Origin of the sequence: Pseudoalteromonas sp. Cn5-37, from assembly GCF_021532495.1 — a bacterium.
Classification (GTDB): domain Bacteria; phylum Pseudomonadota; class Gammaproteobacteria; order Enterobacterales; family Alteromonadaceae; genus Pseudoalteromonas; species Pseudoalteromonas simplex.
Genome location: NZ_JAKGBA010000013.1, coordinates 1 through 57,671 on the forward strand (window position 1 = coordinate 1; position 57,671 = coordinate 57,671).

52 protein-coding genes (1 of these 52 running past the window's edge) are annotated in these 57,671 nt (G+C 41.7%); 20 read left to right on the forward strand and 32 right to left on the reverse strand.

Going from position 1 to position 57,671, the window contains the following annotated elements; all coding sequences use genetic code 11:
* Window positions 1-121: 121 nt before the first annotated feature.
* On the reverse strand, window positions 122-466 hold the full coding sequence (locus tag L1266_RS14460) for a four helix bundle protein (protein ID WP_235377771.1): 345 nt from the start codon (window positions 464-466) through the stop codon (window positions 122-124).
* Window positions 467-759: 293 nt separating this feature from the next.
* On the opposite strand from L1266_RS14460, the gene suhB reads away from it, so the two are divergent.
* Window positions 760-1,563 (forward strand): inositol-1-monophosphatase, encoded by an 804-nt coding sequence (gene suhB / locus L1266_RS14465; protein WP_235377772.1) that lies wholly within the window; start codon window positions 760-762, stop codon window positions 1,561-1,563.
* Window positions 1,564-1,588: 25 nt separating this feature from the next.
* On the opposite strand, the gene L1266_RS14470 is transcribed toward suhB, so the two are convergent.
* The 5 genes from L1266_RS14470 to L1266_RS14490 all read right to left on the reverse strand — a co-directional run bounded on the left by L1266_RS14470 (window position 1,589) and on the right by L1266_RS14490 (window position 7,591).
* On the reverse strand, window positions 1,589-2,419 hold the full coding sequence (locus L1266_RS14470; RefSeq protein WP_235377773.1) for a substrate-binding periplasmic protein: 831 nt from the start codon (window positions 2,417-2,419) through the stop codon (window positions 1,589-1,591).
* An 83-nt stretch (window positions 2,420-2,502) separates the two neighbouring features.
* The gene (locus L1266_RS14475; RefSeq protein WP_054552494.1) at window positions 2,503-4,293 is read right to left on the reverse strand and encodes a GGDEF domain-containing protein; all 1,791 of its coding nucleotides are present in this window, start codon (window positions 4,291-4,293) and stop codon (window positions 2,503-2,505) included.
* 87 nt (window positions 4,294-4,380) lie between these two features.
* On the reverse strand, window positions 4,381-4,929 hold the full coding sequence (locus tag L1266_RS14480) for a hypothetical protein (protein WP_235377774.1): 549 nt from the start codon (window positions 4,927-4,929) through the stop codon (window positions 4,381-4,383).
* Between the two features lie 99 nt (window positions 4,930-5,028).
* On the reverse strand, window positions 5,029-5,985 hold the full coding sequence (locus tag L1266_RS14485) for a sugar-binding transcriptional regulator (RefSeq protein ID WP_138616872.1): 957 nt from the start codon (window positions 5,983-5,985) through the stop codon (window positions 5,029-5,031).
* 256 nt (window positions 5,986-6,241) lie between these two features.
* Window positions 6,242-7,591, reverse strand: a complete 1,350-nt coding sequence (locus tag L1266_RS14490; protein ID WP_235377775.1) for a carbohydrate porin — start codon at window positions 7,589-7,591, stop codon at window positions 6,242-6,244.
* Window positions 7,592-8,187: 596 nt separating this feature from the next.
* On the opposite strand from L1266_RS14490, the gene L1266_RS14495 reads away from it, so the two are divergent.
* Both L1266_RS14495 and L1266_RS14500 read left to right on the forward strand, forming a co-directional pair.
* Window positions 8,188-9,900: a purine-cytosine permease family protein gene (locus L1266_RS14495; RefSeq protein WP_138600197.1), complete on the forward strand. Its 1,713-nt coding sequence runs from the start codon at window positions 8,188-8,190 to the stop codon at window positions 9,898-9,900.
* Window positions 9,901-9,917: 17 nt separating this feature from the next.
* Complete coding sequence (locus tag L1266_RS14500; protein ID WP_235377776.1) at window positions 9,918-11,414, forward strand: mannitol dehydrogenase family protein; 1,497 nt, start codon at window positions 9,918-9,920, stop codon at window positions 11,412-11,414.
* A 65-nt stretch (window positions 11,415-11,479) separates the two neighbouring features.
* On the opposite strand, the gene secF is transcribed toward L1266_RS14500, so the two are convergent.
* The 5 genes from secF to queA all read right to left on the reverse strand — a co-directional run bounded on the left by secF (window position 11,480) and on the right by queA (window position 16,983).
* A complete protein-coding gene (secF, locus tag L1266_RS14505; protein ID WP_054552488.1) occupies window positions 11,480-12,427 on the reverse strand; it encodes a protein translocase subunit SecF in 948 nt (315 codons plus the stop codon).
* Window positions 12,428-12,435: 8 nt separating this feature from the next.
* Window positions 12,436-14,295 (reverse strand): protein translocase subunit SecD, encoded by a 1,860-nt coding sequence (secD, locus tag L1266_RS14510; protein WP_166339885.1) that lies wholly within the window; start codon window positions 14,293-14,295, stop codon window positions 12,436-12,438.
* Between the two features lie 22 nt (window positions 14,296-14,317).
* Window positions 14,318-14,656: a preprotein translocase subunit YajC gene (gene yajC / locus L1266_RS14515; protein WP_036973302.1), complete on the reverse strand. Its 339-nt coding sequence runs from the start codon at window positions 14,654-14,656 to the stop codon at window positions 14,318-14,320.
* 29 nt (window positions 14,657-14,685) lie between these two features.
* The gene (gene tgt, locus L1266_RS14520; RefSeq protein ID WP_058583935.1) at window positions 14,686-15,813 is read right to left on the reverse strand and encodes a tRNA guanosine(34) transglycosylase Tgt; all 1,128 of its coding nucleotides are present in this window, start codon (window positions 15,811-15,813) and stop codon (window positions 14,686-14,688) included.
* Window positions 15,814-15,951: 138 nt separating this feature from the next.
* Window positions 15,952-16,983 (reverse strand): tRNA preQ1(34) S-adenosylmethionine ribosyltransferase-isomerase QueA, encoded by a 1,032-nt coding sequence (gene queA / locus L1266_RS14525; protein WP_054552485.1) that lies wholly within the window; start codon window positions 16,981-16,983, stop codon window positions 15,952-15,954.
* Window positions 16,984-17,197: 214 nt separating this feature from the next.
* Here queA and L1266_RS14530 point away from each other — a divergent pair, with 214 nt between their 5' ends.
* Window positions 17,198-19,708 (forward strand): two-component system response regulator, encoded by a 2,511-nt coding sequence (locus tag L1266_RS14530; RefSeq protein WP_054552484.1) that lies wholly within the window; start codon window positions 17,198-17,200, stop codon window positions 19,706-19,708.
* 233 nt (window positions 19,709-19,941) lie between these two features.
* Entirely contained in the window at window positions 19,942-20,145 is a 204-nt protein-coding gene (locus L1266_RS14535; RefSeq protein WP_054552483.1) for a hypothetical protein, read from the forward strand.
* 23 nt (window positions 20,146-20,168) lie between these two features.
* On the opposite strand, the gene L1266_RS14540 is transcribed toward L1266_RS14535, so the two are convergent.
* From L1266_RS14540 to L1266_RS14585, 10 genes are all read right to left on the reverse strand, one after another.
* On the reverse strand, window positions 20,169-21,077 hold the full coding sequence (locus L1266_RS14540) for a hypothetical protein (protein ID WP_235377777.1): 909 nt from the start codon (window positions 21,075-21,077) through the stop codon (window positions 20,169-20,171).
* 1 nt (window position 21,078) lies between these two features.
* Entirely contained in the window at window positions 21,079-21,678 is a 600-nt protein-coding gene (locus L1266_RS14545) for a hypothetical protein (RefSeq protein ID WP_138600189.1), read from the reverse strand.
* Window positions 21,671-22,213 (reverse strand): RNA polymerase sigma factor, encoded by a 543-nt coding sequence (locus L1266_RS14550; protein ID WP_063528174.1) that lies wholly within the window; start codon window positions 22,211-22,213, stop codon window positions 21,671-21,673. The genes L1266_RS14545 and L1266_RS14550 overlap by 8 nt, the downstream gene beginning before the upstream one ends.
* Window positions 22,214-22,333: 120 nt before the next feature.
* Window positions 22,334-23,251, reverse strand: a complete 918-nt coding sequence (locus L1266_RS14555; RefSeq protein WP_054552479.1) for a hydrogen peroxide-inducible genes activator — start codon at window positions 23,249-23,251, stop codon at window positions 22,334-22,336.
* A 76-nt stretch (window positions 23,252-23,327) separates the two neighbouring features.
* Window positions 23,328-24,596 (reverse strand): inorganic phosphate transporter, encoded by a 1,269-nt coding sequence (locus L1266_RS14560; protein ID WP_054552478.1) that lies wholly within the window; start codon window positions 24,594-24,596, stop codon window positions 23,328-23,330.
* 43 nt (window positions 24,597-24,639) lie between these two features.
* Entirely contained in the window at window positions 24,640-25,317 is a 678-nt protein-coding gene (locus tag L1266_RS14565) for a TIGR00153 family protein (RefSeq protein WP_054552477.1), read from the reverse strand.
* A 150-nt stretch (window positions 25,318-25,467) separates the two neighbouring features.
* Window positions 25,468-26,169, reverse strand: coding sequence for a phosphate signaling complex protein PhoU (gene phoU, locus L1266_RS14570; RefSeq protein WP_138616855.1), 702 nt, complete (start codon window positions 26,167-26,169; stop codon window positions 25,468-25,470).
* A 47-nt stretch (window positions 26,170-26,216) separates the two neighbouring features.
* Window positions 26,217-27,044 carry a phosphate ABC transporter ATP-binding protein PstB gene (pstB, locus tag L1266_RS14575; RefSeq protein WP_054552475.1) on the reverse strand — a complete coding sequence of 276 codons (828 nt, stop codon included), beginning with the start codon at window positions 27,042-27,044 and terminating at the stop codon, window positions 26,217-26,219.
* A 26-nt stretch (window positions 27,045-27,070) separates the two neighbouring features.
* Complete coding sequence (gene pstA / locus L1266_RS14580) at window positions 27,071-28,720, reverse strand: phosphate ABC transporter permease PstA (protein ID WP_054552474.1); 1,650 nt, start codon at window positions 28,718-28,720, stop codon at window positions 27,071-27,073.
* Between the two features lie 15 nt (window positions 28,721-28,735).
* On the reverse strand, window positions 28,736-30,970 hold the full coding sequence (locus tag L1266_RS14585; protein ID WP_194442158.1) for an ABC transporter permease subunit: 2,235 nt from the start codon (window positions 30,968-30,970) through the stop codon (window positions 28,736-28,738).
* Window positions 30,971-31,318: 348 nt separating this feature from the next.
* Here L1266_RS14585 and L1266_RS14590 point away from each other — a divergent pair, with 348 nt between their 5' ends.
* The 3 genes from L1266_RS14590 (at window position 31,319) to ppx (ending at window position 35,547) form a co-directional block, all read left to right on the forward strand.
* Window positions 31,319-31,825, forward strand: coding sequence for a glycine cleavage system protein R (locus tag L1266_RS14590; RefSeq protein ID WP_187489490.1), 507 nt, complete (start codon window positions 31,319-31,321; stop codon window positions 31,823-31,825).
* Between the two features lie 160 nt (window positions 31,826-31,985).
* Entirely contained in the window at window positions 31,986-34,067 is a 2,082-nt protein-coding gene (gene ppk1 / locus L1266_RS14595; RefSeq protein WP_235377778.1) for a polyphosphate kinase 1, read from the forward strand.
* Window positions 34,060-35,547 (forward strand): exopolyphosphatase, encoded by a 1,488-nt coding sequence (gene ppx, locus L1266_RS14600; RefSeq protein WP_235377779.1) that lies wholly within the window; start codon window positions 34,060-34,062, stop codon window positions 35,545-35,547. The genes ppk1 and ppx overlap by 8 nt, the downstream gene beginning before the upstream one ends.
* 21 nt (window positions 35,548-35,568) lie before the next feature.
* On the opposite strand, the gene L1266_RS14605 is transcribed toward ppx, so the two are convergent.
* From L1266_RS14605 to L1266_RS14635, 7 genes are all read right to left on the reverse strand, one after another.
* Entirely contained in the window at window positions 35,569-36,024 is a 456-nt protein-coding gene (locus L1266_RS14605) for a hypothetical protein (RefSeq protein WP_054563522.1), read from the reverse strand.
* 142 nt (window positions 36,025-36,166) lie between these two features.
* Window positions 36,167-39,271, reverse strand: coding sequence for an efflux RND transporter permease subunit (locus L1266_RS14610; RefSeq protein WP_235377780.1), 3,105 nt, complete (start codon window positions 39,269-39,271; stop codon window positions 36,167-36,169).
* Window positions 39,268-40,725: an efflux RND transporter periplasmic adaptor subunit gene (locus tag L1266_RS14615; protein ID WP_235377781.1), complete on the reverse strand. Its 1,458-nt coding sequence runs from the start codon at window positions 40,723-40,725 to the stop codon at window positions 39,268-39,270. Before L1266_RS14615 ends, L1266_RS14610 begins: the two co-directional genes overlap by 4 nt.
* Window positions 40,718-42,040: a TolC family protein gene (locus tag L1266_RS14620; protein WP_235377782.1), complete on the reverse strand. Its 1,323-nt coding sequence runs from the start codon at window positions 42,038-42,040 to the stop codon at window positions 40,718-40,720. The genes L1266_RS14615 and L1266_RS14620 overlap by 8 nt, the downstream gene beginning before the upstream one ends.
* Before the next feature lie 104 nt (window positions 42,041-42,144).
* Window positions 42,145-42,498, reverse strand: coding sequence for a hypothetical protein (locus tag L1266_RS14625; protein WP_138600180.1), 354 nt, complete (start codon window positions 42,496-42,498; stop codon window positions 42,145-42,147).
* A gap of 43 nt (window positions 42,499-42,541) precedes the next feature.
* On the reverse strand, window positions 42,542-43,156 hold the full coding sequence (locus L1266_RS14630) for a paraquat-inducible protein A (protein WP_235377783.1): 615 nt from the start codon (window positions 43,154-43,156) through the stop codon (window positions 42,542-42,544).
* Window positions 43,157-43,210: 54 nt separating this feature from the next.
* Complete coding sequence (locus L1266_RS14635; protein WP_228482600.1) at window positions 43,211-44,488, reverse strand: EAL and HDOD domain-containing protein; 1,278 nt, start codon at window positions 44,486-44,488, stop codon at window positions 43,211-43,213.
* 104 nt (window positions 44,489-44,592) lie between these two features.
* Between L1266_RS14635 and L1266_RS14640 the strand changes: the two genes are divergently transcribed.
* The 3 genes from L1266_RS14640 (at window position 44,593) to L1266_RS14650 (ending at window position 46,970) form a co-directional block, all read left to right on the forward strand.
* Window positions 44,593-45,354, forward strand: coding sequence for a substrate-binding periplasmic protein (locus L1266_RS14640; RefSeq protein ID WP_235377784.1), 762 nt, complete (start codon window positions 44,593-44,595; stop codon window positions 45,352-45,354).
* An 83-nt stretch (window positions 45,355-45,437) separates the two neighbouring features.
* The gene (locus L1266_RS14645) at window positions 45,438-46,004 is read left to right on the forward strand and encodes a PhnA domain-containing protein (protein ID WP_235377785.1); all 567 of its coding nucleotides are present in this window, start codon (window positions 45,438-45,440) and stop codon (window positions 46,002-46,004) included.
* 156 nt (window positions 46,005-46,160) lie between these two features.
* Complete coding sequence (locus tag L1266_RS14650) at window positions 46,161-46,970, forward strand: META domain-containing protein (protein ID WP_138600177.1); 810 nt, start codon at window positions 46,161-46,163, stop codon at window positions 46,968-46,970.
* Between the two features lie 55 nt (window positions 46,971-47,025).
* On the opposite strand, the gene L1266_RS14655 is transcribed toward L1266_RS14650, so the two are convergent.
* Window positions 47,026-47,865: a 23S rRNA (adenine(2030)-N(6))-methyltransferase RlmJ gene (locus L1266_RS14655; protein WP_235377798.1), complete on the reverse strand. Its 840-nt coding sequence runs from the start codon at window positions 47,863-47,865 to the stop codon at window positions 47,026-47,028.
* A gap of 240 nt (window positions 47,866-48,105) precedes the next feature.
* Here L1266_RS14655 and L1266_RS14660 point away from each other — a divergent pair, with 240 nt between their 5' ends.
* The 9 genes from L1266_RS14660 (at window position 48,106) to L1266_RS14700 (ending at window position 55,307) form a co-directional block, all read left to right on the forward strand.
* Window positions 48,106-48,336, forward strand: coding sequence for a hypothetical protein (locus L1266_RS14660; RefSeq protein ID WP_054552458.1), 231 nt, complete (start codon window positions 48,106-48,108; stop codon window positions 48,334-48,336).
* Complete coding sequence (locus L1266_RS14665; protein ID WP_054552457.1) at window positions 48,336-48,623, forward strand: cell division protein ZapA; 288 nt, start codon at window positions 48,336-48,338, stop codon at window positions 48,621-48,623. The genes L1266_RS14660 and L1266_RS14665 overlap by 1 nt, the downstream gene beginning before the upstream one ends.
* Before the next feature lie 68 nt (window positions 48,624-48,691).
* Window positions 48,692-49,678: an MBL fold metallo-hydrolase gene (locus tag L1266_RS14670; RefSeq protein ID WP_235377786.1), complete on the forward strand. Its 987-nt coding sequence runs from the start codon at window positions 48,692-48,694 to the stop codon at window positions 49,676-49,678.
* A 28-nt stretch (window positions 49,679-49,706) separates the two neighbouring features.
* Window positions 49,707-51,203, forward strand: coding sequence for a LysM peptidoglycan-binding domain-containing protein (locus L1266_RS14675; RefSeq protein WP_235377787.1), 1,497 nt, complete (start codon window positions 49,707-49,709; stop codon window positions 51,201-51,203).
* A gap of 63 nt (window positions 51,204-51,266) precedes the next feature.
* On the forward strand, window positions 51,267-51,755 hold the full coding sequence (locus L1266_RS14680) for an FKBP-type peptidyl-prolyl cis-trans isomerase (RefSeq protein ID WP_054552455.1): 489 nt from the start codon (window positions 51,267-51,269) through the stop codon (window positions 51,753-51,755).
* Window positions 51,756-51,764: 9 nt separating this feature from the next.
* Window positions 51,765-52,490: an SDR family NAD(P)-dependent oxidoreductase gene (locus L1266_RS14685; RefSeq protein WP_194442187.1), complete on the forward strand. Its 726-nt coding sequence runs from the start codon at window positions 51,765-51,767 to the stop codon at window positions 52,488-52,490.
* Window positions 52,487-53,329: an amidohydrolase family protein gene (locus L1266_RS14690; protein ID WP_194442188.1), complete on the forward strand. Its 843-nt coding sequence runs from the start codon at window positions 52,487-52,489 to the stop codon at window positions 53,327-53,329. Before L1266_RS14685 ends, L1266_RS14690 begins: the two co-directional genes overlap by 4 nt.
* Before the next feature lie 46 nt (window positions 53,330-53,375).
* Window positions 53,376-54,923, forward strand: coding sequence for a S41 family peptidase (locus L1266_RS14695; protein WP_235377788.1), 1,548 nt, complete (start codon window positions 53,376-53,378; stop codon window positions 54,921-54,923).
* 9 nt (window positions 54,924-54,932) lie between these two features.
* Window positions 54,933-55,307, forward strand: a complete 375-nt coding sequence (locus tag L1266_RS14700; RefSeq protein WP_235377789.1) for a hypothetical protein — start codon at window positions 54,933-54,935, stop codon at window positions 55,305-55,307.
* Between the two features lie 66 nt (window positions 55,308-55,373).
* On the opposite strand, the gene L1266_RS14705 is transcribed toward L1266_RS14700, so the two are convergent.
* From L1266_RS14705 to L1266_RS14715, 3 genes are all read right to left on the reverse strand, one after another.
* On the reverse strand, window positions 55,374-56,549 hold the full coding sequence (locus L1266_RS14705; RefSeq protein WP_054552450.1) for a mandelate racemase/muconate lactonizing enzyme family protein: 1,176 nt from the start codon (window positions 56,547-56,549) through the stop codon (window positions 55,374-55,376).
* 9 nt (window positions 56,550-56,558) lie between these two features.
* Window positions 56,559-57,326 (reverse strand): class II aldolase/adducin family protein, encoded by a 768-nt coding sequence (locus L1266_RS14710; RefSeq protein ID WP_054552449.1) that lies wholly within the window; start codon window positions 57,324-57,326, stop codon window positions 56,559-56,561.
* A gap of 129 nt (window positions 57,327-57,455) precedes the next feature.
* Window positions 57,456-57,671, reverse strand: partial view of a c-type cytochrome gene (locus L1266_RS14715; RefSeq protein WP_054552448.1) — the 3' portion only. The gene runs 108 nt beyond the window's last position; 216 of the gene's 324 nt are visible here — the last part of the coding sequence; the start codon falls outside the window, past its right edge — the gene reads right to left on this strand; the stop codon is at window positions 57,456-57,458.

A 57,671-nucleotide genomic window follows, 5' to 3' on the forward strand; every position in this document is an offset into this window, starting at 1 on the left:
TATCTGTGGTGTCTAACGACTCTTGAACGACTTTTATTTTAAATTCGAGGGAATATCTACGCTGTGACTTTACTTTCATGATTACTGACTCCAAAAAGGTGTCTACTTTTATGGAGTCAGATCAATCAGCTTCGATCTTATGCATAAGAGATGTCAACATTTTTGATAGCTCTTCCGTTTCACTCACCCAAGCTCTACCTATGGCGGCATCGATATATTTAATCTCAATTCCGATATAAATTTGCGTTCGTGTTTCTGCTATTGACGATCTTGATATATCTAAAAAACGTACCCGCTCTTTTTTGCTGACTCTCACCATACCTTCTGCGATGTTACTCGGTATTGATAAACCAGAACGTGTGAGCTGATTGCGAAAGCCAAAATCATTCAGATCAGTCGTTTCTTTGTAGATGTCAGCACTTAATCTTGCTGAACGCTTCCATACCTCTAATTTTTCAAAATTCATACTTGCATCCTTTTAAGTATAAAAACTTTATATAGGCACGAATTTTTCAGAATGCAAATTTCAAACTGACGGCTGACGGCTGACGGCTGACGGCTGACGGCTGACGGCTGACGGCTCAACGATATCTAACTTCTGACGACTAACCACTTCTTCTGAAATTAAATCAATAACAAAATCAGAATCGTACAAAAAACAACCTAATTTATTCGAGTTTATTGTTTACTTTACGCTAGAAATCGCTAGAATACGCCGGCTTAAATATATTCGTTCTTTTACAACCCAAAGGTAATGCTATGCATCCAATGTTAAACATTGCGGTTCGCGCTGCGCGTAACGCAGGCAAAATTTTACTTCGCGCAAGTGAAGACTTATCAAAAGTTGATGTACAACAAAAAGGCACTAACGACTTAGTGACTAACATCGACAAAGAAGCTGAAGCCGCAATTCGTGACACTATTTTAAAATCTTACCCAGAACACACTATCGTAGGTGAAGAGCTTGGTGAGCATAAAGGTAAAGATGCAGATTACCAATGGATTGTAGACCCTCTTGATGGCACAACTAACTTCATCAAGGGTATCCCTCATTTCGCAGTATCTATTGCACTTAAAGTTAAAGGTCGTTTAGACCAAGCTGTTATCTATGATCCAATTCGCGGTGAATTATTCACAGCATCACGTGGTCAAGGCGCACAGCTTAACAGCAAGCGTTTACGCGTAACTAAAACTAACGAGTTAGCAGGTTCTGTACTTGCAACTGGTTTCCCATTCAAACAAAAGCACCACTTAGACGCATACTCTGAAGCGTTTAAAGCCCTTTTCGTACACACTGCTGATATCCGCCGTGCAGGTTCTGCGGCATTAGATATGGCATATGTTGCTGCGGGTCGTGTTGATGGTTTCTTTGAAATTGGCCTTAAGCCATGGGACACAGCAGCAGGTGAGCTTTTAGTTAAAGAAGCGGGCGGTATGGTTGTTGATTTCGCAGGTGGTATTAACTACAACCAAAGCGGCAACATTATCTGTGGTGCACCTAAGTTAACTCAAGCGATCATTCGTGAAATTCGCCCAGTGTTAACTGAGTCACTACTTCGCTAATAGCGGTTGTAATACAAAAAAGGAGCTACGGCTCCTTTTTTTGTGGCTGAAAATAATCGTTGTCGAGTTTTATCTCTATGACTTCACCTTCTTTAAATGGCAACTTAGCCAAGTCTTCAGCAAAGTAACTGGCAAATAATTGCTCAAACTCGCCCGTGCTTTTCATCACCTTGAGTCCTTTTAACAGGGCTTCGGCCAATTCAGGCTTGTGGTTACTGACAAAAAAGTAAAATGCCGTTGGATAACTAATATAAAGATTAGGCACAATGACAAGTTCGTCACTTTTCACTTGTTCCATTTCAGAAATGACTTCAATGAACGAACGCGGAAAATAATCAACTCGCCCTCTGATCACTAGGTTAAACATCGCCTGATAATTTGCCAGTGGCCTGACTGTTAAGCCGTTTTGCGCAAGGATTTTTGTATCAGGCCAATCATGGCCTTGAATGGCACTAAACTGCGCTAAATCTTGTTTCGTATTTACATCTTTAAAACGCGGTAGAAACGCTCGTTTAGTGAGTAATGCGCGTTTACCAATGTAGCCTTTAAACAGAGGTACTTTGACTGCTATTGCAAGGTGTTCTCGCTCGGGGCTTGTCATACTCCAAAACACATCGGCCTGCTTTTCATCGAGCATCAGCAAAGTGCGCTGTTGATGAGGGTGAACCAGAACTTCGTTGATTTCTGCTTGATAATTACTGGCGCGTAAAGCCGCTGCCAGCAATTCATGAAGGTAATAATCGCGTTTATAAAGTGGGCGTTGTTCAATCGCTAAATTGACCACATTTTTAGCTTCTGTGGTAAGGCTGTATCCTAGGCTTAGCAATACTAGGATTGCACTACATAGTCGCTTCATTGTTATTTTGTTTATTGTGTTTTTTTTAAGCTACACCCAGTTAAACAGGGACACAAGTAAAATTAAGCAAACTTAAAATTTCTTCATGAGCGGGCAGATATCGCTTCATCTTTATGGCTGCTTAAACGTACCACTGCGGGGGCTGGCCGGCTACGTTTACATACAAACAAGTGGCTACTCTGATAACGTTTGGCCTCTTTTTTCGCATCAGTTGCCAGCGCTGCGACTTGGTGGCTGTTAATACATAGCTCTAAATCAGGCTTAACTAAACCGATTGATAATGTAAGCAGTGGCACAAACTGCTTTTTACCTTCTCGATTGCTTGCCCAATAACCCCCTTGCTCAATATGTTCTGGTGTGAAAAAGGCCCGAGACTGCAGCTCAAACTTACTAATAATGTTATGGCAAACTTGCTCTGCATCATTTTTATCAAACACCACCATAAAGTCATCACCGCCAATGTGCCCGACAAACCCTTTGCTAGTGCTACAGGCCTCGACGATGACTTCAGCAAGTAATTTTATAACGCTGTCACCACTGGCATAACCGTACAGGTCATTGAATTGTTTGAAGTGGTTTAAATCAACGTATGCGAGTGAGAACGGATAGTTATTACGAAGTCTCAGCTCAATTGCTTCGTTAATCGCAACATTACCCGGCAGCATAGTCAGCGGGTTGGCATGTTGTGCATGGCGGATTTTTTCTTCGGTAATGTGTTTTAAGATATTACGCAATGGCGCCAAACCTAAGTATTCACCATTTCGAGTGATCACAATATGGCGTCGAATATCAAACTCAAACTCGGTAATTTGCTGACTCACCGTATCGAGTAACTCGTTTTCGTCAACGATTAACGGCTGTTTATCCATTAAAGAAGTAACTGGCTGCTTATCATAAAGTGCATGGCCATAGGGAGCAGCAAACACTTCAGTGAGTTGATCTCGGTGTAATAAACCAACAGGAATATTGTGCTCTAATACGGCAAGACTAGTTAGCGTTTTATCTTGCTCAAAGATACTGTGGGCATCTTTACAGCGGGTTGTTGCTTCTATGCTGGCGTGCTCGACCGCCAACCAACCAATCGCCATAGACTGCTCAAAAGTATTGCTATTATCTGATGACTCTAAGTGCTTTAAGCAGTGAATATTTATTTCGTAACTTGGCTGTAAGCTCGGCCTTTCAAGTAAAAAGCCTTGTGCATGTTGCACACCTAAGCTTTCGAGTAAACGAAGCTCCTCTGCCCGTTCTATGCCTTCTGCGATAACTTGCGTATTGGTGGCTTTTGCAAGCTCTATAATTGACTTTAAAAACTCTTTTTTAACCACACTCTGATCGCAGTGGTCGATAAAGTAGCGGTCTATTTTTACAAACTCAGGACATAACTCAGACCATTGCTTTAAGCCAGAATAGCCAGCCCCTAAGTCATCAATAGCAATCGAAAAACCTAACTCACGATAATGAGCAATGGTTTTTAACAATAAAAAACCATCATCGACTTTTTCTTGTTCTGTAACCTCAATAACGACCCGGTTAGTTGCAAGGCCAAAGTGTTCAACTAGGTGTAATGTTTCACCTTTAGGATGGCAAGGGTCGAGTAAGGTTTTAGGGCTTACATTTAAGAATAACTTGCCTTGTAAATTGAGTTTCACAAAGTTCTCAATTGCTCTACTGCGGCAAAGTAGCTCCAATTCAGAGATCTTATGGCAAGCAATTGCTGCACTGAATAATGCACTCGGCATTTCTAATTCAGACCCTTTTGGGCCGCGGCTTAATGCCTCATAGCCCAAAATATGTTGATTAGAAATATCAAAGATAGGTTGAAACAAGGTCTCAATTGCACTGTTATCTAAGATCTGCTGTAGTTGTGCGTTCACCTTACACCTAACGTTAGTAATACAAATAGGTGGGTAAATTATCAACCTTGTATGACAATTTTATGGCAAGGCTATGACGAGTGCAGACTACTCAATAGCGGTGATGAGCTCAAGTTGCTTAATGCGGGCAAAACTATCAGTCATTTTTAATTTAGCATTTTGGTAATCACTCGTAGCTAAATCAGCTTGTTGCGCTAATTTATAAACTGCAAGTGGATTAAGTAATAACTGCTGTGCGTGATAACAGCTTGGCGCCGCAAACTCAGGTAGTTCAGGATCTACATTAATTGTCATTTCATTCTGCAATGCATCTGCGTCATCACTTTGTTGTTGAAACTCTGTTGCGTCTGCCAGCGCATGCAAACTTGCCTCACACTCTGGCAATTGTGCTTTTAGGTTTAAAAACAAACCTGTTGATGAAGTAATTAACTTGAACGTCAGGTCTTGTAATTGCTGAGCAGCTGATTGGTTTTGTAGTGCCTCTACAACTTGCCAAGCTAAACCTTGGTAGCTGTCGAACTGCTGCTGAAGTGTTACCTCAGGTGTTTGCTGTACTTCTGTCTGTTTTGGCTCTGGCTTATCTTCACAAGCACTGAGCATTAAAAGTATAAACACGCTAAACATCAGGTGTTTCATAATGTCTCCGAGAGTATAGTTAGACTCGTTTTTAAAAATCATAAACAGCTGTAAAACTGTCACTTGTTACCAATTTAGTCAGTTTAGTCATACCAAGACTTACCTCAGCAACAGTGCTTCTGCTGTTAGTTCATTTGTAATGAGACTATTGATCATTCCTGATTCGATCGCTCCTGCAATGGCTGGCACTTTACTGTCACCCGCAGCAATCCCAATAACACGTTTATCATTTGATGGAGAAAGTACCGCACTCGTCACGCGATTATTTATTTCTGATTCGACGAGATGACCTTCACTATCGAAAATCCAGCTAATTACTTCACCTGTTGCACCAATAGCGTCAAGCGCAGCTAGTTCATGCCGAGTAACAAAGCCGTCTAAATGAAGGGGTGAATTTATTCCTAAATCTCCAACACCAACAAATGAAACATCCGCTTGTGATGCCAGTTGATGTACATTTTTAACATGCGTTAATTGCTGCCAACCTGCTTTATCAGCTTCAGATTCTGCTATAACTGGAACTGGCATAGGGAAATGTTGCGCACCAACCCTTTCTGCAACATGAATAGCTACTTCATAGCGACTTGCTGAGCCATCCTGAGCAATATTTCCAACTAAAGATACAATACGATGGTGTGGGCATTGCATCGTAGGTAGCTCTTCTGCGCATGCGCGCAACACTCTTCCAGTACCAAACGCAATGATTTTTGCATGGCGCTGCTTTAGCTGTCTTTCAATTTCTGCGGCACCCGCTTGAGCCAAGCCAATGGTAGAATTAATATCGTTACTCTCGCTAGGCACCACTTCACAACTAAGTAAACCGTATCGATTTTGTAGCGCATCAGCAAGCTCCATACAGCGTCGAATTGGATGTTCTAATCGTACTTTTATTAACCCTTGAGATACTGCTAAAGCAACAAGCCTTTGCGCAGATTGGCGAGACGTATTAAGTTGCTTAGCTATTTCATCTTGTGTTTTACCAGCAACATAGTAGAGCCAGCCAGCCCTCGCTGCTTCCTCTAATTTTTGATTATCATTGCTAGGAATTGAAGCCATTTTATACGCCTGTTTGAACAATAAATGAGGTAAATGATTAGAAAAATCAGCTATTCAGCGGCTATTCTATACATAATCTGTCATGAATAACAATTTTAGGGTTCACACTCTTAACTAACAAGACACCTTACTAAATTTTGTTAAATATTACTGAGGTGCCTATGTATTTCACAAAGAGACAATAACCGCAAGCCCTTCTCAGCGGCACAACAAAAGTCGTGCACTCGCTGCCAAATAACGTCGGTTTAAGCTTTAACTAAAAATTTAAATTTAACTGCAAACCTGCAATCAATGCATTCTCAGCATCATTATCACCATTAGGGTCGATGATATACTGAATACTAGGCATTAACTGTATTGCTGGGGTAACAACATAGTTATAATTTAACTCAATCGGGTACTCATGGTCTCTTACGATTACTTCATCATCTGAAAAATTCGCGTTATAAAAGCGCTGAGCATCATTAAGCTCATTACTCACACTGTTTCGGCCCACTGCAAAACCAATACGGTCGTGTGGTCTACTAACTAAAGGTGCATCAATATATCCGCCAAAAGCCAAAACTTCGCCTATAGCGCTGACACTTTGATCTGCGTGAATCATACTCGCAAAGATACGTAAGCCACCTCCAGAACTATTTCGAGTTAACTGTTGTTCAATATTAAAATAAAATGCATTATCAGTATCTTCTATAGCGACCATATCACTTGTCGTGCCAGCAGGGTAACCCGCATTATTGACTAATTTAGTTTTATCTAAACTGCTGCGGACAACGCCAAATCGATAATCTCCATCTAACCCATTCTTGTATTGGCGTTTATATTCCAACTCACCTACCAAGGTCGTGCCGTTAACCTCCCCTGATGTTGTTAATTTTAACCCTTGATTTAATGACATGGTTGCAGGGTTTGCATCATAACTGCCTAGTTTAAAAAGCAAATTATCAGTGACTTTGTATGTTAGTTGCACGCCTAGTGCACTAAGGGGGTCACCATACCAACTACTACTCAAATAATTGGATGAGCCACCACTGCAAAATGTTAGGTGCTGAAAGGCACAACTCATGGCAAAAAAATCAGCACTTGGGTAAATTCGACCCACTTTAATGCTAAGTTGATCTTCAAATAAATGCTGAGTTAGAGAGAATTGAGTTAAACGCGTTACATTGCCACGACCATAAATTTGTTGCGACTGCAGCAAAACTGGCAGGTTTGCTTTTTCATTAATAAGCTCGCCATTACGGTTGGTAAGCTCCACCTTAAATTCGGCACCCGACCAATTAAGCAATTTTTCTAAATTAAAGTAGCCACCGGCAAAAAACTGATCGGCATAAGCCGTTTCTGTACTTTCTCCCCCTTTTAAGTTATGAGCTGTTTGACTGAAGTAGCCTAAGCGAACATCCACACCTTGCTCTGCTAGCTTATCTCTTGCCCCTAACCAACCGCCACTTAGATGGCTGTGAACATCAAAACTTTCATCTGCATAACCTGACTGAGAATACAGCAACATAATGGCTGCGATAGATTTAAGCCGAGCGACGTTTAAATAGCGTTCACTTTCCCCTTTCCATGTACGACAAAACTTTGGTTGTTGATTTGTGTTCATATGCGTGTTCTCCATTTTAATTTGCCCTAGCTGATCAACATCTTAGTATTCAACGCCCAGGAAAGAGCAAATGACATAAACATGAGCATATTCCTAATGCAGAATATATTTGTCAACATCAAAAAATAGAGCTCAAATTCTAATTAAAAGAAATTAGAATCTGTGAAAGAGAAATTAAAATGGATAAAACTAATCCTCTTTCATATGAACACCATTTCAGGAAAAATTAAACACCCGCATAACCAACTAAAAAATAACAACTTTATCAAGATTGATTTGATGAAGCTTTAATTCCAGAACAAGAGCAATTACTTCGACTTATTAATGACAATCAGCCGATTAAATAGACTGATTCATTAACATTGACAAACAGCAACCAAAATAGGATTATGCCCACGTGCAACCCACTTGCCCAAACAGGAAGATTTACTTTATGTAAATACTCAATGACAACAATCATGGGCGTGTTGATTTTTGAAATTTTCTATTTATCTAATAAAAAGTTTTAGTGTTAAACAATGAACACACAAATAAAGATGCAGTTAAGCTATTTGCTTACAAATCAGCATGGCTAAAAAGTACTGGGATCGTTACTTATGAATACTAATCATAAAGACCTAAACCATATAGAAGAAGAGCAATTACCTATTGCAAAACATAAGCTCAAAGGATGGAGACATTTTTTAGGTTTATACGCAGGAGAGCATGTTGCTGCTACTGAATTTGTATTTGGCGCAACCTTTGTCGCACTTGGCGCAACCATGACGGATATTTTGCTTGGCTTGCTAATTGGTAATATTCTCGCCGTGCTAAGCTGGACACTAATCACCACCCCAATTGCTGTTGAAACACGCCTGAGTCTATATACTTACCTTCAAAAAATAGCAGGAAACTCAATGACCCGGTTATATAACTGGGCGAACGTCATAATCTTTACGGTTATTTCTGCTGCTATGATCACCGTTTCTGCAACGGCTGTTCGCTTTGCACTTGATATTCCCGCGCAATTAAATTGGTATCCAACAAACGCATGGTTTGTCATGGTCGTTCTTGCCGTAGGCATTATCGTTGTATTGGTTGCTATGTATGGTTTTAACGCTGTATCGCAATTCTCAGGTATTTGTGCTCCGTGGTTATTTGTTATGTTCATCAGCGGTCCATTAGTACTCATGCCTGAACTTGCCAATTCGGTCATTGGTGAAACCTCTGTCTCGAGTTGGGGAGACTTCATGCACATTGGCAGTGTCTCTGTATGGACTGGGTTAGATGCCAATGGTGAGCCAGGCATAGGACTATTAGAAGTCATTGGTTTCTCTTGGGCAGCAAACACCATCACTCACTTTGGTTTAATAGACATGGCTCTGCTGCGTTACGCGAAGAAAAAAAGCTATGGCTTATGCACATCAGCCGGTATGTTATTTGGTCACTATATCGCTTGGATCTCTGCAGGTATTATGGGTGCGGGTACAGCAGTTTTGGTGAAAAAGTCGATTACTGAGCTAGATCCTGGCGATGTTGCGTTCCATGCACTTGGGTTATCTGGGTTAGTTATTGTTATTGTAGCAGGTTGGACTACAGCAAATGCAAACTTATACCGAGCTGGTCTTGCTGCACAAGCTATATTTAGTAACCTTTCGCGTACCAGAACGACATTTTTAGTGGGCATTGTTACTGTTTTAATTGCTTGCTTTCCATTTGTATTTACTAAGCTACTGCCACTTCTTACATACGCAGGACTTTTAGTCGTACCTGTTGGCGCTATCGTTTTTGCTGAACATTTTTTATTTCCAAAGATAGGTCTAACTCGTTATTGGGTCACCTACAAAAAGCTTGAGCATAGCTCTGCGGCTGTTATTGCGTGGGCACTTGGCCTAGTGTTCGGATTTACACTAAACGCGATCAATATAATCCCATTCTACTACCTTTTCTTACCAACTTGGGTATTCAGTATTGTCGTATATATTTTATTAGCAAAACGCAATGGCGCTGCGCAGAAGTATCCTGAAGAAGAAGCAGAGCTAGCTAATTTTGATAAAAAAGTAGAAAGATTTCACGCCGAACAAGCAGCCAATGAGCCAGCATTTATTCTTGATCAGCGCCTGTTAACCAAAGTACTCACTGCGGTTGCTTGGTTAAGTCTAGGTGTTACTGTGGTGCTAGCAGCAAATGCCATGTTCAACTCACCAGATGTTGCTTCCTATGAACACAATAGAACGTTATTTTTCAATAGTGGATTCGCTTGTACCATCATTTACTTCGCGAGTGCGTATTGGGCTATGCAGCGTAAAAAACAATTTTCAGCCGTTTAACTGCTCGGGGGCAAAACATGAGCGCACTTTCTTTAAATAACTCAACACTGAGCTCTTTTCCTACATCTATATCAGTGCCGCGTTATAACCGACAATCACTAAAAGCTGGGATTGTCCATGTTGGTGTGGGCGGGTTTCACCGCTCTCATCAAGCTTTCTATACTGATAACTACATCAACCATACTGGCGATCTAAGTTGGGGCATTTGCGGTATAGGCTTACGCGAGGCTGATCGGGCTATAAAACAATCTTTAGAAGCACAAGATTATCTGTACTCACTATTGGTAAAGCACCCAAATGGCAAAACTGATACGCAAATAATTGGCTGTTTAACCGATTTTCTCTTAGCGCCAGATGATCCAGAAGCTGTTATAAATAAAATGGCCGCTGAGGAAACCCAGATTGTTTCATTAACAATAACCGAAGGGGGTTATAACTATGATCCATCAACCGGCGAGTTCGATTTTTCAAACCCCGATATACAACATGACTTAGCAAACCCAAACAAGCCAAAGCTGATTTTTGGCTACCTTGCTGCTGCTTTAGATCGCCGCAGAAAGAGTGGTCAAAAACCGTTTACAGTTCAGTCTTGTGATAATGTTCAACACAACGGTGATGTCATACGAAAAATGTTAGTTACTTACATTAGTTCATATGACTCAGAGCTTGCTGATTGGGTCGCAAATCAAGTTAGCTTCCCTAATGCAATGGTCGACCGTATTACGCCTGCAACCACAGATAAAGATATTGCTCTAGCAGAACAGCTGGGAGTGATTGATTCATGGCCTGTCACGTGTGAGCCTTTTCACCAATGGGTCATCGAGGATAAATTTTGTCAACAACGCCCAGCTTGGGAGAAAGTAGGTGCGCAAATAGTCAATGATGTAACGCCTTATGAAACCATGAAAATTCGCTTATTAAATGCAAGCCATACTGTTATGGGAATACTCGGATCTTTGCGTGGCTATCAAACCATAGAGCAAACAATTTCAGATCCCTTATTTGCTACAGTGGTAAGTAACTTCATGGATAACGAAGTAACACCGATTTTAGATGACGTACCTGGTATTGATCTAAGTGATTATAAGCGAACACTGATAGCTCGATTTGCAAACCCTAACATCAAGGATAGCCTTGCACGAATTTGTTCTCAAAGCGCAAGTAAAGTCTCCACCTTTTTAGTACCTACGATAGTAGAGAACCTTAAAATTGGTGGGAATGGTGCGATTGCTAATTTAGTAATTGCAGCTTGGTGCTTATACAGCGACACGCATTCGTCTCAACAAGGTCAGCCTTTAGAGGTTATCGATGATATGGCTGAAACATTACAGCAGGCTGCTCATGCATCACGCATTTCACCACTTGCTTTTCTTGAGCAACCGAGCATTTTCGGCTCAATTATTGAGAACGAGTCATTTTGTAATGAATATAAATATTACATCAGCCAACTCTATGCGGGAGTGGCAATTGAGCAGATTATGGAGGCGGTGTTAAGTAGTTATAAGGCCAAGTAGTATCAGGCAGAGTAAGTTTAAAAATAAAAAAACCGCCCTAGGGCGGTTTCTTTTTGTATCACTGATTAAGGCATAGGATCGAGATCCGCGCCTTCTTTTTCAATTACTTCAGGAATTAAGTCTTCTTTACTTACACCCATTGCAATTGCTACAGCTGAAGCAACATAAACAGATGAATAAGTACCGATGAACACACCAAATAGTAATGCGGTTGCGAAACCGTGGATCGTTTGACCACCCCAGCCAAATAACGCAATCAATACTAGGATAGTGGTGATTGATGTTACTAGGGTACGGTTTAACGTTTGCGTTAATGAAATATCGATAATTTCAATCGTGTCATCAATGCGCACTTTACGGAAGTTTTCACGGATACGGTCAGATACAACGATGGTATCGTTGAGTGAGTAACCTATTACCGCCAAAATCGCCGCAAGAATCGTTAAGTCAAACTCTAGGCCAAGTACAGAGAATAAGCCTAGTGTGATGATAACGTCGTGTAATAGTGCTGATACAGCACCTACCGCAAAACGCCATTCAAAACGAAACGCAACGTAAATTAAGATACAGATAAGCGCAGTTAACATGGCAAGGCCACCCTGCTCTTTTAGATCTTCACCAACACTTGGGCCAACAAATTCGATACGACGCATTTCTACTGTCGACTCAACTTTTTGTAATGCCGTAATGATTTGGTTGCCAATTACTTCTGCTTTTACGCCAGCACCTTGCGGAGCAAGACGCACTAGAATTTCTTTACTTGAGCCAAACAGTTGCACTGAGAAATCTTCAAAGCCACTTTCAGTGATTGCATCACGTACTTCTTTAAGATCAGGTGCTTGTGTAAAGCCTACCTCAACAGCGGTACCGCCAGTGAAGTCGAGACCAAAATTTAAGCCTTTAGTAAAAAACGACACGAAAGAAGCCAAAATCAACAAAGTTGATAATGTCATGGCAAACTTTCTTAACTTCATAAACGGGAGTGTTTTACCACCGAGTTTTAAAATTTGCATGCTGACTCCTAAATCGACAACTTATCAATACGCTTACCGCCAATGAACAAGTTGATTACCGCACGGGTACCAACAATGGCTGTAAACATAGAGGTGATAATACCAATCGCTAGCGTTACTGCGAAACCAGCAATAGGACCTGTACCCACTGCAAATAGAATCACTGCTGCGATAAGCGTTGTGATGTTAGCATCTAAAATGGTGCTAAACGCGCTGTCGTAACCAAAATGAACGGCTTGTTGTGGACTACGGCCATCAGCAAGTTCTTCACGAATACGTTCGAAGATAAGTACATTGGCATCAACCGCCATACCTACGGTTAATACGATACCTGCAATACCCGGTAACGTTAACGCAGCACCCGGAATAAGCGACATCACACCAACAATTAATACTAGGTTGGCACCCAGAGCGATATTCGCCACCATGCCGAAACCTTTGTAGTAAATAAGCATAAATACCAGTACAAACACGAAACCAAGCACAACGGCAGTCATACCCGCTTCGATGTTCTCTTGACCTAGGCTTGGACCTACCGTGCGCTCTTCAACGATTTGAATTGGCGCAACCAGTGCACCAGCACGAAGTAATAGGCTAAGGTTATGTGCTTCAGCTGGGTTATCGATACCTGTAATACGGAATGAACGGTCAAGACGCGCTTGAATGGTCGCCACGTTAATCACTTCTTCAACTTTAATTGGCGGAAGTGCTTTACCGTTTTCATCTGTTTTACCTGATGGCTTGTATTCGATAAATACTGTAGCCATGCGTTTACCGATAGCACGCTTAGTGAACGCATTCATTTTTGCGCCACCTTTGCTATCTAGCGTAATACTAACTTGTGGACGTTGATACTCATCCATACCTGATTGCGCGCCAGTGATGTGGCTACCTTCAAGAATGATGCGCTGCTTTAGAACCACTGGGTAACCTTCACGCGCCATGATCATTTCTGTACCAGGCGGTAAACGGCCTTGAAGCGCTGCACTTGCATCTGCGTTTTCGTCAACTTCGCGGAATTCTAGAGTTGCTGTTGCACCCAGAATCTCTTTAGCACGCGCTGTATCTTGTACACCCGGAAGTTGCACGATGATACGCTCAGCACCTTGACGCTGTACGTTAGGCTCTGCAACACCGATTTGGTTAATACGGTTACGGATAATCGTTTCGTTTTGCTTGATAGCGTAGTCACGAATTTCTTTTAGCTTTTGCTCGCTCATGCTGGCATAAAAAGCATTGTCGCTGCTGCTATCATCAACGTAAACGTTTAATGGGTAACGAGTTGATAAGAAACGCTCAGCTGCGTCTTTATCTTCTTCGTTACGCATTTCAACACGTAATCGCTCGCTGTTCGCTACACGGCGAATAGTGCGATAACGTAGTTTTTCTTCACGTAAGTCACTTTTGAAATCTTGTTCCATTTGCTCAAGCTGAGTATCAACCGCCGTCGCCATGTCGATTTCCATAGTAAAGTGAACACCACCGCTTAAATCTAGGCCTAGTTTCATTGGGTTACCACCCAGTGACTTTAACCACTCTGGTTGAGCAGGCGCCATATTGATTGCAGAGATATAATCTTCACTAAGGGAATCACGCAGTAGATCTTGCGCTTTTAGTTGGTCTTCAACATTCTTAAAACGAACGAGGATTTGTCCATCTTCAAGTTTGCTTGATTTAACAGTAACGTTATGTTCTTTGAGAGTCGCATTTACTTTATCGAGTACGCTGAGGTCAGCATCAGTACCTTTAGTGCCCGATACTTGTATGGCCGGGTCTCGGCCATACAAATTAGGAGAGGCATATAAAATACCAACGACTAACACTACAAGAACAAGTAAATACTTCCATAATGGAAACTTGTTTAACACGTGTGAGTCCTTATTTTTATTGTTATAGCGACTTCATAGTGCCTTTTGGCAATACTGCAGAAACAGCTGATTTTTGTACTGTTACTTCTGCTTGGTCGTTTAATGAAATCACGATGAAGTCTTTGTCATCAGCGATTTTAGCAATCTTACCTACTAAACCACCTTGCGTTAGTACTTCGTCGCCTTTCGCCATTGCGCTCATTAGGGCTTTATGCTCTTTTACACGCTTAGCTTGTGGACGGTAGATTAAGAAATAAAATACCAGACCGAAAATACCCAACATGATTAGCATTTCCATGCCACCACCTGCTGGTGCTGCACCTGCCGCACTTGCGTGGGCGTTTGAGATGAATAAACTCATTTCACTTCCTCTTTAATTTTTCTAAAAATTTAATCTGATGTATCTGCAAGCTCTGGCACTTCTTGGCCGCGGCGTGCATAAAAATCTGCAACAAATTCGTCTAGTTTGCCATTACTGATGGCATTACGTAAGCCTTCCATCACGCGTTGATAATAACGTAAGTTGTGAATCGTGTTTAGACGTGCGCCTAAGATTTCATTACATTTATCAAGATGATGCAAGTATGCACGTGAATAGTTTTTACACGTATGACAATCACACTCAGGATCCAATGGACCGGTGTCTGTTTTATGTACTGCATTACGGATTTTAACAATGCCGCCAGTTACGAATAAATGACCGTTACGTGCGTTACGCGTAGGCATTACACAGTCAAACATATCGATACCACGGCGAACCGCTTCAACTAAGTCTTCTGGTTTACCAACGCCCATTAAGTAACGAGGCTTGTCTTCAGGCATTTTGTAAGCACAGTGGTCAAGAATGTTGATCATCTCGTTTTTCGGCTCACCAACCGATAAACCACCTAATGCATAACCATCAAAGCCAATTTCTTCTAGGCCTTTTTGCGATTGTGCACGAAGCTCAGGGTACATACCACCTTGGATAATACCAAACAGCGCAGCTGGGTTATCACCATGACCTTCTTTTGAGCGTTTAGCCCAACGAAGTGATAACTCCATAGAGTCTTTCGCTTCTTTTTCTGTCGCTGGGTATGGCGTACATTCGTCAAAAATCATTACGATGTCAGAGCCTAGATCACGCTGAACTTGCATCGCTTTTTCTGGCGAAAGCATGATTTTTTCACCATTAACTGGTGAGCTGAACATCACGCCTTCTTCTGTGATTTTACGCATTGCGCCTAAGCTGAATACTTGGAAACCGCCTGAATCAGTTAGGATTGGACGATCCCAATTCATAAAGTCGTGTAAGTCACCGTGCTGCTTAATGATTTCTGTACCAGGACGCAGCATTAAGTGGAAAGTGTTACCTAGGCAAATTTGTGCACCAGTATCTTTCACTTCGTCAGGCGTCATACCTTTTACAGTACCGTAAGTACCTACCGGCATAAATGCTGGCGTTTCTACAACACCACGTTCAAAAATCAAGCGGCCGCGGCGCGCTTTACCGTCAGTGCGGTCTAATTCAAATTTCATATTATCCTCAGTGTCGGAAAAACAGTCCAACAAGCTATAATTTAACCGCTCGATTCTACCCTGTTTGCAGGTTTATTACTATTAATTGAGCTAAATTCGAAAATAAAAAGCCCAGTTCAAAAACTGGGCTTTTTAACGTTATTTGCGCGTTAAGAACATCGCATCACCATAACTAAAGAAGCGATACTTCTGCTCAATAGCCGTATGGTAAGCACCCATTATGTTCTCTTGGCCTGCAAAGGCACTTACTAACATGATTAAGGTTGATTCAGGTAAATGGAAGTTTGTCACCATGGCATCAACCACATTGAACTGATAACCCGGATAAATAAAGATATCGGTATCGCCAAAGTAAGTATCTAGTTTGCCGCCGTGCACTTTAGCTGCTGACTCTAATGAGCGGACTGATGTAGTCCCTACAGCGATTACACGACCACCTTTTGCTTTCGTTTCGGCTACCGCTTTAACCACTTCATCTGGTACTTCGATGTACTCTGAGTGCATAACATGCTCATCAACTGAGTCAACGCGCACAGGCTGGAATGTGCCCGCGCCCACGTGCAAGGTCACAAAGGCCATGTTAATGCCCTTGTCTTTTAAGGCTGCCATTAATTTATCATCAAAATGCAGGCCAGCTGTTGGCGCGGCTACGGCACCTGGCTTTTCACCATAAACAGTTTGATAACGCTCACGATCTGACTCATTATCAGGGCGGTCAATATAAGGTGGTAATGGCATATGACCGATGTCGTTTAGGATATCGAGTACATTTTCGTCTTTGGCAAATTCAAGCTCAAAAAGCTCGCCATGACGCGCAACCATGGTTGCTTCTGCTTTACCTTCTAGAATGATTTTTGAGCCTGGTTTTGGCGATTTACTAGCTCGTACATGCGCAAGCACACGGTGTTCGTCAAGTACACGCTCTACTAACACCTCAAGCTTACCGCCTGATTCTTTTTGCCCAAACATGCGAGCAGGGATCACTTTGGTGTTATTAAAAACTAATAAGTCATTTTCATTAACGAGCGATAAAATATCACTAAATACTTTATGCTCAACTTGCCCTGATGGGCCATCAAGCGTCAGTAAACGACTGCTAGTTCGATCTGCTTTCGGAAAACGAGCAATTAATTCATCAGGAAGGTCAAAGCTAAAATCAGCTACGCGCATAGAGCATATCTCTCATTAATAAAAACGCGCCAAGTTTACTCTGATACGCCTACTACCTCAAGCAAAGCCCTAGACCAAGTGAATGGCCGTTTACAGGTTTACACACTTAAGTGCTTATTAACCGCTTTTAGGTAAAGTTTGCTTGTAGATTAGGCAAAATGTCATTATTCTAGCCTATTCAATAAACATGGGTTAGGTAAGAGGTAGTAGCGCCATGGCAAAGCAGTTGAAACTGCTAATTTTAAACGCAAGCGTTGCTGAGCGTGAAACAATTAAGACCACATTAAACAAACTTAATGTCTTCACGTTTATCGAAGCCAGTGACTCTCAAGATGCGCTAAAAATTCTTAAAAGCCACCCAGTGGATATTATCATTACCGGTCTTGAGGTTGGTAAGATTGATGGTTGGCGTTTTTCGCGCATGATCCGTTCAGGGTTATTAAAAACACCAAAAAACACACCTATTTTACTTACTCCACCAATTTATTGTGAACGTATAGCCGAAACCACGGCTCGCAGCTATGGCATTGATGCCGTATTGCCATTTGAACGCCAAGATATGCTGCCGCAAATGTTAGCCAACGTGTTATCAACCCATCTTGAAAAAAGTAGCCGCCTCAATTTATTGCTACTTGAAACCGATAGTCGCAAAGCAAAAGATATTAGCGAGCAGCTTAAACTCAGTTTTGCTATTACTCACACCACGTCTACAAAAGCGACGCTAGCTACTTTTTTACAACAAAAATTTGCCATTGTATTGATTGACGCCACCGAGTCTCATTCTGATACCGCAGCTGGGTTAATTAGCGAAATATTACAACACAACCCAAAACAGGCGATTGTAACCATCATTGATAACAATGATGCAGATTACGCGGAGCAGTTGTTACTTTCTGGCGTTACTGATTTTATTCGCGCCCCTTACGATCACTCTTTATTAAGCAAAGTGTGTGACCACGCTGCTCGTCGTGAAGATTTCATGGTGAGCTACGCAGAGTTTGCACAAAAAGTAGAACAACTAAGCCAAAGTCAAAGCCGTTATAAAGAGCTGTTTTCTGCCCACCAACGTATTTTATTACACCTAAATACGGTGGTACTTGAGTTTAACCAAGAGGGTAATATTCGCTTTATTAACCCAGCTTGGGAGCATTTAACGGGCTATGGCATTAAATCTAGTTTAGCAAAGTCACTAACAGACTTTTGCTTACCGGAGTGCAAAACAAAGCTACAAGATACCATTCAGCGTATTTTGCTTGGTGGTGAGCAACAGCAACAGGTCGAGATCCAGCTAAAACATAAAAATGGTAATGCCATTTGGGTTGAATGTCGCTTACAACTAATAAAAAATAGCCAAAACTCAGCGACTATTACCGCCACTATCGATAACATTCATGAGCGTAAACAGGCAGAGCTACAACTTCGTCATTTAGCCTTGCACGATACGCTCACAGAGCTGCATAACCGTTATTACTTTGACCAACAATTACAACGTATTTGTAAGGCCAAGTACACCAGTAACGATACCGAGCATGCGCTGATTTATATCGACTTAGATCACTTTAAAATCATCAACGACAGTAAAGGTCACCAACAAGGCGACATCGTTCTAAAAGAAGTTGCTCAGTTATTTACAGCGAATATCAGTGATGAGCACTTAGTGTGCCGCATCGGTGGTGATGAATTCGCCGTGATCTTAAAAAATACGAACCTACTCGATGCACACTTGGTTGCAGAAAGCATTTGCATGGCGATTGAAAAACACCGTTTTCATTCAGAAGGCCAAGAGTACTCAATTAGCTGTTCAATTGGTTTAACACAAATCACTGAGCAAAATAACGATCCAAGTGAATGCTTAAAACAAGCTGATATCGCTCTTTATGTAGCAAAAAGCTTAGGACGTAACCTCGTTCATTGCTACTCTAAAGAAGACTCCAGCCACAATAGCTTACAAGCGGGTTTAGAGTGGGGGCACAGTATTCGTCAGGCATTACAGCACGATGCTATCGAACTTCACTATCAGCCTATTTGGGACTTTAAGCGCGGCCATGTTGCCTATTTTGAAGCGCTATTACGCTTAAAATTAAACGATGAAATTGTTTACCCAAATCAATTTATCCCAGCTCTTGAACTTCTAAACGATACATTTTTAATGGATCAATGTGTTATTCGTAATGCAATTAAGAGTGTTGCCGAGTACCCGGAGCTCAATCAAATAGCAATTAACTTATCAGCACAGTCGTTTTTAGATGAACGCTTACTGCCTCATATAGAGTCGAGCTTAAAAGAATATGCTGTTGAACCAACACGTATCATTTTTGAGATCACAGAGTCTGCGAGTATTAATAACCTCGTTGCAACCCGTGCCATGATCGAGCGTTTGAACGGCTTAGGGTGTCACTTCTCAATTGATGACTTTGGTACAGGCTTTAGTACCTTCAACTACCTTAAACAATTACCGGCTCAACATGTAAAAATTGATGGTTCATTTGTTCGCGACATGCTGAACGACCCAATCGATTTAGCGCTGGTAAAAGCAATTAATGATATTAGCCGTTCCCTTGATAAACGCTCTGTTGCTGAATATGTTGAAAATCAAGAGATATTTTTAGCGCTAAAAGATATCGGCGTAGATTATGGGCAAGGTTACTTCATTGCTCGCCCGATGCCTGTTGAAAAAATAACGGCTGAACTTAAAAAAATATCTGAAAATAATCTGTTTAACTAACAATTATCTAGCCTATTTAGAGCAAAGCTTGATACATTTTTAAACATTTTTTCTAAGAAATTTTGCTTCCATACTGACAATACTCATCTATACTTAAATCCACAGCAAGGTTAAATGTCGTGTTTTTATGGTGATTATCTATAATAAACATGACATTACTTATTATATTAAACATACTAAGCATAACTTAACATCGTTAAGTCCATGTATTGGCGGTATAATGGAGAAAAGTGATGACACAACTAATCGTTTTGTTGCTGATTGTAAATCTAGGGATAGCGTATCAATGTTACCGTAATGCGAGCTTAAAAGGGTATCCGGTAAAAACCTTTACAGGGTTAGGTTTAGTACCTTACTTTAACTTAGTCGTGTGGGTTTACTTGTTGTTTTTACCCGACTTAAAACCATTTTCAATGAATGAAAAGCAGCCTCTTTAGGCTGCTTTTTTAGTTGGGAGAATTTAAAAACTATAAGTTGATGCTTTTTCGAGTAATTGCGCAGCTTTTATATCGCCAACCACACACTTTTTAATGTCAGACTTTTTAAACACTTTTACTTGTTCAGTTTTACCTTCGCTAACACCACGGATGATAAAGCTCACATGTTCATCGTTAGGCAGGCTTCTTAAACCGCTACCATAATCACATAGAGTCAGAGATAAGCTTTTATCTACTTGCTGTGCTAGGGCTGCTAGCTGTTGCTTTTGCTCTTTTACGCGGGCTTGTTTTTTCTCAGCTAACTCTTTGCGCATTTGCTGCTGCTTTTGTGATAACTTTAGCTGTTGCTTTTCAAGCTCTTTAATCGATGCTTGTAATGCTTGTTTACGTTTTTCGAGCTCTTGCTCTTTGGCATCTTTATCGTGACGACGATCAAATTCAAGGTCGCGCTTTTCACGTTCAAGATCACGAATTTCACGGCTTACATCGCGCTCTTGCTCAGCCACTTCACGTACTCGCTCTGCACTTTCGCGCATCACTTCCATAGCTTGTTGGTAGGCTTCTTGCGTTTTCACTACCACCGCATCGCTGATCACTTGCACATGCTCGCCTAGTACTTCTATTTCAGTGAGTTCTTCAAAATCAATATCAGGCATTGGTGGCAACGGCGCATCGGGCACAGAGGCAAACACTGTAGACCAGCGTGAACTGCCTCGTACATCAAAACTAAACACCACGCCTTGATGCTGCAAATAACTCGAAGAGACATTCCTTACCTTGTTATCAGTATCTTGTTTTAACGCCGCTGAGAGAATCTTTTCCATAATCCCGACTTCACGCTGAATTTTATCCAATTCATCATTTGCTTGTGCTTGCACACTTACTGCTGCGCAAAGCAATAATGCAGCCGTAGTTAATTTGTATTTTGACATCTTAATACTCCAAATTGTTGGCAACGGTTGGCAATGGTCCGCCTTCCACTTGCTCTGCTAAATCATTTAACTGCATACGTAAGTATGCTTGGTCTTGGGCACGCTGTGTTTTGATATAAGCCAGCACGCTGGCAATATCTTCTTGGCGCTCTACTCGCCCGGTTTTAATCGCTTCTTTGGCCAGTTGGTACATCTGCTGTTGCTGCACTTCGTTTTGCGCAGTAATGATATTTTGTAACTGATCAATTTGCTTTTGTTGTGACTCTAATAAATTAGTTTGCTTAGCCACTTGCTCTAGTAACTGCTGGTTTCCTTGCTGCGGATTACTAACAAAAACCCACGCGCAAAATACTATTGACGCAGCCACTGCCCACACCCCAGCACCAAAAAACAGACTTTGTTTTTGTACTTTGGGCATCGTAGACTCTCGATCCCAATTTGGTACGGGTACCGTTTCATAATGTTGACTTTGTTGTTGCCACTGCATTGCATTGTTCATCATTGATGCATACTCAGCATTGGCTTGTAGCAACGCAATTTGCTCTTCAGTGAGGCTTTCGCCCTCTAACCATGCGGTAAATAATGAATCTAAATTAGCCATCTACGGCCTCCAAATGCACTTTTAACTTGCCTAGAGCACTGTATAGTCTTGATTTAGCTGTATTGGTCGAAATACCTAATTGCTCAGCGATTTCTTCAAATGTACAGTGCTGAAAAAACTTTAACTCCACCACCAAGCGTTGCTCCCAGGGTAAATTGTTCATCATTGCTTTGAGTTCATGATGCTGCTCAGATTGCAGTTGATTGGTTTCTAACTCACTATGCTCGCAGCTTTCTTCAGGTATACCATCTAAACCTTGATGCAGCTTACGACGACGATAATATTCAACACTGCGCCGGTGCACAATTTGATAGAGCCAAGTATTGAAACTCGATTCACCACGAAAGCTCGGTAAGCTTTTATAAACAGAAATAAACACTTCTTGCATTAAATCCATTGCATCATCAGGGTGACTTAACATCCTTAGGCAATAGTTATATACCTGTGTTTCGTGCTGCTTGACTAATTTCAACCACGCCCGTTTATTACCCTGTTGCGCTTTAGCAATTAGTGTTTCAAGTGATTGAAAAAACAAACTAGCCTCGTCATCTGATCTGCCTTTAATGGTTTTGTTATTATGTTAGTCGAGGGAAGGAAAAAAATAGTTTGCTTAAATAATAAAAAACCCCAAATATTTTTATTTGGGGTTTTTTGTTCATTGACCGTCTAAGCTACATTGCTTATTGAGAAACAGCTCTAGCTGCTGGCTAAATAGCCTAAAGTCTCTGATCCGGCCCGTGGTTTTACGCCACACGATACCAATATCTCGGTATGCATCATTTTGCGATGGTGTTGCGACCATCTCTTTTTTATCTAAAATGCCTGCATTGATAGCCATTTGTGGTAAAAAAGTAACACCAAGCTGGTGTTCAACCATACTTAATAGCGTATGTAAGCTTGCCGCTTCAAATGGGTTAATACAACTTGAGCGATTCAAGTGGCAAGCACTTAGTGCATGGCCAGTCATGCAGTGCTCACGTTCTAGTAAGAACACACTCGCATCCGGTAAAAGATTAAAATCTTCCACACCATCTGCGGGAGTATAATCTTTATGATGCACTAGGCTGAAGTGATCTTTAGCAAGTACTTGTGTATGAAACTTTTCAGTGTCATACGGTAACGCGAGCAATGCCATATCAATTTGGCCATGCTCAAGTTTATCGAGTAGCTTGTCACTGGTGTCTTCAACCAAGACTAACTCTAACTCGGTAAAGGTCTGTTTGCAGAAATGATATAAAGGCGCAGCAATAAAGCTGGCAATCGTCGGGATAACACCAAGCGTGAGTGTGCCGCTCAAAGGCGTTAAAAAACTCTTTGTCAGCTCTTTAAGGCTAAGGGTGTCGTCAATAATCTTACGTGCTTTTTCGACAACCTCTTCACCAATTGCGGTAAACATTAGGCTGCGATTTTCGCGCTCAATAAGCTGGCAACCTAAGGTTTCTTCTAAGTTTTGAATTGCACTACTTAAGGTTGATTGACCAATAAAACAGGCGCTTGCTGCGCGGCCAAAGTGTTGATGTTGGTGGACTGCTAATAAATACTGTAGTTGTTTAATACTTGGTAAGTTATTCATTCTCTACCTGCAAATAAAAAGACCCCAATACCTAAGGCATTGAGATCTTTTCAAGCTAAAAGTCTTTTAGTACTTTTTATACCCCGAAGGCAGTTCTCAGTACATAGAAAATAACAATAGCAAGGGCTGCGCCAACTGGCAATGTAATTACCCAAGAAACTACAATGTTTCTTACAACACCCATGTTAAGAGCCGCAATACCGCGTGCCATACCAACACCTAGTACCGCACCTACAAGTGTTTGCGTAGTAGAAATAGGTAAACCAGTACCTGATGCGATAACAACTGTTGAAGCAGCAGCAAGTTCAGCAGCAAAACCACGGCTTGGTGTTAAGTGGGTGATACCTTCACCGATGGTCTTAATTACCTTCTTACCTAAGATAGCAAGACCAGCAACAATACCTAAACCACCTAGTGGTAAAATCCACCATGCGATAGCCGCTTTCTTAGCGATTTCACCGTTGTGCTCAACAATGTTTACAACAGCAGCTAATGGACCAATCGCGTTAGCAACGTCGTTTGAACCGTGTGCGAATGCCATACAACATGCTGTTAGTACCATAAGTACTGCGAACACTTTCTCAACGTTGTTGAACTGCATTTTCTTATCAGCTTTAGGATCGATTTTAAGGCGAGCAATCGCAATCTTACCGATGATAGCAACTACAACAGCAATCGCGATAGAAAGCGCATAACCTTCAACAGCACCTAAGTTAATACCGATATGCTTCAAGCCTTTCTTGATTGTTACAAGTGACATGATGAAGCCCGCTAGACCCATATAGATAGGCACGTAACGCTTAGCATTTTTAAGTGGTGCATCAGTGTCAAAAATTAGCTTTTGCGCACTCATGAAAATCAAATAAGCAATAAAACCAGAGATAGCAGGGGTAACAATCCAGCTACCTACGATACCCATTACCTTGTTCCATTGGATTGCTTCACTACCTACTGCAACCAATGCGAAACCAATGATGGCACCAATGATTGAGTGAGTCGTAGATACTGGCCAGCCTAAGAAAGAGGCAATTAATAACCAGCTACCTGCAGCGAATAATGCGGCAATCATACCGAGTATCATTAACTCAGGTATGTCCATAAATGGCGTGGCATCGATAATCCCTTTACGGATTGTAGATGTAACCTCACCACCGGCAAGGTATGCGCCAGCGAATTCAAACACCATCGCGATGATGATTGCTTGTTTAATTGTAAGTGCTTTTGAGCCTACTGATGTACCCATTGCATTGGCAACGTCATTTGCACCAATACCATAAGCCATAAAGAAACCGACTGCGGCGGCAGTTAAAACCAATAACGTGCCGTAATTTGCAATGATATCCATTGTGTGAACCTTTAATTTTTTTCGTGTTTGAACTGATTTTTAATTAACGAGCTAACATCAGCTCAAGACGAGAACCTACGCGCTCTGCAATATCTGCAAGCTCGCCCACCCACTCAATGATCTTGTATAAAAACATCACGTCGACTGGGTTAAGTTCATTTTCGATGGCGCGCAATTGACGGCGAATTTTGATCTGCATGTCATCCGTGTCTTGTTCAATAGCGTCCAATTCAACGAGCATTTTTTCAACTAAAGTCACTTCGCGACCTTTGAAGCCCGTTTCAAGCAGCTCATCTAGCTCATTGATTGCTTTTGACGCTTGTTTAGTCGCATCAACACAACGAGTTACATAAGCAAGGAAATCTGTTTGGATTTCGGTAGGTATGATCATCTCACGACCAACTACACGACCTGCGATATCTTTTGCTTTGTTAGCAATTTTGTCTTGTTGAGTAACAAGCTCTAGCAAATCGGTACGCTCAACTGGCATAAATAAGCCACGAGGTAGTTGAAGGCGGATGTTACGTTTCATTTCATCAGCTTCACGCTCTAAATTACGAATGTTTAAACGGATTTCTTCCGCTTCTTGCCATTCTTCTTTAAACACGTGATTAAAGAAAGGGATCAATGCTTTACTTGCTTGATGTACTTTCTTAATGTGATCTTCCATAGGCTTAATAGGTGATTTAGCAAAAACCCCTAAAAATGCATTTGTAGGCATAACTGACCCTTTATAAATTAGTATGCTTTGGCAGCTGCGAATTTTACAGCATTGTGTTCGATTGTGAACGCTTTTTCTGCCTTACATCAGCAATAAAACACAAAGCGGCCCTAGGGCCGCTCGATTTAGTAATGAAAAGTAGCGGCTTAATTACAGCGACTTTTCTATATCTGCTTGAGATGTATGACGAATATCTTTACCGTTAACAAAATAGATGATGTATTCAGCAATATTTTGGCAGCGATCGCCAATACGCTCTAATGAACGTACTGACCACACTAAATCCATAATTTTCGGGATTGAGCGTGGATCTTCCATCATATATGTCATAATTTGACGGGTAATTGCTTCGTATTCACGATCAACTTTAGCGTCTTCTTTATGTACTTCAAACGCACATTGCACATCCATACGTGCAAATGCATCAAGTACATCATGAAGCATTTTTGATACTAGACGCCCCATGTTTTCAATGTTTACCAGTAAGTCTTGCTGATCTTTAGTGAATGAGTCTAGCGCAACTTTAGCAATACGCTCAGCTTCATCACCAATACGCTCTAAATCGGCAATTGTTTTTGCAATGGCAATGACAAGACGTAAGTCACTCGCTGCCGGCTGACGACGAGCAATAATGCGTGTACATTCTTCGTCGATGTTCACTTCCATTGCATTTACTTTATAGTCGTTTTCACGAACTTTCTGTGCAAGATCTGCATCACCATTGCTAACAGCATCCAGTGCACTGTTTAGTTGTTGTTCAACTAAACCACCCATGTTTAATACATGGTTACGCACATTTTCAAGCTCTTCATTAAAGCGGCCCGAAATGTGTTTATTGATATTATGTTCCATTGTCTACCTCTATAAATTTCGTTTACGGTACCAAGTAACTTTATTAACTAACCGTAACGGCCTGTAATGTAGTCTTCTGTTTTCTTCTTGCTTGGTGTTGTAAATAACGTATTGGTATCTGAATACTCAATCAACTCACCCATGTACATAAACGCAGTTTGGTCTGATACACGAGCAGCCTGTTGCATGTTGTGAGTAACGATTACCACGGTAAACTTATTCTTTAAGTCGTTAATTAGCTCTTCGATAACTAAAGTAGAAATTGGATCTAGTGCCGATGTAGGCTCATCCAGAAGTAGTACTTCAGGCTCGATAGCAATTGAGCGAGCAATTACAAGACGCTGTTGCTGACCACCCGATAGGCCAAATGCACTATCGTGTAAACGGTCTTTAACTTCATCCCATAACGCCGCGCCACGTAAAGATTGTTCAACCACTTCGTCTAGTTTACGCTTTTCTTTAATACCTTGTAAGCGTAGGCCATAAACGACATTTTCGTAGATTGATTTTGGAAATGGATTAGGACGTTGGAATACCATCCCGACATTTCTTCGTAGTGCAGCAACATCTACATTCTTATCATAGATATTGTGACCATGTAGTAAGATCTCACCATCAATACGACAGCTATCAACAAGGTCGTTCATACGGTTGATACAACGTAAAAGTGTTGATTTACCACAACCCGATGGACCGATAAATGCTGTTACCTGACCTTTTGGGATGTTCATATTTACGCCGCTAAGCGCTTGTTTATCACCGTAGTATAGATCTAAGTTTTTAATCTCTAACGCTGTTTGCTCTGCAGTTAGGTTATCTAAATCTAGCTTTGCCGCGCTTTTCGCTTGGTTTACTTGTGGTGCAACTGTAATCATCTCTGTCTACCTATAAAAATTCTGTATTAATGCTCAAGAGCTCTAAACTTTTCGCGTAAGTGGTTACGAATACCAATCGCGGTGATATTCAGGGCGATAATTACTGATACCAGTAAGAATGCCGTGGCATATACCAGCGGACGAGCCGCTTCTACGTTAGGGCTTTGGAAACCAACATCGTAAATATGGAAACCTAAGTGCATAAATTTTCTATCTAAATGTATGTATGGGAAGTTACCGTCAAGAGGCAGTGTTGGTGCCATCTTAACAACACCAACAAGCATGAGTGGTGCTACTTCACCGGCTGCACGTGCAACCGCTAAGATTAAACCTGTCATAATCGCAGGGCTTGCCATCGGAATGATGATACGCCATAGCGTTTCTGCTTTTGTTGCGCCAAGTGCTAATGAACCATGACGAACCGTACTTGGTATACGTGATAAACCTTCTTCTGTCGAAACAATAACAACAGGCAGCGTTAAAATTGCTAGCGTTAATGCAGACCAAATCACACCTGGCGTACCAAATACTGGGCTTGGCGACGACTCAGGGTAGAATAATTGGTCAATGCTGCCACCGAGCATGTATACAAAGAAACCTAGACCAAATACACCGTATACAATCGAAGGTACACCCGCAAGGTTGATTACCGCGATACGGATCATCTTAGTTACGGCATTTTTTGCTGCGTATTCATGCAAGTAAATCGCTGCAACCACACCAAATGGCGTCACAATCACTGCCATTAGTAATACCATGAATACAGTACCGAAAATTGCCGGGAATACACCACCTTCAGTGTTTGCTTCACGTGGGTCATCCGCTACAAACTTACCAAGTTGTACAAAATAGTGACCAAGCTTAGCAAAGAAGCCCATGTCATTAGGGAACCACACATCAAGAACTTGATACAGAGGTAAAGTAACCACTTCACCGCGCATGTCTCTCACAGTTACTTGGTCACGCTTTGCTTCTTTACGAAGCGCGAATAACTGTTTTTCTAACACTGTGTATTCAGCACGTAACTCAGCACGAGTTTGTGCAAGCTCAGCAACACGCTCATCGGTTAGTTCGTTATCAAGCTGGTATGCTTTTTCTTTTAAGCGTAAACGCTCAAGTTCATAGTTAATATGACCAATATCACCATTTTGTAAGTCTAACGCTTGGTCATTTAGGTCAACAGCACGCTCTACAAGATCATAAAGCACATCGATTTTGTTATCTGTGATAACTTCACCGTCTTTAATAACCTGCTCAACATAACCGTAAAAGTTACCGTTTTTGCTACGTTCGAATACTGCAAGCTCTGCTGGCGCAGTACGCGATGTAATGTCTGTCTCTAGTACCCAACGGAAATCGAGATCAACATACTCACGGTTACCGGTTTTGATCAGTAAGCGCTCTAGCTGCTCTTTGTCGTAATGAGATAAATCAACGCCCGTCGCCTCAATACGTGATTTTGCAACTAGTTCACGGTCATAAATTTCACCGATCACTGTTTGTTTTGCAACAGAGCCTTGCAGCTCAAATTGCACTACTTCTGATGGCCAGAAAAAGCTTAAACCTTTCCAAGCAATCATGGCTAGTAAGCCAAGAACCGAGATTAAACTGATGCTTACCGCACCGCCGGTCATCCAAATCCAAGGAGAACCAGACTTAAACCACTGCTTTACCATGTCGTGTCTCTCCACCTACATTGAACTATATTTTTCACGCAGTTGCTGACGAACAAACTCAGCCACTGTGTTGAAAACGAATGTGAATATGAATAATACAAATGCTGCTAAGAATAGGATGCGATAATGCGAGCTACCTACCTCAGACTCTGGCATTTCTACCGCGATATTCGCTGCAAGTGTTCTCATACCCTGGAAGATACTCCAGTCCATAATAGGTGTATTACCTGTTGCCATTAGTACAATCATTGTTTCACCGACCGCACGACCTAGGCCCATCATTACTGCTGAGAAGATACCCGGGCTTGCTGTTAGTAGTACTACGCGAACCAATGTTTGCCATTGCGTTGCACCAAGTGCTAATGAACCGTTTGATAAGTGCTTAGGAACACTGAATACCGCATCTTCAGCAATTGAGAAGATAGTTGGGATAACAGCAAAGCCCATCGCAATACCAACAACTAGTGAGTTACGTTGGTCGAATGTCATACCTAATTCATTGGTTAGGTACTGACGCACATTACCGTCAAACATCCAAAGCTCAATTGAGTTACTCATCGCAAACGATAACCAGCCAATAAAGATAACCACTGGGATAAGTAAAATTGAATGCGAACCTTCAGGAATACGGTGACGAATTGACGCCGGTAGTTTGTTCCAGCCGAATGCAGTTAATAAGATACCAATTGGCAGCAACACCAATAATCCGACAATCGCTGGTAAATGTTCTTCAATTAATGGTGCTAACCAAAGACCAGCTAAGAAACCTAAGATTACCGTTGGTAATGCTTCCATAATTTCTACAGTCGGCTTAACCACTTTACGTAATTCACTCGACATAAAGTACGCCGTGTAAATTGCCGCTGAAAGCGCAATGGGTACCGCAAATAACATTGCGTACATTGCAGCTTTAATCGTACCGAATGAAATTGGCACTAACGAGAACTTAGATTCAAAGTCATCACTCGCAGACGTTGACTGCCAGATATAACCCGGCTCTGGATAGCCTTCGTACCACACTTCTTGCCATAATGCAGACCAGGTTACTTCTGGGTGCTCGTTATGGATTTCAATCACTTTTAACGCGTCATCAGCAAGAATCAGTGCCGCATTTGAACGTGGTGAAATAGCAAAGTTTTGAATTGGACCTTCGCTTACTTTACCTTGCCACAGTTTTGCATCACTGGTTGTGTAATAAATACCAAGCTCACCGTTAGCACCCGCTGTGAAGAAGGTACGACGATAGAACTCAGTAAAAATATTTAGTTTCGATTGCTTGCTGGTTTCAAATGCACGAATCTTTTGGAACTCACGGCCATTTTCAGTGTTTACTTCAAACCACTGTGATACTTCGCCATTATCGTTAGCAAGCATCAGTGAGTTGGCACCCGCTAATAGCTGAGTTGAAACTAGGTTCGCGTTTTCTTCGTTCGCTGCAAGCAGTTGGATTTGCTCAACTTCAGAAGGGTAACGGGTATCATATACGTAAATTTGATTTGCTGAACGCACGAATGTACGTGTTGTATCAGGTGAAATTAATAGCTCATCAACACGGCCTTCGATATCAAGTTCTGTACGCTCAACAACCCACTCAACTTCGCCGGTGAACATGTTTTCTTCACCCACAAAGCTGCTAAATAAAACGCGCTTGTCAGCGGTTAAAGCAACAACAGCTGTTTTATCTTCGTAGTGGCTAAATGCAAATTTAGTGATTGCCGCACCTTGATCGTCAACCTCAAGCGCCATATCACCCAACGGGTAATCTAAACGCGGTGTTAATTGGCGTTGGTTGTTCGGGAATGTCACTAAGAATTTTGGCGCAACCACAACAACAGAGCCATTCTCTAGGCCGTATGCGTATTGCCCCTGAAATGGTGCAGAGCTTGCAAAACTGCTTACATCGCTTGGTAATTCTGTATTAAGAGTGGTGATCTTTTTACCAAATTGCTCTTTTTCAACATTGTAAAAGTCCACATTACCTTTTTCACCGAGTAAAAAGGCAACTTCTGTTTGCTCTTCAATGCCAAGGCCAACAACTTCTGACGCATTTTGTAGTTTTACACTATTACGTGTTTCTACTTTTGCTGATTCAAAAATAGGTTGAACAACATAAAGAAGGTAAAAGAATATGAGTAGCAGTGCTACAAGCACCATTACGCCACCCGCGGAAATACCCCACTTGGCAAACCTGTCTTTAAATAGACGGCTTCTATCCGTATGAAAGGTAGGTTTATTCGGATTGGAAGTCATCAAAACACCCTTAAAACTTAACGTTGCGCGAATTATATTTCACCAAGATGACAGTAATGTTACAAACGTCATAATTCAGTGTAATAAAGCAAGTATTTCAGGGACGTATTTTGAAGTTAAAAAATGACCAAAATAAGTCATTGTGGAGCACTTTTATTACAGTACCACAATCAAGCTAACAAATTGTTATAACTAATTTTTTATAACTACAGTGAAAAAATTGGACAAACATTAAAACAGCATCAATACTCAATGAGACTTATTTTTTTCAACAATAAGAATCATTTTTAACCAACGCCTCCTCCCTTTTATTGCATTTTTCTGAGGCTTTTTTATAGAGATTTAAGTATGAAGCAGTTAGTAATTACTATTTTAGGGCCAGACAAACCCGGCCTAGTTGAAGATATTTCTGCCACAATTTTAAACCATCATGGTAACTGGCTGACAAGTAATTTGAGCCACCTTGCAGGTCATTTTGCCGGAATTATCGAAGCCGCAGTACCCGAAGAACATTTGCAAGAATTACAAGATGCTCTTCACAGCTTACCTTATCTTGAAGTTCGAATTGAACGTGGAACTGATACCTTGCCTGATGTTCCGTCTGAGGAAATTAACTTCGTGATTACTGGTAACGACAGACCAGGCATTGTACAAGAGCTAGCCAGCGTTATTCGCCACAAAGGAGCGAATATCACTCACCTAAATTCAAAACAACAAAGTGCACCTAACTGGGGCGTGCCAATTTTTAGTGCTGTTGCGACCGTTGCTTTGCCAATAGGCATGAACAAAGACGAAGTGATCAGCGCACTTGAGTCTATTACCACAGACCTAATTGTTGATATTGAGGACGCATAACAAGCAAGTTTATAGGGATATTTAAACTTAAACTAAGCTTTAAAATTAATGACATACATGTCACAAAACTGACATGTATGTCATAAAAGTGATAAATACGTCATATAAACGTCATCTGCATCCTCTATATTCTAACTAGCTATAAACGTTGGAAAACCAGATGAACGCATCACATTCTTCTTCTCAAGCCGTTAATTACTTTGCCAAAGAGCTAAGTTGGCTGTCTTTTAATGAACGCGTGCTGCAAGAAGCCAAAGACAAATCGAACCCGATTATTGAGCGCATGCGCTTTTTAGGTATTTACTCAAACAACATGGATGAGTTTTTCCGTGTTCGTGTTGCCGATGTAAAACGCCGCATATTACTTAATAAAATTCCTGATGCGAACTTTGAAGAAGACGAAATATTACTTCATCAGATCCAAAGTAAAGTGCTCCAGCTTGGTAAAAAGTTTAACCAAATTCATAAAGATATTTTAAATGACTTAAACGAGCATAATATTCATGTTGAACAACCAGAAGAGTTGTCTGAATTTCATTTGAGTTGGCTGAAAAAATTCTTCCACGACAATGTGCTACAACACATATTGCCGATTTTACTCTCTGAAAAGAAAGACTACTCAGATCAAATCAACGACACCATGACCTATTTGTTCGTCGAGATGACCAATCAAAAAAGTCATTATGCCATGATGGAAGTGCCTACTGACCGCGTATCTCGCTTTGTTATTTTGCCACCAGAGAAAACACGCCGTCACAAAACCATCGTGATGCTAGATGACATCATCGCCTACTTTATTCGCGATGTGTTTAGCAGCTTTTTTAGTTTTGATGATATTCAATGTTACGCCATCAAACTCACCCGTGATGCCGAATACAATTTGGATGATGAGCTAGAAGAAGGCTTGCTTGATAAAATGTCAAAGGGTCTTAAGCAACGTATTTCTGCTGAGCCTGTGCGCCTTGTTTATGACGAGAGCATGCCAGCTGAAATGCTTAAAGTGATGAAAAAGCGTCTTAATATTAGTCAACATGATGCGTTGATCCCCGGCGGTCGTTACCGTAATTTCCGCGATTTTATTGCGTTTCCGAATGTTGGTCGTCAGTATTTAGAAAACAAACCACTGCCTGCATTACAAAGCACGGCTTTTAACAATCACTCAAGTGTGTTTGATGCCATCTCTGAGCAAGATGTTTTACTGTATTACCCTTATCACACCTTTAATCATTTACTTGAGTTTGTGCGCCAAGCTGCTTTTGACCCAGATGTAACTCAGATTAAGGTCAATATTTATCGCGTTGCGAGTCAATCTCGCCTTGTTTCTACGCTAATTAATGCGGCAAAAAATGGCAAACACGTCACCGTTATGGTTGAGCTGAAAGCCCGCTTTGATGAACAAAACAATATTGAATGGGCAAAGACCCTGAGTAATGCTGGTGTTAAAGTAATTTTTGGTATTCCTGCATTGAAAGTGCACAGTAAGTTATGCGTTATTCACCGTAAAGAAAAGAACAACATAGTGAAATATGCCCATATAGGCACGGGTAACTTCCATGAGAAAACCGCCAAAATCTATACTGACTTTAGTTTATTTACCAGGCATGAAGGTATTAGCGAAGAGTGCGATAGCGTTTTTAGATTCATCGAAAGTAGCTATAAACCATTTCAGTTTGATCACTTGATGCTATCACCAGTCAACGCACGACAAACTATTATGTCGCTAATTGATGCTGAAATAACCAATGTAGAGCATGGTAAGGCTGGCAAAATTACGCTAAAAATAAACAACCTTGTTGATAAAGAGCTGGTTGATCACCTCTACTTTGCCGCAAGACGCGGCGTAAAAATTCGCATTATTGTGCGTGGCATGTGTTCGTTAGTGCCCTCTGCCGTTAACGATAATATTCGTATCATCAGTATCGTTGACCGCTTTTTAGAGCACCCTCGGGTGATGGTGTTTCATAATAATGGCGACGAAAAAGTGTATATTTCATCAGCGGATTGGATGACCCGAAATCTTGATCACCGTGTTGAAGTCGCCACACCGATTTATGATGAAAAATTAAAACAGCTTATTATTGATATTCTTGAGCTACAGTTTAAAGATAGATCAAAAGCGCGCATAATCGATAGCGAACAAAAAAACAGCTATGTGCGCCGTGGTAATCGTAAAAAAATTCGCTCGCAAATTGCCATTTATGACCACCTTAAGAAATGGGAAAGTTACTATAATAATGAATGATTATCCCTCAATTGCTGCCGTTGATTTAGGCTCAAACAGTTTTCATTTAGTGGTGGCAAGAGAGGTCGATGGCTCTTTGCAAATCTTACACAAAGAAAAGCAGCGCGTTTATTTAGCTGATGGTTTAGATGATAAAAATCACTTAAGCCAAGAAGCTATAGAGCGCGCGCTGGCGATTCTTAAGCAGTTTGCTACTACCTTACAGGACTTTCCCCTTGAGAATGTCAAAGTGGCGGCAACTTACACATTACGCCGCGCGAAAAATATTCATTCGTTCTTAACGCAAGCAAGTAAGGTGTTTCCTTACCCGATTGAAGTTATATCAGGGCAAGAAGAAGCACGTTTAATTTACCAAGGTGTTGCCCATTATATTCATCACGATGAAAACCGCTTAGTTATTGATATCGGTGGCGGCAGTACTGAACTCATCATTGGTAAACACTTTAAGCACAAGTTACTTGCTAGTCGCAACATGGGCTGTGTTAGTTATACCAAGCAGTATTTTGCAGATGGACAAATCACTGCTAAGCGCTTCGCTAAAGCAGAAGTTCGCGCAGAACAAGAACTCGAAGTGATTTTTGCTAATTACTTATCGGCTGGCTGGCAATCTGTGGTGGGAACATCTGGCACAATTAAATCTATCCTTGCCATGATCAATGCCAACGATGCAGAGCAAGAGCTAATTACTTTAGAGCGATTATTAGAACTAAAAACCCAGTTTATTGCTGCAAAACAAGTACAAGCGCTGCAAATTGAAGGTCTTACGCCTGAGCGGCAAGTGAGTATTTGTGGCGGTTTAGCTATTTTAATTGCGGTATTTAGGCTGTTTAAAATCGAAGCGATGCAGTACAGCGATTTTTCACTGCGTGAAGGCTTACTTCACGAAATGCAGCAAAAGCTCGCCCATAAGGATATTCGCACAAATACCATAGAGAATTTATCTGAACGTAACGCCATAGATAAAGAGCATGCTAATCGTGTCTCGACAACTGCAAAGTGGCTGTTTGAACAAGTAAGAGAGACATGGCATCTGACCGACTCAGATCACATAAATTTATTGGATTGGGCTGCGCAGCTGCATGAAATTGGCTTAGGAGTTAATTCATCAGGGATACATAAGCACAGCGCGTATATCGTGGCGAATAGCCAATTACCTGGCTTTACGCAGCAACAACAAACCTTGCTTAGTTGCATGATCCGTTTTTATCGGAAAAAGATCCGTTTAGAAGAGTTTCCTACACTGCATACCATGCAGCATTATGAAATATTGCAACTTATTGTGATTTTGCGCTTAGCAGTACTGCTAAATCAAAAGCGTATTACCGATCAAGGTTTTAAACTTGAGGTAACAGCCAAGCAAAATAGTATGTTCTTAAAGTTTCACAATAAGTGGCTTAAAGAACATACCTTGCTTTTAGCTGACTTACAGCAAGAACAAAAATACCTTAAAAAAGTCGGCTTCTTACTCGATTTTCATTAAGCTGATTAATAGATTAATCGATTACATATCCATATGGCGGTTAGAGCTTTGCATCATTTGCTTAAGGCCTTGATGTTCAAGCTCAAGTAAACGTTCGAGCTTTTCTTTGCTTTGCTCTGTATCAGCTCGCGATACCAAGTACTCGTATAAGTCGATGACTTTTTGGTGTTGCGTGGTTAAGTAAACCTGAATCGCCTTTTCATCAATTTGCTGATCTGTGCTGATATCGTTAAAAGTAATTAGCTCTGGGTTTTCAGCAAAATACTCATAGCAATAGGTATCAAGCGTGTTTATTTCTGTAATGGCTTTAAAGCCAACGAGATCTTCTGCTAGTTTCTTCTCATATTGCAGGTAATAATCCACCAGCATTTGATTATGCTCGTCCAGTAAGTCTTTAACACTGTGGAAATTGGCTGCCATTTGAGTATGAAATAACACTGTCCAATCATAAACTTGTTGTATTGTTTTAACTTGCATGTGCATTCCTTATTAAAATCAATTTAATATGACTTTGCATAAATCACACCAGCAACAAAAACAATAAATATCAACAATTTAAAAATAAAATGTGTAACTTGCAGCCAGTAAAAGCGTACAAGTTACACACTGGCTGTAAAATTTATAGGTCGCGTTTACGCCATATAAAATAAAGCGCAGGTAACACAAGTAGCGTTAAAACTATGGCACTGAGCATCCCGCCGACCATAGGCGCGGCTATTCGGCTCATCACTTCACTACCCGTTCCAGTGCCATAAAGCACTGGCAGTAACCCTATGATAATAGTGGCAACTGTCATCATCACTGGTCTAACCCGAAGGCCTGCACCATTGATGATTGCTTGGCGCAGCTCTGTAACCGTGAACTGTGCTGATTGCGCTTTAGCATCTTGATAAGCTTGGTTGAGATAAACCAGCATGATCACGCCAATTTCCACAGCAACTCCAGCTAAGGCAATAAAACCAACCCCAACTGCAACCGAGAAGTTAAAGCCTTCAAGGTACATCAGCCAAATACCGCCTATCATTGCAAGCGGTAAGGTTAGCATGATCATTGCCACCTCAATAAAGCTTCTAAAATTGAGGTATAACAGCACCACAATAATTGCCAAGGTAAGTGGCAACACGTAACTGAGTTTAGCTTTTGCGCGCTCCATGTATTCATATTGCCCCGCCCACGTAATTGAGTAACCAGCAGGTAGCTCGAGTTGCTCATGCAGCGCTTGTTGCGCACGCTCAACATAACTGCCGATATCACTGCCTTCAATGTCGATTAAGCTCCAGCCATTAATACGTGCATTTTCACTTTTAATACCCGGCGGGCCATCTTCGATAAAGACATGGGCAACATCAGCCAATGCGATACGCTGTCCGTTTGGTGTCACTATCGGTAACAACTTAAGCTCTTCTGGCGAGTCGCGATAATCTTGCGGGTAGCGCAAGTTAACTGGGTAACGCTCTTGCCCTTCAACCGTTTCGGTCACATTCATACCACCGATAGCGGTGGCAACTACCTGTTGCACATCAGCAATGTTCAAACCGTACCGTGCTGCTTTTTCACGGTTGATATCAACTTTGATGTAGCGACCACCGGCAACACGCTCTGAGTAAACCGACGCTGTGCCCGGTAAATCTTTTAGGATGACTTCAATTTGCTCACCGATTTTTTGAATTTCACTCAGCTTTGGCCCTGCTACTTTGATCCCCACAGGCGTTTTAATACCAGTGGCAAGCATGTCGATTCGCGTTTTAATTGGCATAACCCACGCATTAGTAAGCCCCGGGAACTTAACCAGATTATCAAGCTCTTTTTTCAGTTTCTCGGTTGTCATACCCTCGCGCCACTGTGACTTTGGCTTTAACTGAATAAAGGTTTCGATCATGGTAAGCGGCGCAGGATCTGTGGCAGTGTCTGCACGACCTACCTTACCAAATACCGACGCAACCTCTGGCACACTGGCAATTAGCTTATCGGTCTGCTGTAAGATTTCACGGGCCTTACCTATTGAAATACCCGGGTAAGTCGTTGGCATGTACATTAAGTCGCCCTCATCAAGGGGAGGAATAAACTCACTACCAATTTTATTAACCGGGTAAAAGCCGATAGCAGCCAACACTAATGCCAGTACCAGTGTTGTTTTCGGCGCTTTTAATACAGCATTTAACAAGGGTTTATAGGCTGCCACCAATAAGCGGTTTACAGGGTTTTTCTGCTCCGAAATAACCTTACCGCGAATAAAGTAGCCCATTAATACTGGCACCAGTGTAATCGCTAAACCAGCCGAAGCTGCCATCGCATAAGTCTTTGTGTAAGCCAGTGGCGAGAACATGCGTCCTTCTTGTGCTTCAAGAATAAACACCGGCATAAAGCTGACAGTGATAATCAATAAACTAAAGAATAACGCGGGCCCGACTTCTGCGGCTGAGTCCATCACCACTTGCCAACGATTTTCGTCGGTCAGTGGTGTTTTCTCCATATGCTTATGCATATTTTCTATCATCACGATAGCGCCATCGGTCATTGCACCAATGGCAATCGCTATCCCGCCAAGCGACATGATATTGGCGTTTATACCTTGCCAATACATCACCACAAAAGCCGTTAAAATACCCATTGGCAGTGTGATAATGGCTACGATCGATGAGCGTATATGGAATAAAAACACTACACACACTAAGGCCACGACGATTAACTCTTCAATTAACTTTGAGCTTAAGTTATCAAGGGCTTGGGTAATAAGGTTTGAGCGGTCGTACACAGGGATGATTTCAACTCCCTCAGGCAGGCCTTTTTTGAGCGACTCTAGTTTTTCTTTTACTAGTTTGATGGTTGCTTCGGCGTTTTCTCCAAAGCGCATCACTACCACCCCACCGGTTACTTCACCCTTGCCGTTTAGTTCGGCAATACCACGGCGCATTTGCGGCCCAAGTTTTATATCAGCCACATCACGTAATTGCAGTGGCGTGCCATTGGCATTAGTACCCAGCGGAATGGCTTCTAAATCTGCGACACTTTTGATGTAACCTGTGCTTGATACCATGTATTCAGCTTCAGCCATTTCGAGCACTGAAGCACCACGCTCTTGGTTACCTTGCTTAATTGCTGTTTGAATTAAACTTAGCGGAATACCATAAGCACGCAATTTATCGGGGTCGACATTAACCTGATACTGCTTAACCATACCGCCAACAGACGCTACTTCTGATACGCCCGGCACCGTTTGCAGCTCAAACTTTAAAAACCAATCTTGCAAGCTTCGTAGCTGGCTAATATCGTGCTTACCGGTTTTATCCACCAGCGCATACAAGTAAATCCAACCCACCCCTGTTGCATCAGGGCCAAGTTCAGGCCTCGCTGAATCCGGTAAGCGAGCACTTACTTGACTCAAATATTCTTGCACCCGACTACGGGCCCAGTAAAGGTCGGTGTCTTCGTTGAAAATAACGTATACATAAGAGTCACCAAAAAACGAAAAACCCCTTACCGTTTCAGCACCCGGCACCGACAACATGGCAGTAGTGATAGGAAACGTTACTTGGTCTTGCACCACTTGTGGCGCTTGTCCTGGGTAAGATGTTTTTACAATAACCTGTATATCAGATAAGTCAGGCAAGGCATCAACTGGGGTATTCTTTAAAGAAAACATCCCAAAACCTGCCAACATTAAAGACAGCAGTAATACAAAGAAGCGATTACCGACTGACCAACGGATCACGGCAGCTATCATTGCATCTCTCCTTGCATAGGGTGGCTCATGGTCATGATGTCAAAAATCACAAACTCACCGTCCACCAATTTAAAGGTAAAATGCACTTCATCATCGCTTTGTAAACTAGACATATCGATGCGTGGCGAAAAGTGAAACTCCATAGTTGCAGCCCCGCGCCCCCACTTAGGGATGGCTTCGCGACTAATCACGGCAGTACGGGCTTCGCGATCAATGCTGTTGATCACGCCATTCACCATTGCGCTCTCGCTATCTGGTTCTTGCATACGCATAAAGTCAGAACTCTTACTTGATTCGGAATCTATTAAGAACTGCGCTGAAACCACAACGATATCGTCTTTCAATAAGCCTGATAAAATTTCGACATCATGATTATCACTACGGCCTAGCGTCACAGCCACTGACTTAAAGCGCCCTTCACCTAAATCAATCACGACACGGTCTTGGCTACCGGTGCGGATCACCGCTTCTTTGGCTATCACTAATTGCGGCTCAGTTGGCTTAGTAGTAATGCTCACTTCAGCAAACATATTCGGTTTTAATAAGCCATCTTGGTTAGCAAAGCGTAAACGCACGCGCAGGGTACGGTTTTTCTCATCAAGGGTTGGATAAATATAATCGACCTTGCCTTGCCAGCGTTTGCCCGGTAAGTAGTCTAAGCTCATCGTCACTGGCAAGCCTTTATGAATAAGCCCGGCTTGACGCTCAAAAACTTCAGCCTCAACCCATACTTCTTCTAGGTGAGCAATACTCATCATGGTTGTGCCTGGTTTCACAAAGAAACCTTCGCGGATATTTAGCTCATCCAATACGCCACTTTGCTTGGCATAAAAGGTAATGTTCTGTCTGACCTTTTGGCTTTGCTCTAATCGGGTAATAAAATCGTCGGAAACATTCAGTGAGGCTAAGCGGGCTTTTGCCGCACGTATAAGCACTGCATTGTTACGTTTAAGGGCAAGCAGAAGCTCTTCTTGCGCATTTACTAGCTGTGGAGAATACAAGGTATAAAGTGGCTCGCCTTGCTTAACTTGGTCACCTGCAGCTTTTACATATAAGGTTTCTATCCACCCTTCGACACGAGGGTGAATATGCACGAGTTGGTCTTGGTCGTATTGCACATAGCCAACCGTACCAACCGTCGTTTGTAATGATTTAAACCTTACGGGTGCTGTTCTTACCCCTAAGTTATTAACGACTGCAGGTGAGATCCTCACAGTACCCGGGCTGTCTTCAGCGCTACTTTGCTCCTCATAAACGGGCACTAATTCCATACCCATTGGTGATAAACCCGGTTCATCACGGCGGTAATTACTGTCCATGGGCGCCACCCAATATAGCGGCTTTTTCTCAGCGCTTGGCATTTGTGCATGCTCTGGCTCAGCCAATTTATTTACAGCCGTTGCCAATGCTGCACCTACCGCCAAAGCGATAACTAATTTCACTGTGTTATTCATTGCTAGCTCCTTGGCTTTGTGCTGCATTTATTTGGTTATCTTTTGCTGCTGCGTAATAATTAAGGCGAGCGAGGGTTATTTGTTTATCAATTTCGATATTCAACGCATCAATTTTTGCGTTAAGTTCGCTAATGCGAGCACGCATCACTTCTGAAAAGTCACCATCATCACTGGTGTAAGCATTTAATGTCGCCTCAGCTTGCTCTGCCATTTGCGGTAATAGCTGCTGTTGATACAGCGCTTTGCGCTTGGCAAGTCGGCTCAACTGGCTAAGCTCTTTAAAATACTGACCTTGCAGTTTTTGCAGGGTAATAAGCTTGTTGGTTTTTACCGCCTCGGCATTAGCTATTGCGGCATTAACTTGTTGATCTTGACGATTATCAGTAAACAGCGGTAAATCAATACTCACCCCAATAGAGAATAAGTCAGCGCGAAAGTCACCCATCGGGGTATCATCACGATAGCCATAGCCTAGGTTCATACCAAATTGCGGCTTATACGCCTCTTTAGCCACTTGCACTTGAGTGTTTTTAGCACGCATTGCATGATCAATAGCAATAATTGCCGGGTGACTCATCAACACTTCAGTCACCCCCGATGGTGCAAGCTCTTGATAAGCCATGACTGCGGTCACCTTGGTATTTTCATCGCTCACGGCACCGTTTAACATTTCAATAGGTAGCCATTGTGCTAGTCGCTTTTTGGCACTATCAAACTGTTGCTCTAACATCACCAGCTTATCTTCAAGCCGAGTCAGCTCTAGCTGAGCGCGAATAATATCCTGCTGGCGAGTCGCACCAAGTGTATTGGCATAGCTTGCTTCTGTAATATCAATAAGTTGATTAAATAAGGCTTTATCTTGGTTGATCAGTTGAATGCTTTTTTGTGCGCGATAGGCATTTAGCCATGCTTCGCTAACAATAGCTTTAACCTGTGCTTGGCGGTCTGCTCTAAGCCAAGGGTATTGCTCAGCCGATTGTTTTAAAGCTTGTTGCTGTAAGGCAAGACTATCACCTCGGCTAAATTGTTGTGACAAGCCCACTTTGAATTGCGTCATACCCTCTTGGTCAAAGGCAAAGCCATCGGTTGGTAAGTTCATAAGTCCAACGGTTAACACTGGATCCGGCAAGGTACCTGCCGCAATGCTTTGCGCTTCTATCGCCTGTTGCTGGTATTTATTTGCCTGTAACCAAGGCTCGTGAGTCAATGCATAATCAATCACCTGATTGAGTGCCAACGGCTCTGCTTTCACTAAACTTGAGGTTATCAATACTGCGCCTAGAGAAAGCGCCTTAATCAATTTGCTGTGAATCATCACATGCTCCAAAAATCTTAAAAATGGTTAAAAAACAATAGATTTTGGGTGCAGAATGAGGTGTATTTCAGCGTTTTACTGAATTTTAGACAGACCTATCCTGCTTAAGCAGTAATAGGTGGACGATATAAAGAACTGACGTGAAAACTAAGCTGGCTGGCGCCTAACATGGTGACTTTTTCTGATTGCTTTATTGATTTAACAACTAAATCATTTAACGGCAGGAGTGAGTGAGCTGTACAGGCATTGAACGGACACGCACAATCGCTGTTATCCAATACGTCTTCATGGCAACAATCCATATCACTCATGTCGCTGTCAGCATTCATATTAGCATGATGATCCATTTGCATGCTGGCATGTGGCATATCACATACCATAGCAACAGACGCAACTGACTGACCCACAAAAGTGAGCAGCATCATAGCTATCAATAAGTAGCTTGAAAGTCGCGTCATCATCATACCTTAAAAATTAAGTGCCCAAATTGTAGCCCGAAATTTACGAACTCGACAAGGGTTTATCTATTTTTATGCTACAGCTGGCAGCAATAGCAAACAAGCAATAACCTGTAAAATACCAAAATCCATCACCCAATTCAGCATGCATTTTTATCAACTCGCCCATTTGCCCATCGGCATTACCTGCTAAATAAGACACGATCAATGCAATCACAAACACATCGACCATGCTCCATTTACTTAGGCCTTGTATGAGTTGACCGAGCAAATACTTAAACCTATTCACTGGTAAGAAACAATAAAGCAATTGCATCAGGAGTTTTAAGGTGGGAATGACAATCGAGAACACTGCTACAAGCGCGGCAACAAGGTAGTTTTTGTTATTAGCAAGCTCATTCACGGTGCCCCAAATGCTGCGTGTTTTTTTGTAGGCATCGATTTCTCCTTCAAGCTTATCAAGCCCCAGCATGCTTGATGCCATCATTAACACGCTACGGGTATTGCGATCGCCTTCATCGGCAATCATTTCAATACCTGTTTTGGCAAGCTTAGATTTATCAATTTTTCCTTCAAGGGTGAGCACTGGCTGGGTTACACCGGGAATAAGTAGCAGTAAGGCAATTAAAATAGCCAGTATAGGAAAAACAACACGCATTAGTTACAAACCTTTTTAATACTTAGAGTCTGCATCATAACGAACTCTGCGCTCTTAGTCTGTAACCGATGATAAGCTTGCGAATACTTCATCTGCGTATGCGCGGGCATCATACATAGCTTGAAAAACCACATCCATTTTTGAGGCTGGGCGGATCATCTTGAGTAGTTCAAGGGCTGTGTGCCACTGCTCTTCTTCCATTGCTTTAGCAAGTTGTAAGCTCGCCCCTTGCATGCCATTAAAGTTTAACAGTGCACTCGAAAGCTCACTACCCAATGAAAACTCTTTGGCAATGATATTAAGCTCCATATCTAAAATAGCGTCTAAAACAGAGAGTAAGCCGACTAAATAACCTTGTTCAGCTAGGTCTTTACCGCCGGGTTCAAGCATCAAAGCAATAAATTTAGCTCTTGTTAAACCAAGTTTGGTCAGCTCTTGCGGTTTGTCATTGCCTAATTCGCTTAGCGCTAATACCCGCACAAATTGTCTAATCGCATCTTCACCAAGGTAAATAACCGCTTGTGAAATCGAACGAATTGTTTGCCGGCTATTACTTATACGCGCATTAACTAATTTTAAAATGCGTGCAGTAAGGCCAATATCTTTAGCAACACGTTGTTGAATTGCATCAAAATTTAAATCTGTTTGCGCAGTACAGTTAAGTAATTCAAGCACAGCAATTTTTGATGGTTCAACATTACCAAAACTCAAAAGCTCCGGCTTGGCAAAAAAGTAGCCCTGAAACAGGTCGCAACCTGCTGCTTTTAGTTGTTGAAAGTCCTCATAATTTTCAATGCGCTCCACTATGATAGTGGTTTTTGGAAAGCTACGTTTAAGCTTTTTGATCATCATGTTGGTTTTGATAATCGGCTGCGTAACTTCAAGCTTAATAAAATCCATCAAAGGCAAAATATCTTGCCATTTCTCTGTGCCATCATAATCATCAAGCGCGAACAAATAGCCTTCTTGTTTTAATTGTTTAACGCGGTTCACTACTTTTGGAATGCTAGTAGCCCGCTCCACTATTTCGATAACCGCACTGCGTGGCTGCAACAGCTTAGGAAAGTCATCCAAAATAGCGTCAGTCGATAGATTGATAAACGCAGGTTGAAAACCTGTTAGCTTCTCGAGTCCCATCAACATTAACGCGTTAAAAAACAGCCGCCCCGTTGCTTGGCCATCACTCGTTCCTACCGGAAAGACATTATCGCTCGATTCTCTATACAATAATTCGTAAGCATATAAACTTCTATCAGCATTAAATATTGGCTGCCGGGCTATATACTGAGTCATGCTCTGACTTTTATTACCTTCCATACTTAATTCTGACATTCAACTTCTCACTAAAATGTGGCTAACTCCACATTACTATTGTTATAAGTATAGTGAAAGATGTTTGCCTTGCTAAAAAACAAAAACCCAACCAAACTAGGTACATGAAAACGAATTCAATCAGACCATTGCGCTTCTCTAACTCGATTTTCTTACTGTTACTTTTTCTTACTCAAGCAGTTTTGGCTGAGCAGCAGCCTGTACTGAAATATAATGTAACCGGCTCTGGGAACTACTATCCTTATTATATTGATGACAAAAGCAATCCAGGGATCCTCCCCGAACTGATCAAGCAAGTTATGCAGCTTGCTGATGTTCAAGTAAAGCATGTCGAGCTTCCTGCAAAACGAACCGTCAAATACCTTCACCAAGGGAATATTGATTTTGATGTCATAAGCCCCGAGTGGCTGAGCCAGACAGAAAAACAAAACCGAAAATTTAGTTACTCAGACACCCTGTTTGCAGTTGAGGAGTATCTCGTGAGTTTAAAAAGCTCGGTGGCTCAATGGCAGCAACTCAACAGTATTCGTAATCAACCCGTAGGGACTGTTTTAGGCTATTACTATTATGACGATAACCGCTTTAAACGGGTTGATTTTCACTCTGACCAACAACTCATTCAGGCACTAAAAATACACCGAATTGAGGTCGTCATAATAGATAAACTGCCAGCATTATATTGGGCTGAGCAATTTGATGCTGATATCAGTTTTGGCGCATTACACTCGCTAGGCAACCTAAAAATTCGCCTGCGCAGTGAACATCAATCATTGTTACCAAAAATAAATGCAGCAATCAAAGAACTTAAAAATTCTGGCAGCTTAGATGCCATAATCAATAAATACACAAAAACTATACCCCTATAATAACTAGGGATATTCCGCTTCAGTCCCTCTTTTGCTATAATGCGCGCTGTTTTTCTTACCTTGTAAACTTAAAAGAGCCTCCTATGAGCATTGAACAAGCCCTAATCGAACGCAGTAATAACCAATGTGAACTTTGTGCCGCTACAGATAACCTATCTGTATACGAAGTGCCGCCTGTTACAGAGGCTCATTCTGATAAATGCATTTATGTCTGCCAAACTTGTAAAGATCAAATCGAAAACAATGCTGATTTAATTGCAAACCATTGGCACTGTTTGAATGACAGTATGTGGAGTCAAACTCCAGCGGTACAAGTTGTCGCTTACCGCATGCTGAAACGCTTAACTACTGATAACGGCTGGGCACAAGATGCACTCGATATGATTTATCTTGAAGAAGACACATTAAAATGGGCGCAAACAGCGCTAGCTGAAGATGACGACATTAAACACATCGACAGTAATGGTGTTGTGCTGCAGGCGGGTGATACAGTGACACTTATTAAAGATCTTGATGTGAAAGGCAGCAGCCTTGTTGCTAAGCGTGGCACAGCAGTAAGAAACATTGGCTTAACGAGCAACCCAGAACACATTGAAGGCCGTGTTGATGGTCAACGTATTGTTATTCTTACCAAATACGTGAAAAAATAACGTTTATTCTTATGCGCTTTATGTTCTTAAAGCGATTCGTTATTACGAAAATGGGCTTAGTGCCCATTTTTTGTTAATTAAGCTATGATTAAGACAGCGAACTTTATGCTAGGCAATTAAATATGATGCATAACCCTAAACGCAAGGAAAATAATCATGGCTTCGGATACCTTTTCATCTTTCAAACGCGCTTCTCTATGCAGTTTAATGATCTTAGGGAGCAGCTTGGTTTTAACAGGCTGTGGTGAAGACTCTAGTGCACCACAAGCTGAGCAATCATCAATGAAAACCCTGAATACTCAAATCACCTATTTAGATCGTAGTATGCTACCTCCGGGTTCAGTATTAAAAGTACAGCTCGCTGATGTTTCTAAAATGGATGTCAAGGCTGAAGTAATTAGCGAACAAGAAATCCAATTAGATGGTGCACCACCATATGATGTAGCACTTGAATATGACGAAAGCAAAATTGCTGACCGTCACCGCTACAGTGTAAGTGCACGCATTGAGAATCAAGGTAAATTACTTTACATCAGCACCACTCACAATAATCCATTTGCCGAAGATGCCGCTGGCGATCTGTACAAGGTAACGGTGACTAAAGTATCAGCGAAAAAGCCAGACGTGACTTTGACCAATACCTATTGGAAAGCAGTTACCATCAGTGGTGAGGCTATCACCGTTGAAAATAAAGAACCTTTCGTACAGTTCAAAGACGATGGTTCAACCAATGGTCACTTAGGTTGTAATAACTTCTCAGGCAGTTACGAGGTTAATGAGCAGGCGCTCACATTCAAGCCATTAGCAAGCACCAAAAAAATGTGTGTATCACAAATGGATATTGAAGCGGCCATGTCGGCAGCACTTGCAGCCACGGCTAAGTACTCAATCAATGGTGAGCAGTTAACCTTGTTAGATGATAGTGATGAGCCACTTGCGACCTTCGCAGCGACTTATATGAATTAACAACAGTTAAATTAACAACGCCCAGCAATTGCTGGGCGTTTTTGTATTGAAGATATTACTCTTCAACTAATTGTTCACTGCGATAAAAACCACTGCTATCGCTTAGTATGGAAACAAGTTCTGGTAATACAGCATCCATCGTTTGCTTTAATTTCCATGGCGGGTTGATCACTATCATACCCGATGCAGTCATACCATGAACGTCGGTATCGGCCTCTGTTGCAAGCTCGAAAAGCTGAATGTTACGCATACCCGATGCGATTAAACCCGCCTCCATTCTGTCAATTCGTTCACGGTCTACAACCGGATACCAAATCATGTACGTCCCCGTAGCAAAGCGTTTATGCGCCTTAACAAGAGTATTAACGACCGTATCGTAATCGTTTTTTATTTCGTAAGGAGGGTCAATAAGCACGCAAGCTCGACGTGATGCTGGTGGTAATAAACCAATTAAGCCTTGAAAGCCGTTTTCACCACGTACGCGAATAGAACGCTTACCTTTCATGTTGTCTTGCAGTAACTGTAAGTCACGTGGATGCAACTCAAAGAACCAACCGTTATCTTGGCGACGTAAAAAGTGCTCTGCAATTTTTGGCGAACCTGGGTAAAAATCTAAATTACCATTTGAATTAAATGATTTAATCAGCTCAACATACTCATTAAGTGCATCATGCTCACTGTTGTGCCGCCAAAGCTTAGCAATCCCATCTAAATACTCTTGTGTTTTTTGTGCATCACTGCCTGCAAGTTCAAAAAAGCCAGCACCTGAGTGGGTGTCCACATAATCAAGTGGTTTGTCTTTAATTGTTTGGTATTTAAGAACTTCAGCTAGAACAAGATGTTTTAGAACATCAGCAGGGTTACCTGCATGAAAAGAGTGTCGATAACTAAGCATATTTATAAGTCGCCAAATGCAAAACTGCATTAAAAATGAATAGCCATATTGTACATGATAAACAGAAAATGATCCTAGCATCTGGCGCTTTGGTGAATCATAAATGAATAAAAAAGCCGCTACGCTGAATTACACCTTAATAATAAATAAAAATCCTCTAAAACGGCCGTAAATGCTGGCATATCAAGACACTTTCCTTTACATTTGCATGACAATAATCACAGTTTTATGAGCGCATTTATGAATAACGAAACTCTTTCCCAACTCGAACAACTGATCGACAAGTTAATCCTTCGCAACAGCGAACTTGAAAGTGAAGTTAAAAGCTTACAAGAACAAACCGCGAAGCTTTTAGATGAGAACGAAACTCTGCAACTAGAAGTACTCGAAAACGAAGAAAAACAAAAAGATACAAGTAGCACATTGACTGGACTGCTTGAGAAATTACAAAGCGTTCAACAGGCTAGCTAATGAGCAGCCCACAAAGTCAGCGGGTCACCGTAGAGCTACTAGGTAAAGAACATGAGTTTTCTTGCCCTCCTGGGCAAGAGCATGCCCTAGTTGCTGCTGCACAAAATTTGAATGACTTAGTGGAGCAAATGAAACAACGCTCATCGGTTCGCAATGACCAAAAAGCGTTGCTGATGGCAGCATTGCATCTAAGTCATGAATTGCTTGAAGTAAAATCGCAACAAGCAGAACAAGAGCAACAACATGACAGCTTAATAGATAAGCTCAGCCAACACCTTAGTATTTAGAAAAAAGCGCATCTGGCGCTTTTTTTGTTTACAATCAACAGCACTGACACCTATTCGAGCGAAACACCATGCGATTTTGTGCTTTTTTAATCTGTCTTTTCGTAAGCAATAGCGCCAAAGCAAGCGTTAGCTGGCATAGCATCACTCCCGAAATCCAATTTCTACAACAACAAAATAAGCTGCGTTTTTACGATTCGAATCAAGTGCTGATAGAGGGTAAAGAATGTGCCTTAATGTTTGATGCCAGTGGGAACTTTGCCGAAGTAGAAAAGCTCGCAGAGCAGCTAAAAAAACGCTTAAAAACACCATTATGTTATTTAGTGGCGAGTCATTATCATGATGATCATCTACTAGGCTTGGCCGTTTTACAGGCTGAGTTCCCTGAAGCTAAGCTCATCGTACATCAGCAAGTAGCGACTGAGTTTGTTGCAATGCAGCAAGCATTGACTGATAAATTAGATGGTTATGAAAAAAGCATAGAACTGAGCTATCAACGCCTTGCCAATCAACCTAAAAATCAGCAAGCAGTTTGGCGCGACAAACTAGAACTTGCTAAAAAACGCTTATTTCGCTGGCGAGAGCTCACCCTGAACCCACCAGCTATTAACATTACTGAATCAACACAGCTAGACCTTGGTAACTACCCCATCGTTATTACACCCTACCAAGCGCATACTAAGGGTGATCTGACCCTTAGTGCCGATCAAGGTCGCGTGCTATTGGGTGGCGATATAGTCGACAGCTTACCCTACCCAGGACATGGCTCGTTTTCTAGCTGGATAAGTGCGCTGCAAGATATTCAAAAAAATACCACACTGACAACTATTTTACCGGGTCACGGTAAGCCACTGACACCTGCTGAACTTGCACTCCCTTTAAGGTTTTTAAAAACCATTCAAGAGATGACAAACTCCTCACCAGATAAGCCCGTTAGTGAATTAATTCCGCTTTTTCCTACTGAGATAAAACAGCAATACCAGCTAGATGAAGTGGGTGAAAGAGCGTTTTCTATGTTTTTAGAAGCTGGACTTAAACAGGGCAAGTTGTCAAAATAGGGCTAAAATAGTAAAAGGATTTTATTATATGGCTCAAGTAAGTTTGAAATATTTACTTTTGCTGAGCTTGTTTATTGGCTTACAAGGATGCCAACTAACTCAGCAAGAAACAGAACAGCAACGGGCAAGGCCGGAGATTTTTAGCCATTACGAGCCCGATTTAACAACCCAACAAGCACCTAGTGAGTTTGTCGATTCAACGGCTGTCGAACCTCGCCCTATTGCTGCGCCCATAGCAGTCAATAATATTCCACTAGCAAAGCCTCGCGCGAAAGATCTATGGCAGCATATCGCCAACAATTTAACGCTGGTATTTCAAACCAATAAACATACATCTGCACGAGTAAAATGGTATTTAAAACAACCCAATTACCTAATTAAAGTGAATAAACGTGCTGCACCCTATTTGTACCATATCGTCACACGCATCGAACAACAAAAGCTACCGATGGAATTGGCCTTATTACCCTTTGTTGAAAGTGATTTTAGACCAACAATACGATCATCAGAGCAAGCGGTAGGTGTTTGGCAGCTAGTCGGCGCGACAGCTTATCATTTTGGTGTGCAAAGCGACCAATGGTATGACGGCCGCCAAGACATACTTGCTTCAACCGATGCCGCATTAGCTTATTTAAGTTACTTACATAAACGCTTTGATGGTGATTGGCTGCATGCCCTTGCCGCCTATAACAGTGGTGAAGGACGCGTTAAAAAAGCGATCGAAAAAAATAAAAAGCTTGGCAAGAAAACTGATTATTGGTCGTTATCGTTACCAAAAGAAACCGCTGAATATATTCCTAAACTTTTGGCGCTTAGCTATTTACTAAAGCACCCAGAAAAAGGTTTAAAACGCCCGAAATTAGCGAATAAAGCACTCACCACAGAGTTTGATGTAGGCCAACAATTTGATTTTTCAGTGATCGCTAATTTATCTGGCATCGGCCATAATCAGCTCCATAAATTAAATCCAGGGTATTTAAAAAACCAAAGTTCCCCGAATGGCCCACATACTTTACTTCTGCCAATAGAGCGCCGTACGCTGTTACAAAGCAAACTGTTTCGCAACAATTTTGCTGGAGAATACACAGTACAAAAAGACGATACCCTTTACAGTATTTCAAGGCGTTTTAACATGTCTGTAAAAGATCTAAAAACTCTCAACGATAAAACAACAAATTTGATTAAGGTAGGTGAGCAATTGCGCTTATCACAACCACAAACCATGCCGGAATCATTATTGGTTGATTACAATATCAGTCCCTACCTTGAGCAACATGAAGAAGTCATTTCTACAATCGCTATCGACTATAAGGTTAAACCTGGAGACTCAATTTGGAGTATTAGCCAACTTTATGATGTACCGCATAAAGATATTGCAACGTGGAATAAGCTCAGCGCTACCAGCATTTTAAAACCCGGTACTATTTTAACATTACACTTACCACAAGCTAAGCCAACTGAGCCACAAGTGCCAGCAACTGAAACCATGCTGTCAGGGATTGAAAGCTCATTGAAAAAGCCTTGATTGCTCAGCACTTGTGGTTAGCGTAAAATCAGTGCCTATATTTAAATTCTAAAGAGAAATAACATGCAGATCAGTAAAGACGCAGCGGTTGAGTTTCACTACACACTTAGTGAAGCAGGCGAGCAAATCGAATCAAGTAAAGATGGCGAGCCACTTTCATATATCCATGGTACTGAAGGCATGCTTCCTGGTCTTGAGAAAGCCCTTGAAGGTAAAGCGGCTGGCGATAATTTTAGCGTAACACTTGAGCCTAGCGAATCTTACGGCGAACGCGTTGATAACCTAATTCAACGTATTCCACTTAAGCACTTACAAGGTAACACAAAAGTGTGGAAGCCAGGTATGACTGCTATCGTTCATTCAAATCAAGGTCGTCACCAAGTAACTATCGTTAAAGTAGGTCGTTTCAATGCAGATTGTGACTTAAACCATCCATTTGCAGGTAAAACGCTGACATTTGACGTTGAAGTAATTAATGTTCGCCAAGCGACAGCTGAAGAATTATCTCACGGCCACGTGCACGGTGAAGGCGGTTGTGGCCATAGCCACTAAGGGTAAATAATGACAAACGTTGCAATTGTCACCGGTGGCAGTAAAGGTATTGGCAAAGCGATAGTCGAGCGTTTAGAGCGTGAAGCCTACACAGTTTATAACTTAGATATTACCCCATCAGAGGGCAATTATCGCCACTGTGATGTCAGTGATACTCAGCAAGTGAAGTCGGCTATCACCGATATTGTTGCAGAAGAGGGTCGTGTCGATGCTTTAATTTCTAATGCAGGTCGTCATTTAAGTGCCAACATTGAAAATACCGACGAAGCAACGTTTGATGCCCTATTTGCGCTCAATGTGAAAGGTGCCTATGCCGCAATTCAAGCTGTATTACCTAGCATGAAAAGTCAGCAAGGCGGCAGTATTGTAGTGGTTGCCTCTGATCAGGCAATTATCGGCAAACCAAACTCGTTTGCTTATAACCTGACCAAGCATGCACTGGCTTCAATGGCAAAAACGACAGCGCTGGATTATGCCGCGTTTAACATTCGTGCTAACGCTGTGTGCCCAGGTACAATAGAAACACCACTGTTTCATAATGCGATTGATGCCTACTGTCAGCGCAGTGGTGCAGATAAAGCAGAGATTGTTGCTGAAGAAGCCGCGCTGCAGCCGTTAGGCCGTTTAGGGCAACCCGAAGAAATTGCTGCTTTGGTTAATTTTTTAATAAGCCCAGAAGCGAGCTTTATTACTGGCAGCTTACAAAGTATTGATGGTGGATACACCACGCAATGAGCGACAAAATTATTGACCCTCATGTGCACTTTTTTAACCTCACTGAGGGTCAATACACTTGGCTACAAGGTAGTAATCCCCCCGCTTGGCCAAATCTAGATAAAATTAAAAAGCAAATTGTCGCTTCTGAACTTAAAGCTGCTTGTCCATTTCAACTAGAAGCCTTGGTGCATATTGAAGCTGGCTTTGATAATCAAGCACCAATTAATGAGCTCAATTGGCTTGCAACGCATTTAGACGACATTCCGTATCGCGCAATCAGCTACAGCCCGATTGACGCATCTCCCAAGCAATTTGAAGCGTCACTCAATAAGTTAGAACATCCATCTTTAGTTGGTATTCGCGATATAACAGAAGGTGATGAAGCTAGGCGCTTATTAACTCCCCACTGCCTAGATAATCTAGCTTTTATCGCAGCCGAAAACTTACACTTTGAAGCACAGTTTGAAATTGAAAACATACAGGTAACTGAGCAGCTTATTAAGTATTGCACAGCACTACCATCACTACGTGTGGTGATTAATCATTTAGGCTTTATTAGTGATGAGCAAAGATGGCTTGAAGCAATCATTAAACTCAGCCGCTGCGATAATATCGCGATAAAGTTCTCAGGGTTGGAGTTCACACAAATTGCCACAAACAAACACCTATGGCTGGTTAATAATTTAGTTAAGTACTTTGGTGAGCATCGCGTTATGTTTGCCAGTAACTTTCCTGTATGCCAAATAAATACCAGTTACGAAAACTGCTGGCAACACTATCACTCACTGTGCTCGCTGCCGAGTTTATGGCATCAACTTAGCTATAAAAACGCCTACGAAATCTATCTAATTGCTTAAAAACTAGCTATATTCAAATAAGTTAATTTATCTGGAACTCTGTTTTATGTTTAATGCTTTAAAAAAACCTATGGCAAGTAGTGCCTTTATTTGCTCACTGATTTTAGTTGGTTGCGGTGGTTCCGGCAGTTCAGATTCAGACGTAATTGCTAGTGAAGACATCACTTGGACTCAAGGTGTATTTGAGCCATCAAGCAAATTTGATCAACAATGCCAAGCACTCAATGAGAAGCATTGGTTACGAGCTTGGAGTCATGAAACTTATCTGTGGTATGACGAAATAGTTGATCGAGACCCTGCGCTAACTGAAGGGGTATTAAATTATTTCGCTTTATTAAAAACTGAAAACACTACAGATTCAGGTGCTAAAAAAGATAATTTCCACAGTAGTTTACCCACAGCTGAATGGCAAGCTCAAAGCCAATCAGGGCAATCTTTTGGTTATGGTTTCAAACTTAGATTGATAAGTGCGGGCGCCCCCCGCCAAGGCATTATTTCCTATACTGAGCCAAACTCTCCTGCATCAAACTTGAATCTTGGCCGAGGATTAGAAGTAATCGAAGTGGATGGTGTCGACTTTGTAAATGCAACGACCCAAGCAGAGGTTGATATATTGAATGCAGGCCTATTTCCATCTGAGTCCGGCAAAGTTACTTCATTTGTATTTCAAGATATAAATACCAGTGAAATTCGTGAAGTGAGCATGACTGCACAAACTATTACTGGCCAAGCAGTTAGTAACGTTAAAACATTTGCGGATGGTGAAGTGGGTTATTTCCAGTTTAATCGCCATAATGCAGTTGCAGAAAAACCTCTGTACGACGCATTTAACAGCTTAGCAGCAAGTAATGTTAAAGATTTAATTATTGATATGCGTTACAACCCAGGCGGGTTCCTTCAAATGGCAAGTCAGGTTGCTTATATGGTGGCAGGCGAGAGTAATACCAGTGGCAAAATATTTGAACAGACTATTTTTAATGATCAACACCCAACTTTTAACCCTATTACTGGGGAGCGCTTAGAGCCTGTTCAGTTTACTAATGAGTTTTTAGGTTTTGCAGACAATCCTGCGATTACGCCTGGTACTTCGTTACCATCTCTAAATTTAGAGCGAGTCTTCGTGCTTACAACAGACAGCACCTGCTCAGCAAGTGAAGCTGTGATCAATGGCCTTAGGGGCGCTAATATAGAAGTAATTCAAATAGGCGAAACAACTTGCGGTAAACCCTATGGTTTTTATCCAACTGATAATTGCGATACCACATACTTCAGTATTCAATTTACTGGCGTCAATAATAAAGGGTTTGGTGAGTATGCTGATGGTTTTTCACCACAAAACAGCAACGATAGTGAATTTCAACCTGTAAAAATCCCAGGCTGTGCAATTGCTGATGATTTCACTCACCAACTAGGCGATGAAAATGAAGCAATGCTCAGTGCTGCACTTAGCTATCGAGAGAATGGACGCTGTCCAGTAGCTACTTCAACAGTCAGTGAGCAAGGCTTTGCACCTGCTACTTATAACGATACGCCGCAAGTACGTGATATACGAACTTCAACCTTGCTTCAACAAAGTAAAATATTGAAGCAATAGGAGCGAATCATGAGAGTTCAATTAGCTAGCTTATTAATGCTTTTGACCTTACTAGGCTGTAGTGCTCAAAGCCAAGAGCCTACACCTAAATTGCAACATGCACGGCTTACTGAGCCGCAAAGTGAACTAATATCGCAAGGCATCGCAAGGTTGATGCACAGCAAGCCAATTGCTGTTGCTGATGATGCTTTTATGAATACCAGTGTGCTTGTCACTGACAGTATGAATGTAATGGATGGGCAAGGTAACCTTATAATGGGCAAGCAACTGTCAATGCCAGAACGCTTTGAGCTACTTATTAAAAACCAAATATGCTTTGTGCGCCATTTAGATAGTAAAGCGACCGAGCCTCTTCCTTTGGTGAAATGCAAACCAGTTGATTAATTCAAAGCTAAAAAGTAGATATAAAAAAAGCCCTTGCGGGCTTTTTTTATAATATGTTGGTGAATATTACTTAATCTCAACACGTTGAGATCGCATAACGACTTCATCATTTAATTCAATACCGATACCTGGCTCTTCTGATACTTGGAAGAAACCATTTTTAGGTTGTGGATCTTGTATACACAATTCACGGTTCCATTTCTTAATCGCGTAGGTGTGATGCTCGTGAATTAAGAAGTTAGGAATCGCAGTTTCTAAGTGTAACGAAGCTGCAGTTGCTACTGGGCCGCCACACACGTGAGCTTGAATACGCACATCAAAGATATCAGCATAATCACACACTTTCTTAGTTTCAGTGAAACCACCACACAAGCCTAAGTCTGGCTGTAGCACATCAATACTTTGATCTTCTAAGTATGGACGCACCCCCCAGCGGTTATACAAACGTTCACCACCTGCAATTGGCACCGCTACTTTGTCAGCAACTTTTGCGTGTAATGAATGATTTAAGTAATTCACAGGCTCTTCGTAATACATACAATCGAACTCTTCAGCTATTTCACCAATTTGAATTGCTGATGTTGCGCCTGGTAAACTGTGACACTCAAAAATAATGTCAACTTCGTCACCGACTGCTTCACGAATAGCCTGCATACGCGCACGATATAATTTCATTTCTGCACGAGAAATAATGTTAGTGCGATCGTAATAAGTATTGCCGTTTTTATCGTACTGGATTGGGTCAACTTTTACCGCATCATACCCTTCAGCCATCGCCTTAAGCGCTGCTTCTGCGTATTCTTCTGGGTGAACAAGCGCTTTAAATTCGCTGTCCCAGTCAAACTGTAATTGTGATGCATAAGTACGTAGCTTATCGTTAACTTTACCACCTAATAGTTGGTAAACAGGCAAGCCTAATGCTTTACCTTTAATATCCCAAAGTGCAGTATCAATGGCGCTCATTGCTGCATACACAACAGGACCGCCACCTAAACCCCAAAAGCTTTCGCGCAGCATTCGTGACCACAGTTTTTCTGTTTGAAATGGGTCATGACCAATTAAAAAGGCATCAGCCATTTCTTTGATCATTGCCGCAGCTGCACTATGACCTAAATCATAAGCCAGACCCGCTTCACCCACACCGCTAATACCTTCATCGGTGTGAATACGCACAAAAACAGGTGTCCAAGCAGGTCTGTCTGGACAATGAATATCGAACACTTCGACGCGATTAACTTTCATGGTTACTCCTTACTGAGCAAAACTAGGATCAAGACGATAAGCTTTACGCAACATGGCTGGCCAAGCTAACTGACCACCGGTGCTGCCGCTATGCACGACATTCGCTTGATTATAAATATTATCGATAATAGGTTGTGGTACCGGGATTGCCGTTTGACCACTGGCTTGAATAGCCAATTGGATTTCACAGGCGCGCTGCAAATCATAAAAGCGCATAAAGGCATCCCCCACCGTTGGGCCAACAGTTAAGCCACCGTGATTAACCAATAACATGTGATTAGTGGTGCCTAAATCATCTTGTAGACGCTTTTTCTCATCACTGTTTACCGCTAACCCTTCGTAGCCATGATAAGACAATGATGGCAATGAGAACATTGAGTATTGGCTAAGTGGCAATAGGCCTTTTTCTTGCGTTGCAACGGCAATGGTTTCTTTTGTGTGTAAATGAATAACACAGTGAGCGTCATCACGAACTTCATGAATAGCGCTGTGAATAGTGAAACCAGCCGGATTAATTTTAAATGGCGTGTCATCAAGAATATTGCCAGCTAAATCCACCTTTACAAGGTTTGATGCCGTCACTTCATCAAAACTAAGACCAAATGCATTAACTAAATAGTGATCTGTGCCCGGTAAACGTGCCGATAGGTGGGTATAAATTAAATCCCCCCACCGAAAGTGCTCTACTAAACGGTAACATGCAGCTAAATCAACACGAAGCTGCCATTCTTGTTCAGATACTTTATTTTTTAAATCGAGTTTTGGTAAGTCAAACATGGAAAACCTTGTATATGTGACACTGCACAAATAGATGTATAGAAGTCTAAATTACTATTAATAGATGATCAATAGGTGATACAAAAAGGCCACATCAATTGATGTGGCCTTTTCACGCTAAAATGGTGTTTATTTTACTTGTGATAAGTAATCAGCAATTGCAGCCATTTCTTCTTCAGATACGTTTGCAACCATTGCTTTCATCGCAGCAGCCATACCGTTGCTACGCGCACCTGACTTAATGTCTTTCATTTGTGCTAGTAAGTACTCTTTATTTTGACCATTTAATTTAGGGTACTGAGGCATGATAGGCGCTTTACCTTCTGCACCGTGGCAAGTTTGGCA

Excerpts from the sequence above, each read along its gene's own strand:
- L1266_RS14460 (WP_235377771.1), bottom strand. The coding sequence starts at position 466 with ATGAATTTTGAAAAATTAGAGGTATGGAAGCGTTCAGCAAGATTAAGT.
- suhB (WP_235377772.1), top strand. The coding sequence starts at position 760 with ATGCATCCAATGTTAAACATTGCGGTTCGCGCTGCGCGTAACGCAGGC.
- L1266_RS14470 (WP_235377773.1), bottom strand. The coding sequence starts at position 2,419 with ATGAAGCGACTATGTAGTGCAATCCTAGTATTGCTAAGCCTAGGATAC.
- L1266_RS14480 (WP_235377774.1), bottom strand. The coding sequence starts at position 4,929 with ATGAAACACCTGATGTTTAGCGTGTTTATACTTTTAATGCTCAGTGCT.
- L1266_RS14485 (WP_138616872.1), bottom strand. The coding sequence starts at position 5,985 with ATGGCTTCAATTCCTAGCAATGATAATCAAAAATTAGAGGAAGCAGCG.
- L1266_RS14490 (WP_235377775.1), bottom strand. The coding sequence starts at position 7,591 with ATGAACACAAATCAACAACCAAAGTTTTGTCGTACATGGAAAGGGGAA.
- L1266_RS14495 (WP_138600197.1), top strand. The coding sequence starts at position 8,188 with ATGAATACTAATCATAAAGACCTAAACCATATAGAAGAAGAGCAATTA.
- L1266_RS14500 (WP_235377776.1), top strand. The coding sequence starts at position 9,918 with ATGAGCGCACTTTCTTTAAATAACTCAACACTGAGCTCTTTTCCTACA.
- secF (WP_054552488.1), bottom strand. The coding sequence starts at position 12,427 with ATGCAAATTTTAAAACTCGGTGGTAAAACACTCCCGTTTATGAAGTTA.
- yajC (WP_036973302.1), bottom strand. The coding sequence starts at position 14,656 with ATGAGTTTATTCATCTCAAACGCCCACGCAAGTGCGGCAGGTGCAGCA.
- tgt (WP_058583935.1), bottom strand. The coding sequence starts at position 15,813 with ATGAAATTTGAATTAGACCGCACTGACGGTAAAGCGCGCCGCGGCCGC.
- queA (WP_054552485.1), bottom strand. The coding sequence starts at position 16,983 with ATGCGCGTAGCTGATTTTAGCTTTGACCTTCCTGATGAATTAATTGCT.
- L1266_RS14530 (WP_054552484.1), top strand. The coding sequence starts at position 17,198 with ATGGCAAAGCAGTTGAAACTGCTAATTTTAAACGCAAGCGTTGCTGAG.
- L1266_RS14535 (WP_054552483.1), top strand. The coding sequence starts at position 19,942 with ATGACACAACTAATCGTTTTGTTGCTGATTGTAAATCTAGGGATAGCG.
- L1266_RS14540 (WP_235377777.1), bottom strand. The coding sequence starts at position 21,077 with ATGTCAAAATACAAATTAACTACGGCTGCATTATTGCTTTGCGCAGCA.
- L1266_RS14545 (WP_138600189.1), bottom strand. The coding sequence starts at position 21,678 with ATGGCTAATTTAGATTCATTATTTACCGCATGGTTAGAGGGCGAAAGC.
- L1266_RS14555 (WP_054552479.1), bottom strand. The coding sequence starts at position 23,251 with ATGAATAACTTACCAAGTATTAAACAACTACAGTATTTATTAGCAGTC.
- L1266_RS14560 (WP_054552478.1), bottom strand. The coding sequence starts at position 24,596 with ATGGATATCATTGCAAATTACGGCACGTTATTGGTTTTAACTGCCGCC.
- L1266_RS14565 (WP_054552477.1), bottom strand. The coding sequence starts at position 25,317 with ATGCCTACAAATGCATTTTTAGGGGTTTTTGCTAAATCACCTATTAAG.
- phoU (WP_138616855.1), bottom strand. The coding sequence starts at position 26,169 with ATGGAACATAATATCAATAAACACATTTCGGGCCGCTTTAATGAAGAG.
- pstB (WP_054552475.1), bottom strand. The coding sequence starts at position 27,044 with ATGATTACAGTTGCACCACAAGTAAACCAAGCGAAAAGCGCGGCAAAG.
- pstA (WP_054552474.1), bottom strand. The coding sequence starts at position 28,720 with ATGGTAAAGCAGTGGTTTAAGTCTGGTTCTCCTTGGATTTGGATGACC.
- L1266_RS14585 (WP_194442158.1), bottom strand. The coding sequence starts at position 30,970 with ATGACTTCCAATCCGAATAAACCTACCTTTCATACGGATAGAAGCCGT.
- L1266_RS14590 (WP_187489490.1), top strand. The coding sequence starts at position 31,319 with ATGAAGCAGTTAGTAATTACTATTTTAGGGCCAGACAAACCCGGCCTA.
- ppk1 (WP_235377778.1), top strand. The coding sequence starts at position 31,986 with ATGAACGCATCACATTCTTCTTCTCAAGCCGTTAATTACTTTGCCAAA.
- ppx (WP_235377779.1), top strand. The coding sequence starts at position 34,060 with ATGAATGATTATCCCTCAATTGCTGCCGTTGATTTAGGCTCAAACAGT.
- L1266_RS14605 (WP_054563522.1), bottom strand. The coding sequence starts at position 36,024 with ATGCAAGTTAAAACAATACAACAAGTTTATGATTGGACAGTGTTATTT.
- L1266_RS14610 (WP_235377780.1), bottom strand. The coding sequence starts at position 39,271 with ATGATAGCTGCCGTGATCCGTTGGTCAGTCGGTAATCGCTTCTTTGTA.
- L1266_RS14615 (WP_235377781.1), bottom strand. The coding sequence starts at position 40,725 with ATGAATAACACAGTGAAATTAGTTATCGCTTTGGCGGTAGGTGCAGCA.
- L1266_RS14620 (WP_235377782.1), bottom strand. The coding sequence starts at position 42,040 with ATGATTCACAGCAAATTGATTAAGGCGCTTTCTCTAGGCGCAGTATTG.
- L1266_RS14625 (WP_138600180.1), bottom strand. The coding sequence starts at position 42,498 with ATGACGCGACTTTCAAGCTACTTATTGATAGCTATGATGCTGCTCACT.
- L1266_RS14630 (WP_235377783.1), bottom strand. The coding sequence starts at position 43,156 with ATGCGTGTTGTTTTTCCTATACTGGCTATTTTAATTGCCTTACTGCTA.
- L1266_RS14635 (WP_228482600.1), bottom strand. The coding sequence starts at position 44,488 with ATGTCAGAATTAAGTATGGAAGGTAATAAAAGTCAGAGCATGACTCAG.
- L1266_RS14640 (WP_235377784.1), top strand. The coding sequence starts at position 44,593 with ATGAAAACGAATTCAATCAGACCATTGCGCTTCTCTAACTCGATTTTC.
- L1266_RS14645 (WP_235377785.1), top strand. The coding sequence starts at position 45,438 with ATGAGCATTGAACAAGCCCTAATCGAACGCAGTAATAACCAATGTGAA.
- L1266_RS14650 (WP_138600177.1), top strand. The coding sequence starts at position 46,161 with ATGGCTTCGGATACCTTTTCATCTTTCAAACGCGCTTCTCTATGCAGT.
- L1266_RS14655 (WP_235377798.1), bottom strand. The coding sequence starts at position 47,865 with ATGCTTAGTTATCGACACTCTTTTCATGCAGGTAACCCTGCTGATGTT.
- L1266_RS14660 (WP_054552458.1), top strand. The coding sequence starts at position 48,106 with ATGAATAACGAAACTCTTTCCCAACTCGAACAACTGATCGACAAGTTA.
- L1266_RS14665 (WP_054552457.1), top strand. The coding sequence starts at position 48,336 with ATGAGCAGCCCACAAAGTCAGCGGGTCACCGTAGAGCTACTAGGTAAA.
- L1266_RS14670 (WP_235377786.1), top strand. The coding sequence starts at position 48,692 with ATGCGATTTTGTGCTTTTTTAATCTGTCTTTTCGTAAGCAATAGCGCC.
- L1266_RS14675 (WP_235377787.1), top strand. The coding sequence starts at position 49,707 with ATGGCTCAAGTAAGTTTGAAATATTTACTTTTGCTGAGCTTGTTTATT.
- L1266_RS14680 (WP_054552455.1), top strand. The coding sequence starts at position 51,267 with ATGCAGATCAGTAAAGACGCAGCGGTTGAGTTTCACTACACACTTAGT.
- L1266_RS14685 (WP_194442187.1), top strand. The coding sequence starts at position 51,765 with ATGACAAACGTTGCAATTGTCACCGGTGGCAGTAAAGGTATTGGCAAA.
- L1266_RS14690 (WP_194442188.1), top strand. The coding sequence starts at position 52,487 with ATGAGCGACAAAATTATTGACCCTCATGTGCACTTTTTTAACCTCACT.
- L1266_RS14695 (WP_235377788.1), top strand. The coding sequence starts at position 53,376 with ATGTTTAATGCTTTAAAAAAACCTATGGCAAGTAGTGCCTTTATTTGC.
- L1266_RS14700 (WP_235377789.1), top strand. The coding sequence starts at position 54,933 with ATGAGAGTTCAATTAGCTAGCTTATTAATGCTTTTGACCTTACTAGGC.
- L1266_RS14705 (WP_054552450.1), bottom strand. The coding sequence starts at position 56,549 with ATGAAAGTTAATCGCGTCGAAGTGTTCGATATTCATTGTCCAGACAGA.
- L1266_RS14710 (WP_054552449.1), bottom strand. The coding sequence starts at position 57,326 with ATGTTTGACTTACCAAAACTCGATTTAAAAAATAAAGTATCTGAACAA.